Raw genomic sequence first — 57671 nt, forward strand, 5'->3', positions numbered from 1 at the left:
AAGCGCCCGATGCAATTGACGATCGGGAAGAACCATGGCAGGCAATGAACGATGAGGAAATGCGTGCGCAGCTGGCGAGGGCATTGGCACAGCTCAGTCCAAACCAGCGCGCGGTCTTTGCAATGCGACAGAAAAACGTCTCGTTCAAAATCATCGCCGAAGAGCAGGGCTGCCCCATCGGCACCGTGCTGATGCGCATGCACTACGCGATGAAAAAGGTCCGCACCGCTTTGCAGCGGGACGGTGTCGACGAGGAGCCAAGAGATGAATAAAAACACCAAGACCTGTGATGACTACAGCGCCGAAATCGGCGCCGGCGCCGGCGTACTGTCCAAAGAGCTGATGGAGCATTGCATGCAATGCCGCGACTGCCGGCAGGAACTGAAACGGCAGCTGGCCGCCGCAGATCACGACAGCCTCCCGGAGATACCTACGGGGCTGGATCTGCGAGTGCTGGCCGCCTGCCGCGAACCCCTGGATTGGTACTGGCAGCCGCGGCTCTTGCGCCCCTTGCTCTTTGCCGGCTGCGCCGCCGCCGCGCTGTGGATGATGTCGCTCATGCTCGAAACCGCACCAGTGCCGGGTAACAACGGCCGCAGCGGCAAGACCGATCTCCTTGCCGGCGACTGGGATGGCAGGGGCATCATGGAACAAATCGAGTGGATTGGCATGGCCATCGATCAAACCCGCACGGACATGGCCGGCGATTGGATCGACAATGATACCGCAATCAACGTGACCAACGAGGAACAAGCAGAGGAAAGCAGGAGCCAACTATGAAGATCAGTACCGCCAGTCTGAAAATCTGTGTCGCCGTTTGTGTGCTTGGATGCCTTACGCAGTCGGCCCCGGCACAGAATGCCGATGCGGGCATCGCCATGAAGGACTTGCGCGTGCTGCTCAAAGACGGTGACACGCCGCCGCACTTGGCCAGCGAATGGCTCGCATCTGCATCCCAGGACGACCGCAGCAAACTCCAGGACCTGATCCGCAACAACCCCGAAGAGGCCAAGGCCTTCCTCAAACAGAAACTCGACGAGCGCAAAGAACAGCGCCAGGCCGCGCAGAAGGCCATTTTCCAGGCCGCGCAAGCCGTCCGTCAATGCAAGAACGACGCCGACAAGCCCGCTCTGCAGGCCACCTTGCGCGAGCTATTGGCCGACGACTTCCGGCGCACATCCGACGACATCGCCGTGCGCATCCGCTCGCAGGAACAGAACCTCGACCAGGCCCGGCAGGAATACAAGCAGCGCGTCGACAACGCTGAGCAGATGATCAACGAGCGCATGGAAAAAATGCTCGTGCCCAAGGCCAACGGCGCTGGCAAGGGGCCACGCAAAGACATCAAGGGCCAGAACAAAGGCCAGAAGGGCGGCGCCAAAGGCCAGAACAAGGACGGCGCCAAGGGCCAGCGCAAGGGCGGCAAACAGCAGAAGGCCGCCGACGCCCCGGCAGTGCCCGCCGCTGATGACGAATTGGCCGACTGAACAAGGCAGAGCCGGCGTGGCTGATGGCCCGCCGGCATTTCTGGGTGACGCCAACGGGGAGCAACGACTATGCCGCGATCGACCCATCACTTCCGGCGCCGCCTGCGCCTCCAGCTCTGCGTTGTTGTCGCCACGCTGGTGTCTGCCGCGCTGTTCGCGGTGGATGTCAGTTCGCCCTACCGTAAAGACAGCACGGTGCCGGTGCATTCGGAGATTGACCGCATACTCGCCGCGCACTGGGAGCGCCTCGGTTTGGCCCGGCCCTGCGAGGCGTCCGACGCCGTTTTCGTGCGCCGCGCCACTCTTGATCTCTGTGGTCGCCTGCCGACGAACGACGAAGCCCGCGACTACGTCGCCAAGCAGGATCCCGACAAGCGCCGGCAGCTCATCGAACGTCTGGTCAATAGCGAGGGCTTCATTGAGTACTGGAGCCTGCATTTCTGCGACCTGCTGCGGGTCAAATCAGAATTTCCCATCAATCTCTGGCCTAACGCCGTGTACGGCTACCAGCGCCGCGTGCAGCATTTTCTGCGCGAGAACGAGCCCTACGACCACTTCGTCAAGTCCCTGCTCTTGGCCACGGGCAGCAACTTCCGGGTCCCTGAAGTGAATTTCTACCGGGCCACGGCCAATCGCCGGGCGGCTGGCCTAGCCCGGGCCGCGGCGCTGACCTTCATGGGCGCTCGCAGCGACCAGTGGCCAGAGATCGAGCAGCAGCGGCTGGCGGCGTTTTTCGACTGCGTCGCCTGCAAAAGCACCAAGGAGTGGAAAGAAGAGATCGTCTACCTCAAGGAGCGCGACACCGAGCTGGTCTTGACCCGGCCCGACGGCAAAGTCGTGCGCGTTCCTCCGGGAGCCGATCCCCGCCAGGTTTTCTACGACTATCTCCGCGAGGACGGCAATCCCTACTTCGCGCGCGCGCTGGCCAATCGCGTCTGGTATTGGCTGCTGGGCCGGGGCATTGTTCACGAAGCCGATGATTTGCGGGCGGACAACCCGCCGCTGATCCCGGAGCTGCTGGACGCGTTGGCGGCGGCGCTGGTCACTTCGGGTTACGATCTGCGCTATCTCTGCCGGCTGGTGGCCAGTTCGGCGGCCTACTGCAGCGCGTCCTGTCCACCGCCGGAATATGCCCAGCCGGACTTGGCCCGCGAGCATTTCGCGGTCTTCGCTCTGCGGCGGCTTCCAGCCGAAGTGCTTGATGACGTCATTTGCGATCTCACGGGCGTTTCGAGCAGCTATTCCAGTGTCATTCCTGAGCCATTCACCTACGTGCCACCGGAAGCGCGGACCATCGCGTTGGCCGACGGCTCCATCAGCAGCTCCTTTCTGATTCTCTTTGGGCGGCCCGCGCGGGACGACGGCGTCCTCGCCGAGCGCAACAACGGCATCAACGGCAAGCAGCGGCTGTATCTCTTCAATTCCGGTGATTTGTACCGCAAGCTCGGCCGCATTGGCCAGCGCGACGACTTCAAGGGCCGGCCATTCCTGCAGAACATCCCCGCCCTTTACTGGCTGTTTTACTCGCGGCCACCCACGCGGGACGAATATCAGCTGCTGCGCGACGAGTGGTCCCTGCAGCCCGGTGGCAAGGCCCGCTGGCGTTTCCAGCAGGACCTCGCCTGGGTATTCATCAATACCAGCGAATTCCTTTATCAGCATTGATCTGCCACGACCATCCAGGAGCGCTTCGCCATGAACATCATCCGCGCCATAGCCTTGCTCGTCTGTTGCCTGGTCGCTGGCCTGCACGCCGCTGGTGCCCGCAAGAGCGCCCGCTCCGTGATTGAGATCTGGGTGTGGGGCGGCCCCTCGCAGCTGGAAACGTTCGATCCCAAGCCCAACGCGCCCAAGGACTACAACAACGGCCTCAAGGCCATTCCTACCAATGTCCCCGGCATTGAGATCGGCGAGATGCTGCCGAAACTGGCGCTGCAGGCCGACAAGTATTCCATCATCCGCACCATGACTCACCCCCATCGCGGCCATGAAACCGCGACCTACCTCATGCAGACCGGCCGCGAGCCCGGCGATGGCAAAGTGTACCCGGCCATCGGCGCCGTCATCGCCATGTTCAAGGCCAAGGAGTACCAGGGCGACATCCCGCCCTACGTCATCCTGACCATCCCCAAGGGCCGTTTTTCCGAAATCGGCTTCCTCAGCGAGGAATACAGCCCGCTGGTGACCGGCGGCAACCCCAGCCAGGCCCGTTTCATCGTCGATGGCATTGTTCCCCCCGGCGGCCTCAGCAGCAAGGAGCTCGGCCAGCGCTTTGCGCTGCTTGATAAGCTCGACACGCTCCGCCAGCATGCGCCGGCCGCCTGCCCCGAGCTCCAAGCCTTTGCCGAAGCCGGCACGTACGCTCGCAAGGTGATCGAAGGCGATGCCGCCAAGGTCTTTGACCTCAGCCTCGAAGAGGCCGCCATGCGCGACCGCTATGGCCGCAATTCCGTTGGCCAGTCGTGTCTGGTGGCCCGTCGCCTGGTGCAAGTCGGCGTGCCCTACATCACCATCAATGCGCAGGGTTGGGATTCCCATAAGCGCCATTTTGAAACCATGAAACAGCGCACCGCCGAAATGGACCAGGCTTTTGCCACGCTCCTGCAGGACCTCGCTGAAAAGGATCTCCTGGACAGCACGGTCATATGGTGGTCCGGCGAATTCGGCCGCGGCCCCAAGATCGACTGGGAGGCGCCGTGGAATGGTGGCCGCAATCATTACTCGAAATGCTTCTCGGCGGTTGTCGCCGGCGGTGGCTTTGCGGGCGGGCGCGTCGTCGGCGTGTCGGATGAGGTCGCCGGCGAGGTCGTCAGCCGCCCAGTGGCGCCGCAGGACCTGCTTGGCAGCATTTACGAGCTTTGCGGCATCGACCCTGACGGGCCACTGCCCAATCCCATCGGCCTGCAAAGCACCGTGCTGCCCCCGGCATCGCCGGCCGGTCGCCTGAAAGAGCTGTACGTTCATAGCGAGGTGAAGCCATGACGCCATCGCAGCGAACACACTATTTGCGAGTGTTACCGGCGATGCTGCTGCTGCTCATGCTTGTCGGCGGCAGCGGCGACGCGTTGGCCGCCGACCCCTTTGTCGGCTATGTCTATCCCTGCGGCGTCCAGGCCGGCAGCAGCGCGCGGCTGCTCCTCGGCGGGCAAAACCTCCAGGGCGTCCAAGGCGGCATCGTCACCGGCGAGGGCGTCAACATCAGCAAGATCACCATCGTGCCGAATTTTCCGCGTGCTGACAGCCGTCAGCGCAAGTACCTCTTGGCGTGGATTGCGGACATCGAAAAGGGCAACAAGGCGCCGCCACCGCTTCCGGACAGCACCGACGGGTGGCGCGAAAATGCCTGGTGGCAGAAACTCCACGAGCTCGCGCCCATGGAATTGCGCCTCGTCCTCAAGGACCTCCACACCATCCCCAACGCGCTGCAGGCGTCGCCGGCCATCCGTCAGCTCGTCATCGTTGATGTGGCTGTCGCGGCGGACGCGGCGCCTGGCGAACGCGAGTTGCGGCTCTACGGACGCGGCGGCATATCGGCGCCGAAACTCTTCTATGTCGATGCCGCGCCGCATTGTCCCGAGCCCAGCTATCGCGCGCCCGACGAAGAGCCGGCGGCCACGCCGCGCGTGGCAGCCGTCCCCGCCGTGTTGGACGGCCAAATCCTGCCGGGTGAGACCGACCGCTTTGTGGTCGCCCTCAAGGGCGGCCAGTCCTACCGCTGCGCACTCTACGGACGGCGCCTCCTGCCTTTCATCGGTGACGCCGTCCCGGGCCATTTCCAGGCCGTCCTGCGGCTGCTTGATGCCACGGGCCGTGAAGTCGCGTTCGCTGACGACGAGTACTTCGATCCCGATCCCGTCCTCCGTTTCGCCTGCCCAACTGCTGGCGACTATACCCTGGAGGTGCGCGACAATCTCTACCGCGGTCGCGAAGACTTTGTCTACCGCGTGGACATCAGCCTCGGCACGCGCCCCTACCCCTTCACCGCGCCGCCATGGCCGGCGTTGCCGCAACTCAGTGACGACGACGCCGGCCGGCAGCCCCGCGACGGCGCGACGGCGCAGGTCATCGCCGGCACCATTGCCCGGCCCGGCGAAACGGACAGCGTGCGCGTCATCGGCAGAAAGGGCGCCGCCGTCGTTTTTGACCTCGCCGCGCGCCGTTGCGCATCGCCACTGGACGCCGTCATGAGCATTCGCGGGCCGGACGGCAGCGTCATTGCCACCGTAGACGATCATCCCGTGCCTTTCAACGCCGGCACCTGTCTGCAGTACGTCGATCCCTATCTCATGACCACCTTTCCCGCCGATGGCATCTACGACATCCAGATCCGCGATGTCACTGGCGCTGGCGGTGTCGACTACCGCTACTGGCTACGCATCGGGCCGCCCCAGCCGTCTTTCTTGGTCTACACCACCAAGTCGTCCTTGAGCCAGCCCAACTACAGCTTGCTGACCTTTGTCGCCGCCCGCCTCGACGGCTTTGTCGGTCCCATCACACTCGCCAGCAAAGAGCTGATCTTCACTAGGGGCAACGTTATCCCCGCCGACAAGGACAGGGTTACCCTGCCAGTGCGCTGCCCCGCTTTTCACCATTATTCGCGGCCATGGCCAGCGAGCATCAGTGCTAGCGCCGAGGGCAGTGGCCAGCCGCTGCACGGCGATGTTATCCCTGCCGATGAATGCACGCAGGCGTTCGCCTACACCCACCTCCTGCCCGTTGCCTCGCTCTACGTCAATGCCAGCACCCGCCCGCCGGGTGAACAGCGCGCCATGAAACAGCAGCGGGAAAAAGATCAGGGCGCCAAAAAATAGCCGTTTAATGCCGTCGCCTGCCGTCGCTTTTTGTAGGGGCACCCACTATCGCCTCTTGCGGCGACGGCTGTTTTTTGCGGTTCGGTCAGTCTGGTCGGCTGTCTTTTTCGCGGACGGATCGGACGGATCGGACCGATCCGTCTGTTTGATCAGTCTGATCAGTCTGATCAGTCCAATGATCTTAACTTTACGATTTTCCCGGCGCTTGTTGTTTCATCCAAACAACCTTATGTCATTGCGGCATTTATTGCCGCGAAGCGGCAGAAGCGCTGAAAGCGCGAAACATACCAGCCCAGGGCAAGCACGCTGAAAGCGTGCGCCGCCCTGGGTACAACGGCGTCTATGTTCGTGTTCCTCAGCCTCTTTGGCCCCAGTCGGCGAAGCTGACTGGGGCCAAAGGGGCACTGGAACTCATTGACTGCTGTTGAATTTTGCACTGTTATCCTTCGTCGAAGGGGTCTATTAGGTCGCCCATTCAGGGCTCATTTTGGTTGAGGCGCCCTACTCAGGGCGGCGCATCCTACGGGTGCTTGCCCTGGGCAAGCACGCCCCTATGCTGTGGCCCTTCATGGTCGGCCTACATCGTGGCCCATCGCCGTTGGGTGGCAACATCGTTTAGAACAAAATAGAGCAACTCTGTGCTAATATGCATGAAGCGCGGCGCTTTTTGGGGGTTAATGTAGAGGAATAAGAGGCCATTTTGCTTACCTGCGCCGCCGCCTTTGTTGCCTGCTCACCGGCACACGACTGACCGACAGTCTTTCCTCTTCACCACTCAACGCCTCGGGAGCCCCACTATGAGCCGCGACCTTGCTCTCAACGCCATCAAGCTCCAGCCCACGCCCCGGCCCGGTCACACGGAGTATTCCGTGTCGACCTACCACAAGAAACTGCTGGCCACGGAGCTGCCTAACTACCAGGGCAACGCCGATGACACCAGGGCTTTCCATCGCCTGTGGCACTACGACTTCCTTTGGGGCGTCAATGACGGCCCCGTCAACTGGGGCAAGCAGGGGCGCGTCACCGACATGGGCCATGCCGATTACGCCGAGGGCGGCAGCGACCGCCGCGAGGCGAAAATCTGTCCCTTTACCGACCCCGAAGAGATCTACGCATTCGACCCCGCCCGCGAATATGGCGTGCCTGAGCATCACGATCTCGTCCGCTTTTACCAAAACTGGTATCAATCCCAGCAGGCCGCCAATCCGGACCAGCTTTGCACCATGGGCTACTACAAGACCATCATCTCGGGCTGCATCCAGGCCTTTGGCTGGGACATGCTGTTGCTCGCTGCCGCCGAGCCCGAGCGCTTCGCGGTGGTGCTCAAGCGCTTCGCTGACTACACCGCGCACTACGTCCGTGCTCAGGCGGAATGTTCCGCCGAAGTGTTCATCCAGCATGACGATTTCGTCTGGACCAGCGGCCCCTTCCTGCATCCGGACTACTACCGGCAGAACATCATCCCCCGTTATGCCGAGCTTTGGCAGGTACTCCACCGCGCCGGCAAAAAAGTCCTCTTCTGCAGCGACGGCACTTTCACCGAATTCATGCCCGACTTGGTTGCAGCCGGCGCCGATGGTTTCATCTTCGAGCCCAGCAACGACTTCGAGTGGGTCGTGCGCAATTTCGGCCAGACGCACTGCCTCATCGGCAGCGCCGTGGATTGCCGCACCATGACCTTCGGAAGCTGGGAGCAGGTCAAGGCCGAGATGGATCGCACCCACGAGCTCGCCAAGTCCTGCCGCGGACTGATCTGGGCCGTCGGCAACCACATCCCCGCCAATGTCCCCGTGGATATCTGTCAGCAGTACATGGCCTACCTCAAGACTCTCTGGAATCTCTGAATCCCCGCGCAACCGCAACCACCACAACCGCAACGACGAGGAGCACGCCATGCCCTTCAGTAGCAGTCAGTTCATCCAGCGTATTCTCAGTTCGCGCCGCCGCTTGGCTATACCCATTATGACCGCGCCGGCCATGCGGCAACTCGGCATCAGCGCCGCTGACGCGTATAGCTCCGGCGAACTCCAGGCGCAGTGCCTCAAAGCCGTCGCCGACGATGGCCGCGCCGATGCCTGCACCGCCTTCATGGACCTCTCCGTCGAGGCCGAAGCCTTCGGCTGCCCCGTGACTTTCGCCGAGGACGAAATTCCCAATGTCACCGCGCCCATCCTTGGCGACAGCGAAGACACCGCGGCGCTGGTCGTCCCACCCGTCGGTCGCAAGCGCGATGCCGAGGCACTGCGGGCTCTGCGCATGCGTGCCGGCATGTCGCCCATGCCGCTCTTCGGCAGCATGATCGGCCCCTTTTCCCTCGCGGGTCGCTTGGCCGGCATGAGCGAGATCATGATGATGGCCGTCGCCGAGCCGGCCGCCGCCTGGCGGCTGCTGGAAAAGACCTCGGCGTTCCTCCTTGACTACGCGCGCGCTATCAAGGACAGCGGCGCCGACGGCATGATCATCGCCGAGCCCGCCGCCGGCCTCCTCTCGCCTGACATGTGCCGGTCTTTCGCCACCGACTTCCTCAGGGGCATCATTCATCAGGTCAAAGACGACCGCTTCATGGTCATTCTGCACAACTGCGGACGGACCGATAAACAGATCGCCGCACTGCATGCCAGCGGCTGCGACGCGCTGCATGTCGGCAACGCCGTCAACATGCTCGATGTCCTGCCGCAAGTGCCCCGGGATTTTCCTGTCATGGGCAATGTCGATCCCGTCGGCGTGCTCAAAAATACCAGCGCGACCGCCGTCTATGACCACTGCCGCGACTTCCTCGCGGCCACGGCGGACTACCCCAACCTGGTTTTCTCCAGTGGCTGCGATGTGCCCATGGATACGCCGCCAGAAAATATCGACGCGTTCTTCCGCGCCAGAGACGACTTCAACCGCAGTATCAGTGCCTCAGCATAAAGGACGACTATCATGACCGTCACGCCTTGTCGCAACAAATGGCCCGGGACTCTCAGTGACCGCGAACGCTTCACGCGGCAAATGCACTGGCAGAGCGTCGACCGCTGCTTCAATATGGAATTCGGCTACTGGAATGAAAATTTCAGCATGTGGGATATCTTCGTCGACAACGGCATCAAGAACAACGCCGAGGCTGATGTCTTTTTCAACTTCGATCGCATTGCCAATGTGGGTGGCAACATCTGGATGTCACCGGGCTTCACGCCGAAGGTGATTGAGGAGCGGCCGAACTCGCTGATCAAACTCGACGCCAGCGGCCTCATCGTCGAAGTGCCCAAGGACGGCCACGACACCATCCCTCACTACCTCGGCGCCAGTATCGTCACCCCTGAAGACTGGAAGCGAGAAAAAGAGCTGCGCTTCCGGCGCGACGACCCCGCGCGCAAGGTGGACGTCGCCGCCATCCGCGCACGCCACCCGGCCACCCGCGACTACCCGCTTGGCGTGTACTGCGGCTCCATGATCGGGCGCATTCGCGACATGCTGACCTTCGAAGGCATCGCCTACGCCCTTTATGACTACCCCGACATGCTCGAAGACATGGTCGAGACCGCCTGCGCACTGGTGGAAGACTACCTCGACCAGGTCCTCGGCCACATCGATTTCGATTACGCCAGCGGCTGGGAGGACATCTGCTTCAAAAGCGGCCCGATTATTACCCTGGATTTCTTCAACCAGGTCGTCGTCCCGCGCTACCGCCGCATCGGCAAAAAACTCCACCAGCACGGTATCGATCTGTGGTACACTGACTGCGACGGCGACGTCCGACCGCTCCTGCCCGGCTTCCTCGACGCCGGCATCAACTGCCTCTTCCCCTTCGAGGTCAATAGCTGCTGCCACGCCGGCGAACTGCTCGACCTCTATGCCGGCCAGCTGCGTATCATGGGCGGCGTGGACAAAATGGCCCTCGGCCAGGGCCCCAATGCCATCCGGGCCTATCTTGATTCCCTCGCGCCATACGTCGCCCGCGGCGGCTACATCCCCTTCTGCGACCACCGCTGCCCGCCCAATGTCAAACCCGCTGATTATCTCTTTTACCTCGACCTTAAAGAAAAAATGTTCGGCATGAAATAGGTCGCGGCGGACGCGACCAGACAGGCGACCAAGCCGCGGAGTCATCGGAGTCGTTCATTAATTACGTTTACACTTGTCAACGCAAACGCTCTTTGATGAAATGCTTTGCCACCGGTCAACATTTCCCTCGCCGCGAAGCGGCAGAAGCGCTGAAAGCGCGATACAGTCCCGTCACATTTCCCTCGCCGCGAAGCGGCAGAAGCGCTGAAAGCGCGATACAGTCCCGTCACATTTCCCTCGCCGCGAAGCGGCAGAAGCGCTGAAAGCGCGACACATACCAGCCCAGGGCAAGCACGCTGAAAGCGTGCGCCGCCCTGGGTTACGCGCCCTCTACGCTCGTGTTCCTCGGCCCCTTTGGCCCCAGTCGGCGAAGCTGACTGGGGCCAAAGGGGCAATGGAACTCATTTTTCTTGCTTGGTATGTCGCACGCTTTGAGCGTGTTCTTCACAGGCGCTGGCGGCTGCCGGCAAGTCGCCGGTAGCGGGCGGGCGAACAGCCGTAATAGCGCCGGAACAGCGCGTAGAAACGGCTCAGGCTCTGGATGTGCAGCTTCGCGGCGATCGCCGTGATGTCCATCGGGCTGTCCGACAGCAGATGCGCCGCGTGGTTGATGCGCAACTCGTTGATGAACGCCGTCGGACTCTTGTCCAAAAAGCGCCGGAAGACCGCGCAGAGGTATTCCGGTGAGTAGCCGGACAGCTGCTGCATGCGCTTCAAGCCGGCGGTGAAATTCTCGGGCTTGTGCATCAGTTCGCAGAGTTGCGACAGCCATTCGGGAATGCTGTCGGCCTGCAGGTAGTTGCTGTCATTGAGGAAGTAACGCACGAAGAGATTCACCAGCGTGGCCTTGATGTAGGCCCGCCGCAGGGCCGGCGTGAAGCTCTTGGTGTTCACCGACAACATTTCCAGCGAAAGCTGGTTCAGGCGCGACTCCTCCATGTGGAACATCGGCGACAGCACCGGCTCGGTGTACTTCTGCAGAAAGCTGGCGTCCTCAAGATAGTTGCTTACCGCTACAAATAAATCGAGATCGAAAGCCAGGAAGACCATCTCACAGGGCGACAGGCCCGACGCTGGCAGAAACTGATGCACGTCGTCGGGACGGATAAAGACCAGCGCGCCGGTCTCCAGCAGCTGCTTCTCCCCGTTGACCCGGTGCATGATCCGCCCGTTGATCACTACGATGATCTCGGGATGCTCGTGGCCATGCACGGTCGACCCCTCCAGCGGCAGCTGGTGATAGAGCACATGGCCGCCGGACGGTATGGCCGAGGGGCTCGTGTTCTCCCGCCAGGCAATGGCGTGAAAGCTGATCTCGGCGCCAAGGGTCGGGTCAAGCCGTGTACTTGCGGTTAATTCGGCCTTTTTCATAAAAACTAATATAGAGCAATTATTCCATACAATGAAGTACAACATACTGATATTCAGCATTACACTATAGGACACTTGACCGCATAACAAGATGTCACGGGCAGAAAGCAGGCCGGCACCGGCCACGCCCAGCGCAAGAGGGACTGATCATGCAAGAACTCAGCAGCATCGAACGCATCTCCCGGCAACTCAAACACCTCCCCGTGGACCGGGTCGGCCTGATGGAGAGCTTCTGGAACCACACGGTCAAACACTGGGTTGAACAGGGAAAAATGCCCGCTGACCAAAGCGCCGGCGAGCATTTCGGCCTCGACATCGGGACTTGTTGGGCCTTTAACCTCAAGGTCGATTACAAATGGGTGGACCAGCTGGTCGCCGAAGACGAGGATACCCGTACCTTCCTGGACGGCAATGGCGCCACTCTCCGCCGCTATAAATCACACGATACCACCCCCGAGCACATCAACTATTCCATCGCCGACCGCGCCGCCTGGGAAGAACGCGCCAAGCCCTTCCTCACCGTCAATCGCGAACGCATCAATCTCGACGGCTACCGCAGTGCCCGTCAGCGCTGCCAGGACAAGCAGCGTTTCTTCTGTTGGGGCGGGGTCAATGTCTTTGAGGCTATCCATCCCGTCGTCGGCCACGAAAACATGCTCCTGGGCATGGCTTTAGATCCCGACTGGGTCAAGGACATGGCCGACACCTTCGCCGATCTCCTCATCGGCCTCATGGAAACCATGTTCGCCGAAGCCGGCAAGCCCGACGGAATCTGGTTTTTTGACGACATGGGCTTCCGTGGCCGTCCCTTTATGTCGCCCGAAATGTACCGCGAGCTGATCTTCCCCGCGCACCAGAAGACCATTGCCTACGTGCACTCGCAGGGCCTGCCCGTGATCATGCACTCCTGCGGCTTCGTTGAACCGCTGCTGCCTAGCATGATCGAAGCCGGCATCGACTGCCTGCAGGCCATCGAGGTCAAGGCCGGCATGGACCTCCTGCGCATCTACAAGCAGTACGGCCACAAGATCGCCCTTATGGGCGGCATTGACGTCCGCCCCGTCGCCAACAACGACCTGCCCGGTATCGAGCGTGAAGTGATGGCCAAACTGCCCTTGGTCATGGGCAACAACGGCTTTATCTTCCACAGCGACCACTCCATCCCAGAGTCAACTGACTACGAGACCTACCAGTACTTCTTCAATCTCGGCCGCAGCATCGGTAAATATAACAACTGATCTACCCCAACCCCCAAAAGGAGCAATCATGACTGATTTTATCGCCCTGCAAACCGCTATCATTAAAGGCAAGCGCGACGACGTCAAAGCGATTGTCAACGCCGCTCTTGAGGCCAAGGAAGACATCAATGCCCTCCTCGACAAGGGCATGATCCCCGCCATGCGCGAAATCGGCGAGCGCTTTTCGCGCAATGAAGCCTACGTGCCCGAGCTGCTCATCGCCGCGCGCGCCATGCAGGCCGGCCTGGCTATCATTGAGCCCGAGCTGGCCAAGAGCGGCCGCAAATCCCTGGGCAAGATCGCCATCGGCACCGTCAAGGGAGACCTCCATGATATCGGCAAGAACCTCGTCGCCATCATGCTCAAAGGCGCCGGCTACGATGTCATCGACCTCGGCGTCAACTGCGATATCGCCAAGTTCGAAGACGGCGTCAAACAGGGCGCGCAGATCATCGCCTGCAGCTCACTGCTGACCACCACCATGGCCTACATGAAGGACATCGTCACCCACTTCAAAGACCAGGGCGTCAAAGTCATCATCGGCGGCGCGCCTGTCACCAAGGCCTTCGCCGAAGAAATCGGCGCCAATGGCTTCAGCGACGACGCCAACGGCGCCGTGAAACTCGTCGACGGCTTCCTCAAAGCCTGATGGCTCTGGCCGTGCTGCTGCCTGGGGTGGCTGCGCGGCCTCTTTACAGCTGGCCGAAGCGCACGCTGATGGCCAGCGCCGGATCCACCGGCACTTTGACGCGTTTGGTGCCTGCCGGCTCGACGACCTTCGGCGTTGGCCGCGGTAGCTTGCCGGCGAACTGCGGCAGCCACTGCGCCTCGGCCTGTAGCATCTCCGTCGCCATGGCGCGGATTTCGGCCGGTGTGAGCGTTGCCGCGGTCAGCGGGTCAAGCGCGCATGCCCACACGACGGCCTCGGGATCGCCACTGATCGCCGCCTGCACCGCCAGGCGCTGGACGCTGATGTTGCTGTTGTTCAAAGCCGCGCATTGGGCGGGCAGCTCGCCCACCGCTGTCGGGTGCAACCCCGAGCCATCGGCGAATACCGGCACTTCCACGCAGCAATCGGCGGGGAGATTGCTGATGAGGCCGCGGTTCATGACATTACCATTGAAGCAGAAGTTGCGCCTGCAGGCGACCGCTTCGATGATGTAGGAGCCGTACTCGACACTTCGCGCCGGCAATTCTATGGGCTCGTCCTTGAGCATGTCGGCGCCGTCATATTTCTTGGCAAGAATGCGGCTCCATTTCAGGCACGCCGCGGTCTCGCCGCCAAAATTGGGTTCGTCGCAATAGGTCGCCATGCCCAGGGAGTTTTTGCGGAAATAGGGCAGGTACTCAGACAGATGCCCCGTCGACTCAGTCATGAAATAGCCGAATTGCCGGAAGACCTCGCCGCGCACCTTTTCATTCGCGTAGTACTCGGGTTTATCGAAAAGGTCGCGCAAGGCTGGGTAAAGACTGTGCCCTTGGTGTTCGAGGCGGGTGAACCACGCCATGTGATTGATGCCGGCACAGACATAGTCGATATCAGCCACCGGCAGTTCCAGGTAGCCGGCGATCAGCCTGATGGTCGTTTGCACGCCGTGGCACAGCCCCACGCACTCAATGCCCGTGTCAGCCAACGACCAGCATACCGTCGCCATCGGATTGACATAATTCAGCAAGAGCGCCCGCGGGCATAACTCACGCATGGCGAGCGCCAGCTCGCGCATGACCGGCACGGTCCGCAGGGTCCGGAAGATGCCGCCTGGGCTAAGTGTGTCGCCAATGCACTGGTCGACGCCATACTTCAGCGGTATCTCAATGTCCTGCTCGTAGGCCGCATGGCCGCCGACCTTCAACGTGCAAATCACAAAATCCGCCCCGCGCAGCGCATCGTCCCGCGATGTCGTGATGGCTACCGCCGCGTCTAGCCCGTACTTTGCGATGACTTTGTCAGCAAAACGCTTCACACAGGACGTGTGGCGGGTGGACGGTGCCATCAGACTGAAATCCACATGGCCAAGATCCTCAATCTGCATGATGTCCAAAATCAGGGTCTTGCAAAACACCAGACTGCCGGCGCCAATAATCGCTACTTTCATCTTACCTGCTCCTTATCTCTAATACGGGGCAACTATGGCCCCATGCCCTGCGGGGCGACTGTCAATGACAAATTATTGAAAAAAGCGACGACATACAATAATACCTATTTACGCGATACGATTGCACACGGGAGATATGGTCGCCACGGGACGCCAGCAAGCGCCGGCAGTCGATTTTGGTCGGGGCGGACCTGTGTGTCCGCCCTGGGCATGAACCGTCGCCATGCCGATGTGTGTGGCAGGCTGCGCGGGTTTTCAGCGCCAAAGGCGCGGCCTAAAAAACACTGCTTGGGTTCCATTGCCTGTTTGGCCCCAGTCAGCTTCGCCGACTGGGGCCAAACAGGCCAGGGAACACGAACCATACTGGCACGCTACCCAGGGCGACGCTCCGCCTACGGCGTCGCTTGCCCTGGGCTATCTTAGGTCGCCCCGTTGGGGCTTCTGCCGCTGCGCGGCCAGGGATGCCGGGCGCGTGAAGGGGCGGCCAGCGGTCGCCTCTGGCGACGTAGGCTGTTTGTTCGGTCAGTCTGATCGTTTGTCTTTTTCTCGGACGGATCGGACGGATCAGACGGATCAGACGAATCAGACGAATCAGACGGATCAGACGGATCAGACGAATCAGACGGATCAGACGGATCAGACGGATCAGACGGATCAGACGGATCGTCGACTTGATCGGTCCGATCGGTCTGATCGGTCCGATCAGATCGTCGATAGCCGGCGATAGCCGGCGGATGTTTTTGCGCCGTAGGCGCTTAACCATGCTTAACCCCAGGCTTCAGCCTGGGGAAGACAGCCTCATAAGGCAGTGCCTCGTAGAGGCACAACAGCAGGGGCGACCCGCCGGTCGCCCCTGGTTGCGGGTAGTCGATGGCCGGGCGTCCCCGCGGCCCCGGCAATTATCAGTGACTGCCCGATCACAAAAAAGTGTCTTTTTGCGGGTTGCGGGCTTGCGTATCGGCGGAAGCGTGGCATAGTAATGCTTCGCGCCCCCCAAACGGGTCGCAACAGATCCTTAGCAAAAAAATTATTGGAGAAAGCTGGCCGAGGGGCTTGCAGATCGCCAAAGGCGGTTTACAGTAAGTAACTCGGACGGAATGCTTTGCGCCTGATCCAAACAGAATTTCCAAAAAAAGTTCTGGCTGGGCTTGCGAAAGTGAAAAGCTCCGATAAAGTAATGCTCCGCCTCACCTGAGGCAGGAAAAGCTCCTTGGCAACTGAGCAGCGAAATATAGTGCGATTGTCACGATGAATTGAATTATCGGTGGCAGCAACAAAGCACGTTCCTTCGGGAATGTGGCGTACGCTGTCACCCCCCCTTGAGAAGTTATTAAAGAACAGGGCATTCCTTCGGGGATGCGTTCGAACTTTTCGTAATGGAGAGTTTGATCCTGGCTCAGAATGAACGCTGGCGGCATGGATTAGGCATGCAAGTCGAACGTACTCCCTTCGGGGAGAAAGTGGCGAAAGGGTGAGTAACACGTGAGCAACCTGCCTCCGGATCCGGAATAATCCAGGGAAACTTGGTCTAAAACCGGATGAAGACATTGGTCCGCATGGTCTAATGTTAAAATATTTATAGTCCGGAGAGGGGCTCGCGGCCCATTAGCTTGTTGGCGGGGTAATGGCCCACCAAGGCTACGACGGGTAGGTGGTCTGAGAGGATGGTCACCCACACTGGGACTGAGACACTGCCCAGACTCCTACGGGAGGCTGCAGTCGAGAATCTTCCGCAATGGGCGCAAGCCTGACGGAGCGATGCCGCGTGAGGGATGAAGGCCTTCGGGTTGTAAACCTCTGTCATCCGGGACGAAAACAATGACGGTACCGGAAAAGGAAGCCACGGCTAACCACGTGCCAGCAGCCGCGGTAACACGTGGGTGGCGAGCGTTATTCGGATTTACTGGGCGTAAAGGGTCCGCAGGGGGCCTGCCACGCCTGCCGTGAAATTCCAAGGCTCAACCTTGGACCTGCGGCGGGTACGGGCGGGCTAGAGTGCAAGAAGGGCAGACGGAATTCCAGGTGTAGCGGTGGAATGCGTAGATATCTGGAAGAACACCGATGGCGAAGGCGGTCTGCTGGCTTGTAACTGACCCTCAGGGACGAGAGCGTGGGTAGCAAACAGGATTAGATACCCTGGTAGTCCACGCCGTAAACGTTGTGTGCCAGATGTGGGTGGGTTCGGCCCCATCCGTGTCCAAGCTAACGCGGTAAGCACACCGCCTGGGGACTACGGCCGCAAGGCTAAAACTCAAAGGAATTGACGGGGGCCCGCACAAGCGGTGGAGCATGTTGCTTAATTCGAGGCAACGCGAAGAACCTTACCCAGGTTTGACATGCTTTCGACCGGCGTTGAAAGACGCCTTTCCTTCGGGACGGAAGCACAGATGCTGCATGGCTGTCGTCAGCTCGTGCCGTGAGGTGTTCGGTTAAGTCCGGCAACGAGCGCAACCCGTACTGCCAGTTACCATCAAGTAATGTTGGGGACTCTGGCGGGACTGCCCGTGTCAAGCGGGAGGAAGGCGCGGATGACGTCAAGTCCGTATGGCTCTTACACCTGGGGCCGCAAACGTGCTACAATGGCGGGTACAATGGGCTGCTGCATCGCGAGATGTGGCGAACCTCCAAAACCCGCCCCAGTTCGGATTGCAGCCTGCAACTCGGCTGCATGAAGTCGGAATCGCTAGTAAAGGGACATCAGCTACGGTCCCTTGAATACGTTCCCGGGCCTTGTACACACCGCCCGTCACATCATGGAAGTCGGTCTCACCCAAAGCCACTGAGCTGACCCGCAAGGGAGGCAGGTGCCAAAGGTGGGCCCGGCGACTGGGATGAAGTCGTAACAAGGTAGCCGTTGGGGAACCAGCGGCTGGATCACCTCCTTTCTAAGGAAACGCAAGGATCGCAAGATCTGCGCGTGCCGGCGTGGCAATGTCAGTCATTATATTTCGCTGCTCAGCAGCCAAAGGATCAGCTCTTTGGTGCAACAAGAAAAAAATGGGCGGCTCGAGGCCGTTTTACTGGGGCCGTAGCTCAGTTGGTAGAGCGCCTGCTTTGCAAGCAGGATGCCGCGGGTTCGAGTCCCACCGGCTCCACCAGCTTTACTGGCGGTGTACCCGGAGACGCGTTCTCCAGGCCAGCCGGACCGGAACAATGTGGGCGCGTAGCTCAGTTGGTTAGAGCGCGTCTCTGATAAGGACGAAGTCCCTGGTTCGAGTCCAGGCGCGCCCACCATATTTTCCGCTGAAGCAACACGGTAAAGATCCGCGAGGGTCCAAGCCTGTTGCCTTGGTGTTGCTCTTTGAAAATCTGCAGTAGTGAAGAATCAGAAGAAGAAGAATGTTGAACCGCGCGTTCCACCCTGTCCATGTCGGGCCGGGGGATCAAGGAACGCGCAATGGAACCGGACAGTATCCGACCGCTAGAACCATTTGGCGGCCAAGCTGTTCGGGCGCATGATGAATGCCTTGGCGACGGCAGGCGATGAAGGACGCGGCAAGCCGCGATAGTCCACGCAGAGGCGCAGGCAGCCTGTGAAGCGTGGGTTTCCGAATGGAGCAATCCGGTATCCGTCATGGGATATCATCTGTACATGAATACATAGTGTGCAGAGGCGACACCCGGGGAAGTGAAACATCTCAGTACCCGGAGGAAAAGAAATCAAATGAGATTCCGCAAGTAGTGGCGAGCGAACGCGGACGAGCCCAAACCACGGAGCGTGCTCTGTGGGGTTGCGGGACCCGGTCATGATGACCAGCCGATTAGCACAAGCCTTTGGAAAGAGGCGCCGCAGAGGGTGACAGCCCCGTGTGCGAAAATCCGCTGGAAGTCTACGGGTATCCCAAGTAGGACGGGACACGTGAAACCCTGTCTGAATCTGGGGGGCCCACCCTCCAAGGCTCAATACTAGCCGTCGACCGATAGTGAACCAGTACCGTGAGGGAAAGGTGAAAAGAACCCCGTCTAGGGGAGTGAAATAGACCCTGCAATCATGCGCCTCCAAACTGTGGGAGCCCTTTCGGGGGTGACCGCATGCCTTTTGCATAATGAGCCTGCGAGTTGTCGCGTCACGGCGAGGTTAAGCCGTTGGCGGAGCCGAAGCGAAAGCGAGTATGAACAGTGCGTTCAGTCGTGCGCGGCAGACCCGAAGCTAGGTGATCTATCCATGGCCAGGCTGAACCTCCGGTAACACGGAGTGGAGGGCCGAACTAGTTGGTGTTGAAAAACCTTTGGATGAGCTGTGGATAGGGGTGAAAGGCCAATCAAACCTAGTGATAGCTGGTTCTCTCCGAAATAGCTTTAGGGCTAGCCCCGTTCCATTACCATGCGGGGGTAGAGCGACCGAATGGCAGATGACCCCTACCGGGGTACTGACGCCAATCGAACTCCGAATACCGCATGGCGTACAACGGGAGTCAGACTGCGGGGGCTAAGCTCCGTAGTCGAAAGGGAAACAGCCCAGACCGCCGACTAAGGCCCCTAATCGCGCGCTGAGTGGATTGAAGGATGTGGGGTCGCACAGACAGCCAGGATGTTGGCTTAGAGGCAGCCATCATTTGAAGACCGCGTAATAGCCCACTGGCCGAGTGACCTTGCGCCGAAAATGATCGGGACTGAAGTGCGCAGCCGACGTCGCGGAGACGTTTCTTGTAAACGATCTGGTAGGAGAGCGCCGTATGGGGAGTGAAGGGTGTCCGTAAGGAAGCCTGGACCGCATACGGGAGACCATGCAGGCATGAGTAACGACAAGGCGGGTGTGAATCCCGCCCACCGTAAATCCAAGGTTTCCTGGGCCAGGTTCGTCCTCCCAGGGTCAGTCGGTTCCTAAGGCGAGGCCGAAAGGCGTAGCCGATGGGTGTCAGGCGAATATTCCTGAACCCGCGTGCCCGGTCAATGGGGTGACGCGGAAGGCAGAGCGGGCTTCCGATTGGAAGTGGAAGTCCAAGCGAGCAGGGTCGCGGTTGTTAAATGCACCGCATAGACCTGAGACGTGATGGGGAGCCAGCCAGCAATGGCCGGCGAAGCCGCTTGCGCCATGCCGCCAAGAAAAGCCTCTAGACGTTAACGGCACGCGGACCGTACCGCAAACCGACACAGGTGGATGGGTCGAATAGACCAAGGTGCGCGAGAGAAACCACGTTAAGGAACTCGGCAAAATAGTCCCGTAACTTCGGGAAAAGGGACGCTCCCGACGGTGAGGAAAGCAATTTGCTTGCTGTTGGGAGCCGCAGTGAAAAGGCCCAGGCGACTGTTTAGCAAAAACACAGCACTCTGCTAACTCGCAAGAGGATGTATAGGGTGTGACACGTGACCAATGCCGAAAGGTCAAACGGATGGGTCAGCCGCAAGGCGAAGCTCTGAAGTGAAGCCCCGGTGAATGTCGGCCGTAACTATAACGGTCCTAAGGTAGCGAAATTCCTTGTCGGGCAAGTTCCGACCTGCACGAATCGTGTAACGATCTGGGCGCTGTCTCAACGTGGATCTCGGTGAAGTTGTAGTTCCGGTGAAAATGCCGGATACCTGCGGAAGGACGGAAAGACCCCATGAACCTTCACTGTTGCCTGACATTGGCAATCGGTCACTCATGTGCAGCATAGGTGGGAGGCTGTGAGACGGCGGCGTCAGCCGCCGTGGAGCCATCGGTGAGATACCACCCTTGTGTGTCTGGTTGTCTAACCACGAACCCGTGAATCCGGGCGTGGGACCGTGTCAGGCGGTCAGTTTGACTGGGGCGGTTTCCTCCCAAAATGTAACGGAGGAGCTCGAAGGCCGGCTCAGCGCGGTTGGCAACCGTGCGTTGAGTGTAAGGGCATAAGCCGGCTTGACTGCGAGACCGACGGGTCGAGCAGCTGCGAAAGCAGGACCTAGTGATCCAGCGGTGGAATGTGGCATCGCCGTTGCTCATCGGACAAAAGGTACTCTGGGGATAACAGGCTGATCGCGCCCAAGCGTCCACAGCGACGGCGCGGTTTGGCACCTCGATGTCGGCTCATCACATCCTGGGGCTGAAGCAGGTCCCAAGGGTTCGGCTGTTCGCCGATTAAAGTGTTACGCGAGCTGGGTTCAGAACGTCGTGAGACAGTTCGGTCCTTATCCTCCGCAGGCGTAGGATGATTGACGGGAGCGCTCCTTAGTACGAGAGGACCGGGAGCGGGTGGCCTCTGGTGTTCCGGTTGTCCGGCCAACGGGCATTGCCGGGTAGCCACGCCACGAAGGGATAAGCGCTGAAAGCATCTAAGCGCCAAGCCCCCCCGAAGACGAGTCATCCCAGTGCGCAAGCACTCTCAAGGCCCCCGGAAGACGACCGGGTTGACAGGCTGGAGGCGCAAGACCCGCGAGGGTTTTACCTGACCAGTTCTGATAGGCCGTGAGGCTTGGCCGCCTTTCCCGCCGGCACCCCGCCCCTCAACAGGCGGAGTCCCGGCGGGAAAACAACAAGGCGAATCGGATACCACCGCTCGAACGGCGGACGGTTCCAGACAACATGAGGCTTCTTCAACCTCCACAACTACTGCAGGTTTTCTTCCAACTTGGACTGGTGGCTTTGGCGGGGATGTCACACCCGTTCCCATCTCGAACACGGCCGTTAAGCTCCCCAGTGGCGATGATACTACGCTCAAGAGCGTGGGAAAGTAGCGCGCTGCCAGTCCTTTTTTTAAGCCCGGGGCCCGTTGGTATACCACACCGACGGGCCCCGGGCTTTTTTTTGCCTCACGGCAGTGCCGTGAGGCTACGGAGGGTATTTTTTTCTCACGCGAAGGCGCGAAGGCGCGAAGAAGACAAAGCAAAATGGCGGCCTGTCTTGCCGCTGCGCGGCAATTCACGCCGCCGATAAAAAGGCGCGAAGGCTGGCAGGGGGGGCAGGGCGTTCAGCGCCTCACGGCATTGCCGTGAGGCTACCGAGGGTATTTTTTCCTCACGCGAAGGCGCGAAGGAAGGCAAAGGCAAAGGCAAAATGGCGGCCTGTCTTGCCGCTGCGCGGCAATTCACGCCGCCGATAAAAAGGCGCGAAGGCTGGCAGGGGGGGCAGGGCGTTCAGTGCCTCACGGCATTGCCGTGAGGCCACCGAGGGTATTTTTTCCTCACGCGAAGGCGCGAAGAAGACAAAGAAAAATGGCGGCCTGTCTTGCCGCTGCGCGGCAATTCACGCCGCCGATCAAAAGACGCGAAGGCTGGCGGGGGGCTTTTTTTCCCTCACGCGAAGGCGCGAAGGCGCGAAGAAGACAAAGAAAAATGGCGGCCTGTCTTGCCGCTGCGCGGCAATTCACGCCGCCGATAAAAAGGCGCGAAGGCTGGCGGGGGGGCAGGGCGTTCAGTGCCTCGCGGCATTGCCGTGAGGCTACCGAGGGTATTTTTTCCTCACGCGAAGGCGCGAAGGCGCGAAGAAGGCAAAGACAAAGAAAAATGGCGGCCTGTCTTGCCGCTGCGCGGCAATTCACGCCGCCGATAAAAAGGCGCGAAGGCTGGCAGGGGGGGCAGGGCGTTCAGTGCCTCGCGGCAATGCCGTGAGGCTACCGAGGGTATTTTTTCCTCACGCGAAGGCGCGAAGGCGCGAAGAAGACAAAGGCGAAGCAAAATGGCGGCCTGTCTTGCCGCTGCGCGGCAATTCACGCCGCCGATAAAAAGGCGCGAAGGCTGGCGGGGGCGGTCGGTCGTCCAGTGCCTCGCGACTTGCCGCGCGGCTAGCAGAGTATCTGGCTAGTCGTGGCCGCTGCCTGGTGAAAGCCATGTATATTATGGTTTTGATTTTCCGGCGGCGGTGGCGGCGGGCGTCACCTACAGCACAGAAAGCCGTGCCAGCAAAAGGGGCAATGACCATGGCCAATTCAGAGATTTACTCCGCGCATTACATTTCGGGCACCCACTGGGACCGCGAATGGTATCGGACCTACCAGGAATTTCGCCTGCTCTTTGTTGATTTGGTGGACGGCTTGCTGGATCTCATGGAGAAGAATCCCGCGTTCAAGAGTTTTCATTTTGATGGCCAGACTTGCGTGTTGCAGGACTATCTGGAGGTCCGGCCGGAAAATCGTGACCGCTTGGCGGCGCTGATTCGTTCGGGGCGGATTCTCATTGGTCCGTGGTACACCATGCCGGACTTGTTTTGTCCAGGAGCCGAAGCGCTGGTGCGGAATTTGTTGACCGGGCAGCGGATTGCGTCGGCGTGGTCGACGAGTGCGATGCCGGTGGCCTACACCTGCGACATGTTTGGGCATCCTTCGCAGATGCCGCAGATATACCAGGGCTTCGGCATTAGCTCTTGCGTCTTGGGGCGCGGCACCAACGAATACGACACCCCGGCATTTTTCCACTGGCAGAGTCCCGACGACAGCAAGGTTCTGTGTTTTAAGCTGCAGGATAAAATGGGCTACGGCGCTTTCAACAAGGCCCGACAGGAATTCGAAAGAGGCGATGGCAGCGAAGAGAGCCACGAACGGGCCCGCAAAAGCCTGCAGGACTACATCGAGCACGAAATATCCCGCAGCAATGGCCGGGTACTTTGCCTGATTGATGCGCTGGATCATATGCCACCGGCGAGCGACGCCGCGAAATACATTGCGGTCGCGGAAACGGCCTGCGCGCAAGTGCGCGTCAGCCATTCGACCCTGCCGGCTTTTTTCGCCGATGCCGCAGCGCATCTCGACGGTGACATTCCCGTCAAGCGGGGGGAATTGCGGGATCCGGCCAAGACGCGCAATGGCTATCTTTGGCTGATTCCCAACTGCGTGTCGTCGCGTATACGGCTGAAGCAGGCCAATGACGCCTGCCAGGCCTTGCTGGAATTGCAGGCCGAGCCGTTGCTGGCCATTGCCCAGAGCCTGGGCATATCGGTCGTGCCGCCGCGTTTGCCACAGATCGCCTGGGAGACGCTGCTGCTCAATCACGCCCACGACAGCATCTGCGGCTGTTCCATTGACGAAGTCCACCGCGATATGATGTACCGCTTTGACCAAGTTGAACAACTTGGCCGGCAAATCCGTAATCGCGCGCTGGGCATGATCAGCAGTCGCTGCCGAGAGCTGGGCACGGCGCCGCATGAATTCACCCTCACGGTCTGCAACTGCGTGCCGCGGCCCTGGACGGGCAGCAGCGTAATTGATATCGACTTCCCGCTCGACTGGCCGAACAAATTGTGTGACGCCTTTCACAGCCAGGTCCTCAACGCCTTTATTCTTGAGGATGCCGACGGGCGGCGGGTGCCGTACCAGATTCTGGCCGTCGAACCCAGGCATGCCGAGCGCACGCAATACGCTGTCATGGGCTGGAATGCCACCGGCACGCCTTGCTCGCGCTACACTGTCGCTGTTGATCTCGATATTCCGGCGACGGGTTTCCGCTCACTGGTGGTCAAGCCGGTTGCCTCGCTGCAGCGGTCCATGGGCAGTCTGCGCAATGGCCCCTGCAGTGCCGAAAACGAACATCTGGCCATGAGTATTGCCGCGAATGGCACCATTGAATTGCGTGACAAGGCCAGTGGCCAGATATACAGCGATCTCATGCTTTTTGAGGACCGCAGTGAAATTGGCGACGGCTGGTTCCATGGCCAAAGCGCTTCAGACGAAATTGCCCTTTCGGCGGGCAATAGCGCGCAGATCAGCGTCGTTCACGACGGGCCACTGGCGGTGACTTTCCGGATTCAGACCACCATGGATCTGCCGGAACGCTATGATTTCCATCTGGAGCGCCGTAGTGAAAGCCGCCGTGGCCTGACTATCGTCACCACGGTGACTCTCCGTCGCGGTGCCCGGGCGCTAGAATGCCACAGCGAGATCCGCAACAACATCGAAGACCACCGCCTAAGGCTGCTGTTCCCCAGCGATGCGGTGGCCGCGCAGAGCTGGCTGGCCCATCATCCCTACGATCTGGTCGAACGGCCCATCCGTCTGCGCCGTGAAACCGCCGATTGGTCCGAAGCCGACTTGGCCGAAAAACCATTTCTCCATCTCCAGGCTGTTGGCGATGGCAGTCGCGGCCTGGCGTTGATCGTTCCCGGCGGTATGCACGAGGGTGGTGTGGTCGATGACGCGCGCCGGACGCTGCAGATGACGCTGTTCAGGTCCTATCGCCGCACCGTTGGCTCAACGGCTGGCCGCGATGGCCTGGAACTCTGCCCGTTGCACGTCGCATTCGCCATCATGCCCTATGCTGGCGAACTCCCGGTCGCCGCAGCATTTGATCAGCTCTTCGCGATGCAGAGCCCGCTTGTCTTGCGGCAAAGCGGGAAGTGCCGTTCGGGCTATCCGGAGCTGACTGGCGATCAAGCGCCAGACCAGGGCTTCATGGAACTACTGGATGGCCAGCTGATCTTCTCGGCCTGCAAAAATGCTGATGATGGCCGCGGTGTCATTGTTCGCCTGTGGAATCCCCACGCCCAGCCCGCCCAGGAGCGCCTGCGGCTTTGGCAGGACATCGCCAGCGCCAACGGCTGCGATCTGGCCGAACGGGACGGCGAGGCGCTGGCCGCTGAGGGCCGCGAGGTCGTCGTCAGCGCCGAAGCAAAACAAATCCGCACCATTCGCATTCAATTCAAAGACTAAGCGGGGAAGACGAATGCGCAAAACCGGCACCGTGTTGTCGCGTGACAGTCGGGCGGCGGCAGCGTAGGCAATCATGATCGACATCAGCGACCAAGTCAGGTTTTTTTTACAGAGCCATGACCTTTCGGGCAGCCGTCTGCTGGTCGGATTCAGTGGCGGCGCCGACAGCACGGCTCTGCTGCTGGCGCTGCTGGCGGCTGGGGGCGAGGGCGTCTCGGCGGTGCATTGTCATCACGGCCTGCGCGGTGCTGACGCCGACGCCGACGCCGCGTGGTGCCGGTCTTTTTGTGAGCAACGCGGCATTGCTTTTCGTCTGGAATACCTCGATGTTCCTGGCGAACGCCTGAGTGGCGAAAGCATGGAAGAGGCCGGCCGGCGTCTCCGGCTGGCTCTCTGGCAGCGCCTAGCCGCCGACGGTCGACCCGCCGCAGTTTTTCTTGGCCATCATGGCGACGACGTGATGGAGGATCTTGTCATGCGTTTGGCGCGTGGCGCCAACTGCAGCGGCCTGACCGGCCTGCGCGAGGAACGCCGGATGGGCGACGTGCGGCTGCTGCGGCCGCTGCTGTCATGCCGCCGGGCGGACATCGAGTCGTGGCTGTTGGCGCAGGGCATTTCTGATTGGCGCTGTGACCACAGCAATAGTGATCGCGCCTACCGTCGCAATGCCGTGCGCCATGACCTCATGCCCCGCTTCCGAGCGATCTTCGGCGAAGATCAGGGACTACAACAGGCCGCGCGGGTCTTGCGCATGGACGCCGATTACCTCGAAATGGCGGCACGGGAAGCATATGGCAAATTGCGGGACTTGCGGGACTGGCAGGCGCTGCACCCGGCCTTGCGGCAACGTGTCCTCCGCATGTGGCTTGACGAGCATGCCGGGCCAGGCATCATTCCCGGCGCGGCGCTGGTGGCGCGCCTGCAGGACGCATGCGAGTCGCAGCGGGAGCGGGGCGGCACGAGCTACATACCTGTTCGCAAGGGCCTGGCTATCGCCGTCAGTGACGCGGGTCTAGCAGTTGCTAACCCGACGGCGTTGCCTGTCGTTAGCGGCTGCGACGCGGGCGCCAACGCTGGCGCTGGCGCGGTCCTCAGTCGCGACTGGGATTGGCGCCGCGAACCGAAATTCCTCTGCGCCAACGGCACGGTGCTTCAGGCGACGTTGCTGCCGGCCGGCGATGAGCGGAAAGCGTCGGCCAACGCCAACGCCAACGAGGAGCTCTTTGCTGCCTCGGTGCTTCCCGCCGTGCTCACGGTGCGCACTTGGCAGGCTGGCGATCGCATGCAGCCCTTTGCGTCAAATCACCGTAAAAAATTGCAGGACATCTTTACCGATGCCAAGATCGGGCGTGAGGATCGGCGGTGCTGGCCGGTCCTTTGCGCTGGCGACGAGATTATTTGGCTGCCCGGGCTGCGCCGCGCGGAATTCGGCCGCGTGGACGAGCAGGCCGGCGAGGTCGTCCGCTTCCGCTGCATTGCTCCTCCCGGTTGCTGAGGCGCGCGCCACAGTCCGACAGGCCGTGAAAACAAACAGCGCCGGGACTGACTGATGGGGCAGTTCCGGCGCTGTTGTATGATCTATGTGCTTTACGCTGTTGCGTTGACCGCGTGCGCCCTTATTTCACCAGTGCCTGGCAGATGGTGATGGCGACGACGCCGGCGATGTCCTCGGCGGTGCAGCCGCGGGAGAGGTCGTTGACCGGCTTGGCGACGCCCTGGAGGATTGGCCCGTAGGCTTCGGCGCCGGCCAGGCGCTGGGTGATTTTGTAGCAGATATTGCCGCAATTGAGGTCCGGGAAGATCAGAATGTTGGCCTGTCCCTTGAGCGGGCTGTCGGGGGCCTTGGCGGCGGCGACAGAAGGCACCAGCGCGGCGTCGGCCTGGAGTTCGCCATCGACGAGGGCGTCAATGCCGAGTTCGGCGATGCGGGCCTTGGTCATGGCGGCGGCGCTGGCCATCTTGTCAACGAGTTCGCCCTTGGCGCTGCCCTTGGTGGAGTAACAGAGGAAGGACAGTTTCGCCTGGGTGCCGATGAGCGCCTGGTGGGTCTTGATGGTGGCGATGGCGATGTCGACCAGATTTTCGGCCGTAGGATTCGGGTTAACGCCGCAGTCGGCGAAGATGAGGGTTTCATCGCCGGCAGGGCTGGGCGTTTTGAGGTCCATGAGGAAACAGCTGCTGGCGGTGGCGATGCCCTTGGCGGTGCCAATGCAATGGAAGGCGCTGCGCAGCATGTCCGGCGTGGAGGCGATGGAGCCGGCAACCAGGCCGTCAGCCAGGCCGCGGTTGACCATGAGATTGCCGAAGTACAGGCGGTTCTTGGTCATGTCGCGGGCGGCGGCCAGTTCCAGCCCCTTGGCTTTGCGGCGCTCGTAGAGAGTGTTGGCCAGGTCATCGAAGAGCGGCGAATTCGTCCAATCGATGATTTCGACGTCCTGACCGCAGAAGCAGATGCCCTTGGCCGCTTCGGCGGCCTCGGCGGGCGTCGCCAGGATTTTCACCTTGGCGAGATGATTGTCGGCGACGATTTTAGCCGCCTGCATGACACGCGGGTCATTGCCCTCGGGGAGGACGACGGTTTTGGCGGCGGCGGCTGCTTTCGGGCGCAGTTTCTGCATCAGACCTGACATTGTGCATTCCTTCTTCTACGGTTGACTGGATGGATCGGTGGGCACCGGTCATTATTTCATGAGCGAGACGGTTTCCATGGCGATCATCAGCTCTTCGTTGGTCGGCGTGACCAACACTTTGACTTTGGATTCCGGGGTGCTGATGACGACCTGCTCACCCCGGCGTTGGTTGGCATCGCTGTCCAAATAGCAGCCGATGGCATTGAGCTGATCGACAATCTTTTTGCGGGTCGGAATGCCATTTTCGCCGATACCGCCCGTGAAGACGATAGCGTCCGCGCCGCCGAGAATGAGGAAATAGCCACCAATGTAATGAATCAGGCGATGGAGGAAGATATTGTAGGCTTCGCGGGCATGCTTGTTGCCCAGGGCCATCGCGTTCTCAATGTCGCGCATGTCGCTGCTGACGCCGGAAACGCCGAGAAGGCCACTTTTCTTGTTGAGGATGCTGTCCATTTCGTCTGGCGTGGCGCCGGTCTGCTTCATCAGGAAGAACACGGCGGCGGGGTCGAGGTCGCCGCAGCGGGTCCCCATGACCAGCCCCATGAGAGGCGTCAGGCCCATACTGGTATCGAGGACTTTGCCGCCTTTGACGGCCGCCAGGCTGCTACCATTGCCCAGATGGCAGGTGATGATCTTCGCCTTGTCGGGGTCAAGGCCGAGAAATTCGCAACTGTTAAAGTAGACGAATTTGTGGCTGGTGCCGTGGAAGCCGTATTTACGCACATCGTACTTGTCATAGAATTCGCGGGGAATGGCGTACATGTAAGCTTCGGGTTCCATGGTCTGATGGAAAGCCGTATCAAACACCGCCACATTTGGCGTGCCTGGAAAGACCTGCTCGCAGGCTTCGATACCGCCGAGGTTGGCCGGGTTGTGCAGCGGTCCCAGAACGATGCATTTGCGGATGCCTTCCTTCACGTCTTCATTCACCAGAATCGGTGACGTGTAGGTCTTGCCGCCATGCAGCACCCGATGGCCGATGGCCTGGACCTCGGAAAGCTTTTCGAGGACGCCGTAGCTCGGGTCGACTAGCTTGTCGCATACCGCCTGCAAGGCCTCGCTGTGGTTGGTGATGCTGAGGACTTCCTCCAGCTTGTTCTTGTCCGTCGCCTGGTACGTCAGCTTGGGATTGCTCATCCCAATGCGCTCAACCAGGCCCTTGGCCAGCACCGTCTTGTTCGTCATGCTGAACAAGGTGAACTTGAGGGATGAACTGCCGGAATTGACGACAAGTACTTTCACAAAAGCCTCCAATACTCTGGGTGAAATGAAGCTGGAATAAATAGGGAAAGCGTCAAATGTAATGCAAAAATGGTCAAAAACAAGCAAAAACGCAAAGATAACGACCGGCGCGCGTAGGGATGAGGACTTGCGTCGCACGACACATAGCCGGAACCCGGTGGACTCGGTGGACTCGGTGGACTCGGTGGACTCGGTGGACTCGGTGGACGCTATCCTGGGCCGCCGCCAGCTGGTGTCCATTGCCGAAGGATGTGTCCACAATGTCCACCGAGTCCACCGAGTCCACTAGCGCGTCTGCTTTCCGGTGGTGCGAATTTGACGGATGGGCTTTGCGGAATGACATTTAGCGTTTTGCCAAAAAACATTATATGGTCGCTTGGCGGCTCTTCGCCAGCGGCGTCCCATACCTATATTTATATGGCGTGGGGCGGTTGCTGTTACGACTGCGTCGTCTGGGTGTGTCACTCGGCGGCGTGGCTGCCGTGTGTGGCCAGCCCATTCCGGAATAGCGTAACCTGACAAGAGGTGCCAGCATTGAAAAAAATTGCATTTAAGCATTGGCAATTCAGAATTTGCGCCGTTATAGTATGCATTCTGTTTTTCTTTTTAGACGCATTGGCGTTTGCTGACGGCGGTTTGGCCACGGTCAAAACGGCGACGGCGGGGTCGGTGTCCAGCAAGGAAGCAGAGCAGCGGATTGTGGAGCTTGAGCTGGAACTGTCGCGAGTCCGCGAGGAACTCAGCCGGCAGCGCGCCCAATACGCCGCGTTTTACGAACGGAGCCATGCGGTACTGGAGCAGATGCGCGAGTTGGAATTACACTCGGCGCATTTACTACAGCGCAAGGACGGCGAAGACACGGCGGCGTTGGCGAACCAGGCACTGTCCGCACTCAGGGAACTGGGTGTGCGGCAGTTAGAAGTCGAGCAGTCTCTGCGTGATTTTGAGCGGTATATCGAGACCATGCTGAATGTCATGCAACCGAGTGACGCGGTGCGTCGCGAGGTGTCGGAACGGATCTCAGCCCTACGGGGCGTTGTTGAGCGTAGTCTCAACCCACTGTCGATAGTCGCCGGGCGAGGCGGTGGTAAATCCGGAATGACTGGTTGTGGTGTACTGGCTGTTCATGACGAGTTACAGCTCGTCATCTTGGATCGTGGTTTTCTGAGCGGTGTTCGCACTGGCAGCGAATGGTGGCAGGCCCGCAACGGCAAGGTCACTATGAAGCTGCGGGTAGTGGATGCACGACCTGAAATCAGTGCTGCGGTGCTGGTGCAGGGTACGCTTGCTGAAATCGCCATTGGTAGCCGGTTTCTGGCTGAATAAGCCGTGGACCGATCAACATAGCAGAAAATATAGTCAGTTTTCACGTCAGCCTCTTACCTGGGCACCCGGTCGGTGTTTGGGCAGGAGCTGAAGGTAGAGGTAAGAGAAAGCGGAGTTATGGAAAAACTAGCCATCACCAAACACGTGCGGATATCACCGTTCAAGGCGCGCGAGGTGGCCCGGCTCATCCAGGGCAAGGGCGCCGTCGAAGCCATGAACATGGTGAGTCTCATCCCCCGCAAGGCGGCACGGCTGATTGAGAAGACTCTCAAATCAGCAGTGGCCAATGCCGAGAACGACGAGAAAATGGGCGTCGACCGTAGTCGCCTCGTGGTGAAGGAAGCTCTCATTGGCGAGGGCGCGACGCTGAAGCGCTTCCGCCCCAAGGCCCGTGGGTCTGCGGGTCGCATTCGCAAGCGTACGAGCCACATTCGGATCGTTGTAACAGACCAGGCATAAGGACAGGGAGTTCACAGTGGGTCAAAAAGTAAATCCAATCGGGTTTCGTATTCCAGTCACCAAGGACTGGAAATCCCGCTGGTTTGCCGGCAAGACGCAGTTCGGACCGCTTCTGCAGGAGGATCTGAAGATCCGAGAGCACATCAGTAGCGAATTGCAAAGCGCGGCAGTCAGCAAAGTCATCATTGAGCGTTTTGGTCGGCGCGTACGCGTGACCATCTACTCGGGTCGTCCCGGCATCATCATCTCCGGCCGTTTCGGCCAGGCCACCGCTCCGGTCAGCCGTGGGCAGGACAACGCGGGCGACAAGGGCGCCAAGCGCGGCGCCGGTCTGGACAAACTCAAGGCGAGCCTGGCCAAGATCACGGGTGATAAAGAGATTCTCCTGGACATCAAGGAAGTGCGGCAGCCCGAGGTTGACGCGCAGCTGGTGTCCGAGAACATTGCCCAGCAGCTGGTGAAGCGTATCGCTTTCCGCCGGGCCATGAAGCGGGCCATTCAGACCGCCATGCAGCTTGGTGCCGATGGCATCAAAATCCGCTGCTCGGGCCGTTTGAACGGCGCGGAGCTGGCGCGAACGGAGCAGTACAAGGACGGCAAGGTGCCGCTGCACACGCTTCGGGCCAATATTGACTACGGTTTTTCCGAGGCGCACACTCTGGCTGGCCTCATCGGTATTAAAGTCTGGATCTGCAAACCCCAAAATTGGGAGGATACGAAAAATGCCTCTGATGCCAAAACGCGTAGAGCACCGAAAGGTGCAGCGCGGCGCCCACGCGGGAATCGCGAGCAGCAATAACAAGTTGGACTTCGGTGAGTACGGCCTGCAGATCCTGGATCGCGGTTGGTTGACAGCGAATCAGATTGAAGCAGCCCGTGTGGCGGCAACCCGCCACATGCAGCGTCGTGGCCAGATCTGGCTGCGAGTGTTTCCCGACAAGCCCTACAGCAAAAAGCCTTTGGAAACCCGTATGGGTAAGGGCAAAGGCGCTCCCGAGGGCTGGGTCGCGGTGGTTCGTCCCGGTAATATGATCATTGAGCTGAGCGGCTGCCCAGAGACCGTGGCGAAAGAAGCGTTGGCCCGAGCGGCAAGCAAATTGCCCTTCCGTTGCCGTTTCCTCGCCCGTCAGCATGCCGCCGTCTAAGAGCGGCAAGGCGGCCTAAGAATAGGGTTGTGTGACATGAAAGCAAAAGACATTCGCGAAATGACGGCAGAGGAACTGGACCGCGCTGCGGAAGAAAGCAGGAAGGAGATTTTCAATCTCCGCCTGCAAGGCCAGACCGGACAGCTTGAGAACCCCGCCCGCATCCGCCTTCTGCGTAAGGATGTGGCTCGGATTGAGACAGAGAAGACCGCCCGTCGCAAGCAGGCGAAGTGACCGAGGTGTGACAATGGCTGAAACAGAAGAAGTAAAACAGGAACGAAACCTGCGTAAAGTGTTGACCGCAACTGTGGTCAGCGATAAGCAGGACAAGACCTTGGTGGTCAAGGTCGATCGTCGCTCACCCCATCCGCTTTACCGCAAGGTGGTGAAGGTCACAAGCAAGTGCTATGTGCACGACGAGAACAACGAGGCCAAGGTCGGCGACGTCGTCGAGATCATGGAGACCCGGCCTCTGAGCAAAATGAAACGTTGGCGTCTGGTGTCCATCATCCAGCGCGCCGTGACTGACTGAGGAGGTATTCACCATGATTCAGATGCAAACCACATTGGATGTGGCGGACAATTCCGGCGCGCGGAAGATTATGGCGATACGGACCTTGGGCCAGGGCAAACGGATCGCCGCCATCGGCGACATCATTCGCGCCTCGGTGAAAGAGGCCCAGCCAAACGCCGCCATCAAGAAGGGCGAAGTGGTCCGCGCGGTTGTCGTGCGTACCGCGATGAATATCCGTCGTTCCGACGGGTCCTTTCTCCGCTTCGACCGCAATGCCGCGGTCATCATTGACGAAGATGGCAATCCGAAAGGCACGCGCATTTTCGGGCCAGTAGCGCGCGAGTTGCGTGACAAGAACTTTATGAAAATTGTCTCGTTGGCTCCGGAGGTGCTGTGATGGCGAAAGCAACAATTAAGAAGAACGACGTGGTGTTCGTCATTGCGGGTGCTGACAAAGGCAAGAGCGGCAAGGTTCTGTCGAAGGACAGCAAGTCGTCCCGGGTGACTGTCGAGGGCGTGGCCGTCCGCAAGAAGACGATCAAGCGCTCCCAGGAACATCCGAATGGCGGCATTGAAGAGCGTGAATGCCCGATTCACATCTCGAATGTGATGGCGGAAGAGCGCTACCGGGCCAGGCGTTCGGAAAAGTGAAGTAGTCTAAACGCGAGGTCTGGAAATGATTAGCAGCATATTATACGATCAGTATAAGCAGAACATAGTGCCGCAGCTCAAAGAGAAACGCGGCTACAAGAATCCGATGGAAATTCCGCATCTGGTGAAGATCGTGATCAACACCGGTGTGGGTACGGACAAGGACCGCGAGGTCATGCAGGCCGCGTCGGACACCCTTGGCATGATCACGGGCCAGAAGCCGGTGATCACCAAGTCGCGGAAGAACATCTCGAATTTCAAGCTGCGCAAGGGCATGGCCGTCGGTGCCAGCGTCACCCTTCGTCGCGGCGCCATGTACAATTTTCTCTATCGTTTGATCAACATCGTGTTGCCGCGGGTACGTGACTTTCGTGGTGTGTCAGCCAAGTCCTTTGATGGTGTCGGCAACTACAATTTCGGTCTGACGGATCAGTCGGTGTTCACGGAGATTGATCTGGACAAGATCAAGCACACGATCGGTATGAACATCACCATCGTGACGACTGCGAAAACCGATGATGAAGCCCGTGACCTGTTAAGCATGCTGGGCATGCCGTTTGCCAACTGAAGGGGATAAAAACGTGGCCAGGAAAAGTCTGATAGTCAAATCCCAGAGGACGCCCAAGTTTTCGGTGCGTAGTTACAACCGTTGCGAGCGCTGCGGGCGTGCGCGCGCATACATTCGCAAGTTCCATCTTTGCCGTATTTGCTTCCGCGAGCTGGCCAGCAACGGGCAGATTCCAGGTGTCATGAAGGCGAGCTGGTAAGAGGAGAGCGACCATGAGCATGAGCGATCCAATCTCTGACATGCTGACCCGTGTGCGTAATGCATCAACTGCAAAGTTGCCGCTGGCCAGCATGCCGTCTTCGAAAATGCGTACCGCGTTGGCGGAAACGCTGCGCGAGGCGGGTTACATCGAAGGTTACGCTGTCGAGGACATCGGCAGCAACAAGAAGAATCTCACCATCACTCTCAAGTACAAGGGCAAGGGCTCCGTACCGGTGATTGAGGGTATCAAGCGGATCAGCAAGCCGTCCTGCCGCGTCTACGTCGGCTGCGACGAGATTCCGCATGTGTTGGGCGGCCTGGGCATCGCGGTGCTTTCCACTTCGGAAGGCCTCATGAGCGACAGGGCGGCTCGGAAACGTAAAGTTGGCGGCGAATTGCTCTGCTACGTCTGGTAGTCGGAGCCAGCACAGAATAGGGAAATGCAGACATGTCACGCATGGGCAACAAACCAATCGCCTTGGACCCGAAGGTAAAGCTGGACGTATCCGGTCAGGACGTCAGCGTTACCGGTCCGAAGGGCACCTTGAAATATCAGCTGCCGGAAGGCATCACCTTGAAGCAGGACGGCGACGTTCTGCATGTTCTGCGGGAACGCGAGGACGACAAGGAGCTGAAGATGAAACACGGTCTGGTGCGCAGCCTGCTGAACGCCATGATCGTCGGTACCAGCACGGGTTTCAAGCAGGAGCTTGAGCTGTTCGGCGTTGGTTACCGCGCGCAGCTGGCCGGTCAGAAGCTGACCCTGAGCCTCGGCTATTCCAATCCGATCGAGTACACGGTACCCGCAAACGTCAAGGTCAGCATGGCTGATCAGACGCACATCAGCTTGGAGAGCATTGACAAGCAGCTGGTTGGCCAAGTTGCCGCGACGATCCGCCGTTTCCGCACCCCCGATGCCTACCATGGCAAGGGCGTGCGCTATGCCGGCGAACAGATCACGCTGAAGGAAGGCAAGAAGGTTGGCGCATAATACGCTGTAAACGGCAGCGGGCTCATCCGCTGACAGCATGAGAACACAGTGGCGAAGCGGATTGGCAATTTGGGAGTTTAAGAAGAAATGAGTAAGCAGAATAACAAAGAGGCGCGTCAGCGCCGTCATGAGCGGCTTCGCCGGACCCTGTCGGGCACGGCAGTTATGCCGCGGCTGTGCGTTTGCCGGACGGGCGGTCATATCTATGCGCAGGTCATTGATGACGACGCGCAGCGGACGATTGTGTCGGCATCCACCCTGGAAGCGTCGGCTCGCGAACAGAAGCTGAAGGCGAACGTGGCCAGTGCGACCATTATCGGCAAGTGCATTGCCGAGCGGGCGCTGGCAGCGGATGTCAAGCAGGTTGTCTATGATCGTGGCGGCTTTCTCTACCACGGTTGTGTGAAGGCGTTGGCAGACGCGGCCCGTGCGGCCGGTCTGAAGTTTTGATCAGGGTGATCGGCTGGACTTAGGCATGACAGGAACCGCGGCGAGCGGCTGATCCAGGAGCAAAAGGTCGGCATCACAGAGGATTAGGAGAACATTCCGTGGCAGAGCAATACAAAGATAAAGCGGAGAAAGAAGAGACGCCTCAGGTCGAACAGCGCGGTGCGGCCGACATGGCTGCCGCCGAGGGCGAGTTCGAGGAGCGCGTCGTTTCAGTCAACCGCAGCAGCAAAGTGGTCAAGGGCGGCCGTAACTTTTCGTTCAGTGCGCTGATCGTGGTTGGCGACGGCAAGGGGCGAGTCGGCATGGGCTTTGGCAAGGCGAACGAAGTGGCCGACGCCATCCGCAAGGGCGGCGAGCAGGCTCGGCGGCATTTGGTGACCGTGCCGATGCACGGCAGCACCGTGACGCACCTGGTGCATGCCAATTACGGCGGTTCGCAGGTGATGGTTCGGCCTGCCTCGGCAGGTACTGGCTTGATTGCTGGTGGCGGCATGCGGCACGTTTTGGAACTGGCGGGGGTCAAGGACGTTCTGGGCAAGTCCTTGGGATCAAAGAATGCGGTGAACGTGGTGAAGGCCACCTTTACGGCGATCGCCAAACTGCGCACGCGCGCCGAGATTCTGGCCAAGCGTGACATCAACGCCCTGTAAGCAATCAACCTGCACGTGAGGATAGTGATAGCAATGAAACTTCATGAGCTGCATAATACAGTTCCGCGTCAAAGCCGCAAGCGCGTTGGCCGCGGCGACGGTTCCGGCAATGGCCGTACCGCTGGTCGTGGTGACAAAGGCGCGGGTGCCCGTTCGGGTTACTCTCGCCGGCCTCACTTTGAGGGTGGCCAGATTCCCCTGATCCGGCGCTTGCCGAAGCGGGGCTTCAACAACCCGAACCATCTTGAATACAACGTCATCAACCTGGATGTCATCGAAGAGAATTTCGAGAAGGACCAGCTGATTGACAAGCAGGTGCTGATGGCCAGCGGTTTGCTCGGCAAGAGCGACCTGCCGCTGAAGATCCTTGGCGACGGCGATGTCAGCAAGGCCCTGACCATCAAGGCCGACAAGTTTTCTGCGAGTGCGCGTGAGAAGATTGAGCGCGCTGGCGGGAAATGCGTCGATGCGAAGGCGACCGCGGAGACGGACGCGCCGGCATCCTAAGGGTCTGAAGGGGTAGGGCATGGGTGCCCGTCTGCTGGGAGGTGCCGGCGCGCCAGCCGGCGCCGGCAGAGATGGCAACGGGCTCGGGCACACCGCAACGTGACAAGGAATCAGACATGATTTCAGCCTATTTGAATTGCTTCAGAATACCGGAATTAAAACAGCGCCTGCTGCTTACCTTCGGGTTGATTGCCATCTGCCGCATCACCAGTGTTTTGCCTTGCCCCGGCGTCGATCCGGCGGCTTTGGCGGAACTCTTCAAGCAGATTGGTGGCAACCGGGGTACTGGCGGTGTTTTTGACATGTTAGACCTCTTCAGTGGCGGCGCCATGGAGAATTTTGCCGTTGGTGCTCTGGGCATCATGCCCTACATTTCGGCATCGATCATTCTGCAGTTGATGACGCCGGTGTTGCCGCAGTTGGAGCGGATGGTCCGCGAGGGCGAGAGCGGCCGGCAGAAATACAATCAGATCATGCGTTACGTCACTTTGGTGATCTGCGTGATTCAGGGCACCATGTTCGCGCTGGCCATGATGCGGCCGGACAAGTTGAATTTGCCCAGTGGCATCAGTGTGGTCAGCAATCCCGGCGTTGGTTTCATCATCTCGACGGTCATCACCCTGACTGCTGGCGCGATGTTCATCATGTGGCTTGGCGAAGTGATCACCGAGAAGGGCATCGGCAACGGCGCGTCCCTGATCATCACCGTGAACATCATTGCTCGGCTCCCCCAGGCTTTGGTCAGCCTCGTCACGCTGGTTTTTGGTGCGGCGGCGACGGGTGGCAGTGAGCTGACAGTCGTGCATCTGCTGTTGCTGGTGGCGATGTTCTTCCTGGTCTGTGCCGGCGCGGTGGCGTTGACTCAGGGCCAGCGGAAAGTGCCCGTGCGTTATGCTCGGCGCGTAGCCGGCGTGGGCGGTTCGACGACGGCTCAGACCAGTTACCTACCCTTGCGGGTGAACTACTCGGGCGTCATGCCGATCATCTTTGCGGGGGCGATACTGTCCTTCCCGATGATGCTTCTGCGTTTTCTGCCGAATACGCCGTGGTTCAGCTGGCTGGTGCCGTTTTTCACCTACGGCAGCACGCCTTATCTGCTGCTTTACGGCCTGATGATCCTGGTTTTCTCCTTCTTTTGGGTCGCCAATCAGTTCAATCCCATCCAGATTGCTGATGACCTGCAGAAGCATGGCGGCTACGTCCCGGGCATTCGCCCCGGCCAGCCGACGGCGGAGTTCCTTGATCATTCGATGACGCGCATCACTCTGGCTGGGGCGATCTTCCTGACCGCTTTGGCGATTTTCCCGATGATCCTCAGCAACGCCATGCAGATACCTGGGACCATCGCTCAGTTCTTTGGTGGTACCAGCCTGCTGATCATTGTCGGTGTGTCGTTGGACACCATGCGGCAGATCGAAGGCCATCTCTTGTCCCGCCATTATGACGGCTTCATGGATAAGGGCCACCTGCGCAGCCGCCGCGGCTGAGCAGAGAACGGACGAGACCGACGTTTGCAATACGGACGCCGTCAGCCAGTAACACGGGCTGACGGCGTTTTTTTCGCCTGCCGCTCAGGGGCCTAGCCGGCCCGGACGCAGGTGCTACGGAACGACACCATGACTCCTACGCGAACATATTTTCTAGCGCCGCTGGCCGGTTACAGTGACCTGCCTTTCCGGCGTTGCTGTCGCCGTTTCGGCCTGGTTTACGCGCACACGCCTCTGCTTGATGCCGGTGCGTTGTTGCATCACGACAGCGAGAATCGGGAGATACTGGCTCGTGGCGACGACGAGCCGTGGCTCGCCGTGCAGCTGATGGGTTGCCGGCCGGACGACCTGCGCCAGGCCGCCGCCATCCTCAATGACTACCCCTTTGATGCCCTCGATTTCAACATGGGCTGCCCTGTCCGCAAGGTGATGCAGCGCAATGCCGGTGCGGCGCTGCTGAAGACGCCGGAGCTCGCTCTGGACTGTGTGCGAGTGCTGCGGGACGTGGTGAAAAAGCCTCTGACCGTCAAGACGCGCATTTTGTCCGAAACCGACCCGGATGCCACCGTGCGCTTCTGTCTGGCGTTGCAGGATTGCGGCATCGACGGCTTGACCATCCACGGGCGGCTGCCGCAGCGCATTTACGCGGGGCCAGTGGCGATGGCCGTCATCAAGGCCGTGCGCGAGGCCCTGAGCATACCCGTCACTGCCAACGGCGGCATCTTCACGGCAGCCGACGCCGACGCCCTGGCCACCGGCAGCGGCTGTGACCGCCTCATGGTGGCGCGGGGCGCCATTGGCAATCCCTGGCTGTTCCGCGAGCTCATCCAAGGCCTTGCCGCTGCGCCGACCCACGCTGAGATCTGCGCCATGCTTCTTCAGCAGGTCGCGGGCATGGTCGAGCTCTATGACGAAGAACGAGCGTTTCTGGCTGGTCGCAAGATCATCCTCAGCTACCTCTGCGGACGCGGTTACCGGCGGCGCCTGCGCGCGCAGATGGCCATCGTCAAGACCATGGCGGAATTCCTCGCCGTCTTCCGGCAGATCGAGGCGGAAGGCCCACTGGCCGCCACCGACGGCGTCAGCGATACGCCCGACTTGGCTGGCCACAGATCCGATGTTGAGCAACCGCCCGCCACCGATGGCGTCAGCGATACGCCCGACCAACATGTGCCGTAATCGGTAAGCCATTGATAACAGGCTTTCTGCGGTCTTTTGTTTTCAGCGCCAAAGGCGCGGCCTAAGAAAGCCCAGGGCAAGCGCCCGCAGGGCGCGTCGCCCTGGGTAAGAGCCCCATCCCAAAGGAGCCCTGACGGGGCGACCTAAAAGACCTTTGACGATGGGTCGCAACGCGCAATACTGCAGCAGGCAATGAGTTCCATTGCCTCTTTGGCTCCAGTCAGCTTCGCCGACTGGGGCCAAAGCGGCCGAGGAACACGGACAAAAATGGCGCGCTACCCAGGGCGTCGCTCCGCCTGCGGCGTCGCTTGCCCTGGGCTACGATGACAGCGCCCCTCTGGGGCGCTTGCCGCTTCGCGGCCAGGGAAATGTTGGCCGGCGACAAGGTATGACATGAAAGAGCGTTTGCACTGCAATGTGTAAACGTAATTTGTGAACGGCACCTTAGGAAACAGCCGACTAGACTATTGGGAGCGTGCGATGAGCGCCTGAGAAGAGTGAAATTACCGGGGAAAGGGGTTGGCGGACACCCCATGCGTCGAAGTGCGACGACGGGCTGCTCAGCCGCTAACCTGTAGAGATACGGCCTGCGGCTTCGCAGCCAAATGCCTGCGTGAGTCCATGGAGCTGCTGATAATTCGATAGTTTTTGTTCTTGACTTGGGGTCCACTTCAATGTGCCGTAACAAGTTCCCGTCCACGCTCTTCACATTTACGGCTACCGTGATATAGTATTGCCCCGTTTGTCTGAACACGCACGAATCCCAACTGGTCTTGCCGCCAACACGGTAGTCAGTTACATGCGTGGACCAACAGAGCATGCTGTATGATGGCGCACCAGTGAGTCGCTGGCGCGGTTCTGTATGGCGAGTGACAGAGGTTTCATAGCAGGAAAGCGCTGAGTTGACAATGAAAAAATTCAAAGTCGGTATTATTGGCTGCGGTCGTATATCGCCCTTCCACGGCATGCCCGCGAAATCACAAGAAAACGCCACTGTCGTGGCCTGCTGTGACTTGGACATTGCCAAGGCCAAGGACCGCGCCAAGCTCTTTGGCTGCAAACAGGCTTACACTAATTTTGAAGAGATGATCACGAAAGAGAAGCTCGACGTGGTGCACATCTGCCTGCCGCATTATCTGCATTCGCCGGTGGCGGTGCGGGCCATGGAACTGGGCTGCCATGTGTTGACCGAGAAACCGATGGCCATTTCCATGCAGCAGGCTGAAGACATGGTCGCCGCCTCGAAAAAGAGTGGCAAGACCCTGGGCGTGATCTTCCAGAACCGCTATAACGCCGGCTCGCAGCTGCTGAAGAAGTGCATTGAAAATGGCATGCTCGGCAAAATCCGCGCCGCGAAATGCAATGTGACTTGGTGCCGTACCCCCGAGTATTACACCGGCAGCGACTGGAAGGGCACTTGGGAAATGGAAGGCGGCGGCGCCATCATCGACCAGGCCATCCACACCATCGACCTCATGTGCTGGCTCCTCGGCTACGGCGACAATGGCAGTAACCTCGATTACGCCGACGTTAGCATCGCCAACCGCGACCATCAGAACATGCGCAATACTACCGGCGCTCTCGTCGACGTCGAAGACTGCGCTGACGGCCTCATCGTTTTCAAGGACGGCGTGCGTGCCTCCTTCTGGTGCATGAACTACTTCAGCTTTGACGACCAGGTCGAAATCAGCATCAACGGTGAATTGGGCAACGCCAAAATCACGGCCGAAGAGGGCCGCGTGACCCTGTATGACGGCCGCGAATTCGTCGCCAAGCCCGATCCCTCCGAAATCTTCGATTACGGCGGCGGGCCGTCCTACTGGGGCGCCAGCCACACCAAGCAGATCGACGACTTCTACGGCGCGCTGGAAAACGGCGAGACGCCCTGGATCAACGGCGAGCTCATTCTCAATACCACCCACAAGATGATCATGGGTCTCTATGAGTCTGGCCGCAATCAAAAAGTCGTGAAATTCTGCGCCCCTCAGCCGGCTAAGAAGGCCGCCGCGCGCAGCAAGAAAAAATAAGCACCCGAGGCCCCGCCGGGCCAAGGGCGCACGGGCTTGGCCCGACACTGCATACGGAGGACTCAATGGCCCGAGCCATTGAGTCCTTTTTCTTATCAGCACGGCAAGCGCCGCGGCATTTTCGCCAGCAAAGGAACCCTGAGTCATGCAAATACCCATTCCAGCCGGATTACAGACGCGCATGTGCGTGCTGGGTGACGACGTCCTCAAGGACATCCCCGCCATCTTGCGGCAGTACTGGCCCGGGAAGACGCCGAAGATCATTGCCGACGCGAATACTTGGGCGGCTGCCGGCCAGGCCGTGCAGGACATTCTCTGCGCCGCTGGCATGGCGCCGGCCGAGCCGCACATCTACCCGGCGCAGCCGATGCTGCATGGCGACTACCGCCATGTCGTGGCGCTCAAGCCGATTGTTCGCGGCTTGGTGCCGGTGGCAGTCGGTTCGGGCACGATCAACGACCTGGTGAAGTGTTCAAGCCACGAGGCCGGCACGGGCGGCTATTTATGCGTGGCGACGGCGCCGTCGGTGGACGGCTACACGTCGTCGGGCGCGGCGCTGGTGGTCGACGGCTTCAAGAAGACTGTGTCCTGCGATGCGCCGCTGGCCATTCTGGCGGACAACGCCGTAGTCAGCCAAGCGCCAATGCCCATGGTCGCTGCCGGCTACGCCGATTTGGCGGCCAAGATCGTCGCTGGCGCCGACTGGCATATTGCGGATGCCCTGGGCATCACGCCCCACGACCAGGTGACCTGGGACATGGTGCAGAAGGACCTGCGACAGTGGCTGGGCAATCCCCAGGGCATTCTTGAACGGCAGTCCGAGGCTATGGCCGGGCTCTTCCTGGGCCTGGCGGCGACGGGTTTTGCCATGCAGTATTACCACGAATCACGGCCGGCTTCCGGCGCTGAACACCTCTTCAGCCATATCTGGGAAATGGACGAAATCGAGGTGAACGGCGAGGCGCCTTCCCATGGCTTCAAGGTGGCCGTCGGTACGCTCTTGGCCACCGCGCTGATGGACGAGACATTCGCCTTGAGCGCCGATGCCATGCGCGCCTGCGCCGACGCGGCGCCGGAAGTGTCTCCCGCCGAGCGCCGGGCGCAAATTGACGCCTTGCTGGGCGGCAGTAGCTTTCATGTCGGCGCCATTGACGTCGCCATCGGCAAGCTTCTTACGGGCGCTGCGCTGCAGGCGCGCCGCCAGCAGATCATTGCTGCTTGGCCGCTCATGCAGCAGCGCCTGGAGCAGCAGCTCCTACCCTACGCTGAACTGCGCCGGCGCTTCCAGCTGCTGGGCTGTCCGGTCGAGCCGGCGGACATTGGGCTGGACGAAGCCGAACTGCGCAAGGGCGTCCTCGGCGCCGCCATGATCCGCAATCGCTATACCATCCTCGATTTGCTGTTTGAACTCGGACAGTTTGATGTTATGCTGGACAGGGTCATGAGCAAGGGATACTTTACCCGTTGGCTTCCCAAGGCGGAAAATCACCGCCGTGGTTTGTGAGACATAGTGTGTTGGGTGGGTTAACCAAACAAAGGAGTACAGGCTATGGAAAACAATGAACAGGGCCCCGTCATCAATCCCGTGGAAAATCCGGCGCCAGCGCCCGTGGAAGTGTCGAATGACGAAAAGACGATGGCGATGCTCGCCCACCTGTTGGGAATCTTCACCAGCTTCATCGCGCCATTGATCATCTTTTTGATGAAGAAGGACCAGTCGGCTTTCGTCGCCGAGGAAAGCAAAGAAGCGCTCAATTTCCAAATTATGATGGCTGTGGTCATCTACGTTGGCGGTTCATTTACTTGTGGCGTGCTGGCGGTAGTGGGCGGCATACTCACCTTGATTTGGGGTATCATGGCTTGCCTCAAAGCCCGCGATGGCATCCATTACAAATACCCTATCAATCTCCGCCTGATCAAATAACAACGGTGCAGGAACGTCCGTGGCGCGCGATTTACCCGCGCTACGAGAAGAGCGGACGGACCCGTCTGCTTGATCCGTCGGATCAGCCCGAGTCAATGTGGCGCCCTCCGGGCGCATGCTCTGGGGGGGCTTTTACCCCGGGTTGCGGCGCCTTCCAGGCGCCTCACCCGGGGATATGCATGGTGCGGCCCTCCGGGCCGAATCTGGGGCCGGGCGGCGGTGTTTTCGCGAGCCGATCGGACTGATCGGACCGATCAAGTCGGCGATCCGTCGGATCAGTCTGATCCGTCCGAGTAAATGTGGCGCCCTCCGGGCGCATGCTCTGGGGGGGGGGGCTTTTACCCCGGGTTGCGGCGCCTTCCAGGCGCCTCACCCGGGGATATGCATGGTGCGGCCCTCCGGGCCGAATCTGGGGCCGGGCGGCGGTGTTTTCGCGAGCCGATCGGACCGATCGGACCGATCTGACCGATCAAGTCGACGATCCGTCCGATCCGTCGGATATGTCCGCGATAATCAGAAAGACGATCGGACCAATGCTCTTAACTTACGATTTCCCTGGCGCCTGTTGTTTCAACCAAAACAGCCTTTTGTCTTCGCGGCATTTTATCGCCGCGAAGCGGCAGAAGCGCTGAAAGCGCGAAATATGACAGCCCAGGGCAAGCACGCTGAAAGCGTGCGCCGCCCTGGGTAAAACGCCAACTCTGGCCGTGTTCCTCGGCCTCTTTGGCCCCAGTCGGCGCAGCTGACTGGGGCCAAAGAGGCAATGGAACTCATTGACTGCTGCAGTATTGCGCGTTGCGACCCATCGTCGAAGGTCTTTTCGGCCGCGTGCAGTTCAGAAGCCGATATCGTCGGGGTGGTGGCCGGAATTGCCGAAGACGGGCAGGTCGTCGATGGTGGTCATATCGGCTTTGGTGATTTCGAAGTCGAAGACGTTCAAGTTGGCGGTGATGCGGGCGGGCGTCACGGACTTCGGAATGGGCAGGATGCCGCGTTGCAGTGCGAAGCGGATGCAGAGCTGAGCGACGGACTTGCCGTAGTGGCCAGCGATGACGGCGAGATTGGCGTCGTTCAGCAGGCGCCCGCTGCCCAGTGGGCTCCATGCCTGCACGAGGATATTGCGGTTTTGGCAGTAGGTGACGACGTTGGGTTGGGTGAAGCCGGGGTTGAATTCGATCTGGTTGACCATCGGCGTCACGGTAGCCGTTTGGGCGATCACTTCGAGATGATGGGGGTGGAAGTTGCTCACGCCAATGGCGCGGGCTTTGCCGTCGGCGAGGATTTTTTCCATCGCGCGCCAGGTCGCCTGGTTGATTTCCTCGCAGGAGTCGGGGAACTGCTTGGCGTTGGCGGGCCAGTGGATGAGGAAGAGATCGAGGTAGTCCGTACCGAGTCTCTGCAGGGACTCGTCGCAGGCGGCCAGAGCCGATTCGTAACCGCGCTGTTTGTTCCAGAGTTTGGTGGTGAGGAAAATTTGTTCGCGGGGGATGCCACTTTCGGCGATAGCGGCGCCGACTTCGGGTTCATTGCCGTAGGCGGCGGCGGTGTCGATGTGGCGGTAGCCGGCCTTCAGCGCGGCCAGCACGGCGGCGCGGCCAGCGTCGCCCTTGGCTTGCCAGGTGCCGAAGCCGATACAGGGGATGGTGTTACCGTTGGCCAGAGTGAATGTGTCAGTCGCTGAGTGCATATTGCTTAGCTCCATGGAGGTTCATGTAAACGAGGCCGCGCGGGTCGCGGCCGAGGGAAACAGCAGTTGACGCATAGAGCCGGCGTGGCACTTAACGCAGGGCAAAGGCCCGGATGAGCTTGCGCAGGTGCTCGGCGCAGCGCTCGATTGGCGCGTCCATGAATTTGTCAACCGGAATGAAATTGCCATTGGCGGCTTCCAGGTCGGCCTGCACGGCCTTGAGGAAGGTGTGTTGGAATTCGGTGGCGATATTGATTTTGGTGATACCGAGGGTGATAGCCTTCTGAACGTCTTCGAGGGGCGTGCCGGTGCCGCCGTGGAGGACCAGTGGCAGGCCCGGCAGGCGCTCGCCGATCTGGCGACAGAGTTCAAGATCGAGTTTCGGCGTCTGCTTGTAGTAGCCGTGGGCAGTGCCGATGGACACGGCCAGGGCGTCGACCTTGGTCGCAGCGGCAAAACGGCAGGTCTCTTCCACGTCGGACAGGGCCGTCGCATCGCCCATGGCGACATGGCCGATTTCGCCCTCGGCGGAGGCACCGACGGCGTGGGCAAGAGCGACGGCTTCGCTGGTGACGGCGACATTTTCGGCGAAGGGCAGGCGCGAGCCGTCCAGCATCACCGACGTGTAGCCCCAGCTGAGGGCGTTGCGGACCTGTTCGATACTCTCGCCGTGGTCCATGTGCACGGCTACCGGCTGGCTGCATTTTTCCGCCAGACGGATGAGCAGGCCGCCGAGGGCCTCGGCTTTGCCATTGCCAAACAAACGCGAGTAAAGCTGCAGGATGACCGGCGATTTTTCGGCCTCGGCGGCCTTGATGATCGCGACGGCGGTCTCGTAGTTGGCGGCGTTGAAGGCACCGATGGCACGGCCGGCTTTGCGCGCTGCAGGCAAAATCTCATTCATTGACACGAGAGACATGGCAAATCCTTTTCACGTTATGACAATAGACACGGCGGTCGACAAGCGTAGCAAAGCAGCCCAATTCACCCCGCGGCATTTTCCTGGTTCTGGCGACGAGGTACGAAGAAACTGACTGTTAGGAGTACCAAGCCCAGGACCGGAAAAATCCCAAATATAATGCTGATTGCCGCAATTTGCAGAAGAATGCTGCGAGAACGCAGTTTTGCCGGCAGCGCGCCCAGGCCCCTGCGCACGAAAACGAGTACTAGCGCACCCAGCAGCGCCGCAGTCAGCAGGACATAGGCGAACTGGCACAGGCCGGTCAGGGCCGCGCTGCTGACGGCGCGGCAGCGCAGGTCGCTGGCATCCCGCGGTGCCGAGAAGAAGAAGGTCTGCCAGCGGCCGGGGTCTTCCGCCGGCAACGCGACGTCGAGGCTGGCGAGATTGGCGCCGGCCGTCGGCGCCGGGGGCGCCGGCTGGCCCGCCATCCCAGGCGCGGCGCTGCCCAGGCCCATGTCACCGCCCAGTGCGACCAAGCCATCGGCGGGGGCTGCGGCGGCGCTCGGTGCGCTCATGCCGCCGCCCATGCCCATGCCCATGTCACCGCCCATACCCATCGCGGCGCCAGGCGCGCCCATGCCGCCGCCCATGCCGCCCATGCCGCCCATGCCGTCGGCGCTTGTCGCTTGGCGTTCCTGTCGGCGTTGTCCAGTCGCATCGGCGCGGGCATTTGTGATGCCCCGGCCGACTTGCTCCTTTTCAACCACTTTTGCGGCTGGTGGCGCCATGGATGGCGCGGGTGCGGCGGGTTTGGGTTGCGTCGGCTTGACCGGCTCGGTCGATTTCCAGCGGACCTCGGCTGCGGACTTGGCGGCTAACTCTTTTTTGGTGGCGGCGTTTTCGTCTGCGAGTTGGAAATCATCCTCGGCGGGCAGTGGCAGCTGGAACTGGTATTCGGTTTGGCGGCTGCCGTTGGCGAAGGCCAGTGCCTGCTGGGCATTGAGGGTTCTGAAGTAGCCTTTGATGTCAGTTTCGCCGCGCTGGCGGCTTTGCAGCTGGCTGATGGAGTCCATCTGCTGATTGAGGATACTGACGGCCAGTTGCGTTTGTTGTAGTGCTTCCTGGGGCATGGCCGCTTGAGTGCTGAGCTGTGATTGTTCCACCATGGCATTGAAGCCGCTGATGTTGCTCATGGCGCGCATCTGCGTGTATTTATCGCTGCTTTGCAGGGCGGCATTGAGGCGTTTGGCGACGCTGCCCTGGTAGTCCAGCTGGATGGCCTGGTAGGAATCGGCTTGGACGGGGTCGCCGTAGGCTCCGCTGAAGTCCAGCCAGCGGTATTCCCGCGGCAGGCGCAGGGACAGCTGCGAGCGCTCGACGTTGATGTTGTCCACCGTGATGAGCGGGAAGACCGTGCGGTGGAAGAGCCCGGGCGGGGGCAGAACGGCGCTGTATTTGAGCACGATTTGGTAATCGAGATCGCCTTCGGCGGTCTTGACCAGCGGTATCCATACCCGGTTGCCGGGCTGGTCATCGGCGATGACAGGCTTGATGAGCTCGCCGGCGACTTTCGCGGTCCAGAGCGTGGCGCCGGCGGGCAGGGTGATGACCAGGAACTGCTCGGTGCGGTTGTCCACGTGGAGGGTCAGTTCGCCGCGGCAGCGGCCCTGCGGGTCAAGCATAAGCAGCGATGACGCCAGGCCAATGCGGGCACCGGCGGTGCTGACGGTCTGGCGGGCCTTGACGGTGCAGAGCAGCGACGCGCTGGCGTCCTTGAGATCAAAGAACTGCAGGTTGTTGCCTTTGATCAGCGGCTGGAGAATGGGCGGGATCTGCCGGCTGCGGTCAAGCGGCGTGGCATTGACGAGCATGCTCGTGCTGATTTCATCGCGGCCGCGATTCTCAATGATGAGATAGTGCTTCAGCGCGACATCGCTTTGCGGCACCGTCACCGGCAGCTCGGCGTCTACGGCCTGGCGGTCGTGGCGGAGGAGAATGCGGGCGGTGCCGCTGATGGCGTCCTGGAAGACCAGCGTGAAGCGCACGCGGGCGCCGTCGACGATGGGCTCGATGCGCTGTGAGCGCAGCGCCGGGGCGTCAATATGGGCTTCGGCGAGATGGGCATCGGCAGTGAAAGAGAACTCGGGGAGGGCGCCGTCTATGCGCAGATCGAAGAGGACCGACTCTTCCAGGGCCGTGGGCGTGAAGGTGTAGCTGCTCAGACAGAAGCCCGTGACGACGCAGTCTTTTTGGCGGACGGCGATGCGCCCTTGGTAGGTGGCGTTCCTGGCGCGCAGGGCCAGCGTGGTGAGCGCGCGCGCTGCCGGCGGCAGCCAGCTGCTGAAGCTGTCGCGCAAAACCAACTCCATGCCGTCGAGCTGTTCGTCGTGCAGCTGGAAGACCGGCGGGCATTGTATAGCTAGGTCGGTATGCTGACTGGCGGCACCGAGGACCTGCACCTGCGGCAACGCAATGCTTTGGCCCGCCGCCAGCGCGTCGTTGGCTCGGGCGGCAAAATGCAGCTCGGTTTCCTGTGTCAAGCTGTGGCGTTTGTTGAGTAGCAGCTCCAGCAGCTGGGCGCCGTCGGCCGTGGGGGCGACGTGATAGGAGAGCAGCTCGCGGCCGCGGACGGCGTAGATGTCCATGCCGCCTGGCACGCGTAGGGACACTGTGGGCTGGAAGCGCCGACCGGCTTTGAGCGTCAACCGGCCTTCCAGGTTCCGGCCGGCCGGAGTCAGCTGCCAAATGAGTTGCAGGGTAGCATCGAGGCTCTTTGCGTAGGCCGCGATGTGGAAACGCAGTGGCGCCGCGACGCCGCTGAACTGCCAGGCTTCGAGGAGTGCGGGCGCATCGGGTGGCGGGAGAACGGGCGCGTCGTCGGGTGGCGGGGCGGGCTTCGTGTCCATGCCCGTGAGCAGCGGCTCGACGACCGCAGGCTCAATGCGGCTGACGCCGGCCGACGCATCCGTGCGGACTTCAAAGCCGCATTGGCGATTGACCAGCAGCGACACGTGGTGTCGGGCCGCGCCGGGCACTGTCAGGTCCGGGAACTGCAGGGTCTGCGCGGATGGATGGACGCCCGGGCCGGCCGCCGTCAGACGCAGCGCAAAGCTCTCTTCCTTGACGGCGGGTTTCAGCAGATGCACGCTGACGCGGGTGCGGCCGTCAACCGCGCGGCTTTCCCAGCCGCGGACATTCTTGCCCTCCAAGGCTTTGAGCCGGTAGGACGCCGGGAATTCGACGTCGAAGATGGATCGGTCCTGGTTTTGGAACTGGAAGCGCGGCTGCCAGAACACGTCCAACGCGCTTTCGCTGATGGTGAAATGCACGGCGGACTGGGCCACGAGGGTCGGGTCGATTTCATTGCGGGTGGCGAGGGTGCGCCATTGGAGATTGAAGAGCGCGCCGTCGCTGGCGCTGTCGAGAACGCTGCCGGCGGCGGCGCAGCGTTGCGTCCAGCTAAGACGTGGCGATTTGAACACGACCTCGCAGTCGGCCTGGGCCGTCTCGAAGCGTAGAGCGGCGGGGCCGGGCGCGGGTAGCGCCACGGCGGCGCAACGCCAGCCGCCCTGGCGGGTGACGGGCGTGCGCAGGGTGAAGGTGACTTTGTAGCTGCCGGCTTCTGCCAGGTAGATGCCCATGGCCTGTTGGCCGTCGTCTTCGCTCAGCCAGGCAGTGGCGGCGCGACCGTCGATGGCCAGATCGCCGGGAATGGCGTTGGTGTAGCGCAGCAACGGCAAGGCGTTGGGGCCGTGGGCGGGCACGTGCGCGTAGAGCGTCGCCTCAATGAGCAACGAATCGCCATCGCCAAGCACGGCTCGGTACTGCGCCGCTGAAAATAGCGCCTGCTGCGCGCCAGGCCGGGGCGGCTCAGCGCCAGTCAGCAGTTGCTGGTAGTAACCGTAGGGCAGGAGCAGGTTGTCCGTGGGGGAGGCCGGCGTGCCGCGATAGGGCACGATCACCGCGTCGGCAGGCATCGGCAAGGGCTCGGGGGCAATGAGCTGTACCGGCCGCGGCAAACGCGCATCGGCAGCGGCCGGGGAGGCGGCTTGAGGCGCGACCGAGGCTGGCTTCGCCGTCGGCGATGCGGCAACGGTGGCAGTCGTTGTGGGTGCGACTACGGGCGCGGCGCTCTCCTGCACGGATGCTTGCGTAGCGACTGGCGTTTGCGCCGCTACCGGCGCTTGCGCTTGCGCCGGCGCGGCCGCGCCGACGAGGAGCAGGGCGAGCAGCGCCGTGCCGGCGCTGCGGGCGGGCGCAGCGGGTGCAACACAGCCGGTGGCGCGCAGGATTGCGGCTAGTGCCGCGCCGGCGACAGCCACGCAGATATAGACCGCCAGGAGCACGAGCGCGGCGATGAAGAGCTCGTTGAGGACGATGGTGCTCATGGCCAGTGCGGGAATGCAGGGCACAAGACTGCAGAATAGCAGCCAGGCGGCCACATAGGCGAGCTTGCGTCGCCAGGAAAGCTGGAACCACGGCAGTAGCCCGCAGCAGATCAGCAATAGCACCAGGGCGCGGGTGACATTGCGCAAGGCCACGACATTGACCATGGTGACGCTGAGTTGGGGATCGTCGCCAAGACTGCGAAAACGACCTAGGCTGCCCTGGTTGACGATGGCGATGTCGAGGCTGCGGGTGGCTTCGGCGGCCAGCCAGCCGGCTTTGAGGCCGGCGCGGGCGAAGCTGTCACCGTCCATGTCGGCAAACCTGTAGCCGTCAATTTTCTTGCTTTCGCGCCTGGTTCGCCGATGGCTTTCCTCGCTTTTTTCGGCGAGTTCCGCGGCGGTGGACTCGCTTGGCGCGTCGATTTCGCCTGCTACCATGTAGTCCGCGCCGGCGATTTTTTCGATTGCCATGGCTTTACTCCGCGCGCTGCTTAGCGCCGGCATGAGCACGATGCCGATGCAGCCATGAGCGGGGTTGAGTCCGCCGGTGCAGCGGTAGAGGAAGCGGCCGATGGCTGGCGCAATCGGCGCCGGCGTTTGGCGATCGACAATGCTGACGCTGCCGCCGTGGGCGAGCAGCCGGTAGTTTTCCGGAAAGTACAGTCGCCAGTGGAGATTGGCGGTGGGTACGGTGCGCGGGACGCCGTCGTCGCCGTGGTAGCAGAGCTCGGGCAGGGCGGCGTGGGCGCGGCCGAGGAGCGCGAAGGACGCGGTGGGCAGTTCATAGATGACGGCCAGCTTGCGCTGTGACTGCGTTTGTGTCGACGGTGGCAGGGGCAGTAGCACCTCGCGGGCGTCGCTGGAGGCGCGCTGCGCCGTTGCGGGCTGGTCGTCGAGGGTAATAGCCCAGAGCACGGCGCCTTCGGGAAGGCGCAGAGTGATAGCGGGGAGATTGGGGTGCAGCGCGTAGGTGACGGCCAGTTGGGCGACGCCACGCGGCGACAACGCCATGACGGCGTTGCATGTCGCCGTCAGGCAGGCCGGCAGGGGATGCACGGCCTGGCGCTTGATATCCAGCGTCACCGTCGGCAGCTCATTGGTGTAGGCGTACACGCCGAGCAGGCGTTTCCCGGGCTGGGTCACAAAGGGCGCGAGCTCGCCGACGTCGATTTTGCGCGGCGGGTCATTGACGCTCACATCCAGCTCGGCGCCGCCCTCGACGGCGATGCGGCCGCTTTGGTAGGCCACGCCTTGCGCGCGGATCAGCGGCAGGGGCTCCTTGGCGCCATCGTGCTGGAAAGGCAGTTGGTAGGCGATCAGCAGATGCGCGCGGGTGGTTTCGCGGTCCAGAATGACCTTGCAGAGCATGCCGTCCGCGCTGTCCTGCTGCGAGTAGTCCTTCACGCCGGGCAAGCCGGGCCGGGCCGAGATGACGCTGAAGCCCGCAGGCGTACCGGCAGGCAGGAGAAAGGACAGCTCACGCAGGGGCGCCCGGTCGATGTTGGCCTGCAATTCGTGGGTGACGGCGATGTGGTCGCTGTGGACCTGGAACAGCGAGTAGGTCTCGGCTTTGAGCCGCGGCGAGGCGCGACGATAGGACAGAGTCAGGCGGCAGGATGGATCGCGATAGCTGTACACAAATGGGCAATGCTGCAGGTCGGGAAAGTCCGTCGCGCGTGCTGCCAGGCAACGCTCGGCCAGCGCCACTTCGGCGTGGAAGCCGTGCGGCAATGGGCGCAGGGCCAGCGTGCCCTGCTGTTCGCGGGCCTCAAGCACGCGGAACTGCGGAAAGGGCAGCTCGCGCGGTGCGTCCCAGGCATCGTGCCATTGCGGGGGCGTGTAGGTGAAATCCAGGGCCAGTTGCGCGGGCTGATCTGGCCAGATGCCATTGGGAAAGCGTATGATCAGCTGTTGCTGTTCGTTGACCTGGCTGGCGACAGCGACGTCCAGGCCGGGTTGCACGGCGGCGCGGACATCGGCGTTGGCCAGGAGCCAGCCGACCGGTACGGCCAGGGCAATCTGGAAGCAGGCTTCGAGCTCGGCGCGCAGGCTGATGGCGACGTGGCAGGACATGGCGTCTTCGCCGAAGGCCAGGGTGCTGTCAAGCGTGGCGTCCAAGGCCGGAGCCTTCTTGCTGACGATGCCGCTCAGGCTGAAATCACCGGGAGCAAAGGCGCTTACCCGGGGTAGCGCCGTGGTGGGGGCACCGGCGGTGGCCATGGGCTGCGGTAGCGGCCGTGGCCGGGAAATGGGGAAATGCAGCACGCCGTCGCTCAGCAGGGCGCTGAGGTTCAGGGTGGGGTCTGTCGCCACGCTGGGATAGTAGCAGACCTGCTGGCAGCCCAGAGGGCGGCAGACGGGGAATGACCACGGGCCCTGCGCGTTGGCCTGTGCCCGGAACAGACTGAGGCGGACAGTGACCCGCCCCTGCTGAGGACTGATGAAGCGCATGCTCAGCACCCGCTCCGCAGACAACGACCACTCGCTGAGCGCCGCCGCGCCGGAGCTCGTGACGTCAATGAGCTCAAAGCCGGCCGGGAGGAGCACCTGGCAGCCGGCAGCAGGTTGGTGCCGGATGTCGAAGTCAATGGCGGCCTGGAGTTGCTCGCCTGCCGGCAGGAGCTGGGACGCAAGCGCCGCCGTCGCGTAAATCAGACTCTCGCTCTGCTTGAAGCGATTGTTGAGGGTGAGGACAATTACTGCCGGCCCCAGGGGCGGATTGAGCTCAAAATGCGTCAGGTTCTTCTCAGCGTCGTAGTTGCGCGATAGGACGGTCGGGCCGGAGCGCATGGCGACATCGCCGGGGACGTCGAGGTCCAGCGTGGCTACTGCCGCCGGGGGTAGGGTCAGCGTCAGGGTGCGCGTCGCGGCGTCGGTGCTCACGGGCAACTCGCCTTGGCAGAGGAGCTCGACTGCGCCCGGGCCGTTCAACAGCAGGCTGACGCCGGCGCCAGCTGCCTCGGCGCTGGCCGGCAATGGCTGCCCCTTGCTGGCCAGATGCGTCCAGACAATGCCGGCCGTGGGCAGGGCCAGGGCGTGCTGGCCCTCGGCCAAGACGTCCGCGCGAGCCTGGCAGGACCAAAAGGCGCGGTTTTCGGCGACGACCAGGCGGTGCCGCGCCGAACTCAACAGCGCCGCTCGCGGCGGGCGGGATTCGTCCCGCGCGGCATTGGCGGCGAGCAGGCGGGTGAATTCCTCGCGAGAGATCATAGTGGCGCTGGGCCAGCTCTGCAGGAGGAGATGGAGGTCCTCCTCGGGGATGTATAACTCCCGGTCGGCCGGCGACGGCTGGGCTGGCGGCGGCGCGGGGCGTTCCGCCGCGATGGCGGCGATGGTCATAGTGACCGCAAGCAGCGCGATGACAAGAAACAGGGGCGCCGGCCGGCGTTGCCGGCGGCGGCATATCAGCTCAATGAGGGTGCGCATAGTCACAGCTCCTTCCTCTTAAGCAACCGGCGGATTTGGCGGACTCGGCGGACTCGGCGGGCTCGGCGGACTCGGCGGACTCGGCGGATTGTCGTGGCGAGCTCGGTTTTTGGCGGTCTGCCGCTTATGCTGGTACCAGCAGATGATGCCGAATGGCAGGGCGATGAGGAAGACCGGAATGAGCTCGGGAGTGTACGTGCAGAGCGCGAAGACAAGAAGGAAGATAGCAAGCACTATCAAGAGCTTGCCAGTGTTCGGCGGCAGTCCGCCGGCCTCGCCAGCGGGTTGCTGGGGACGTCGCCGCAGCCAGGCCAGGAACCAGATGATGGCGACGGTCAGTGCCGCGACCACCGACGCGTTGGAGATTATGCCGTAGCAGAAGCTCGGTGCGAAAACCGCCAGAAAGCCCATGGCGCTGAGCATGAAGCCCAGGACCAGCGCCCGCGTGAAGTAGGACGCTTTGAGCAGCAGCAGCCCGACCACCATGATGATGGCGATGAAGAGCGTCTTGCCTAGCCAGGCGGGCCACAGCAGCAGGTTCAGGGCACCGGCGGGGCCGACGGGCGGGTGCAGCGTCGAGTACAGCACGGGCTGGCCGTCAGTGACAAAGCTTTGCAGATTCTCGCGGCAGGCCTCGAATTGCGTCTGGTCGGCGCAGAGCCAGGTGATGAGTTCTTCGGCATGGCGTCGCGGGCGGGGGTGGACACTCATTACGCCTTGCAGCGCCCAGATATTTTCGTTGTTCCAGGGCCCCTTGCTGCCCATGATGCGGAGCTCTTTCGGTAGATAGACTGTCAGGTAGAGCTGCTGGGTGGCGGTGTCGTCGGGGAACTGTGGCAGCAGGAACTGGCCGCGGCTTTGGGGCAGAAGATAGCGCAGTTCGAGGAGGATGGGTTCGCCTTGGGCCTGGCTGGTGAGGGGGATGAAATACTGGCCGTCGCCGCCTTTTTCCAGGGGCACCGGGCGGTTATTGACCCGTGCGGGCGTGCTGTCGAAGACCACGTCCGGCGGCAGCTGCACTTCGAGGCGCTGGCGGACGCTGCGCATGGCGTAGGCCGCTTGCACGCTCAAGCTGCTGCTGCGCGTGTGGACCATGCGGATCAGGCCGCGCTCAATGCTGCTGCTCTTGACCTTCTCATGCTGATATCGCGTGACCCGCGCTTGCAGAAGCCATGGGCTGTGAAACTCGAAAGCGCGGGCGACCTGCGCGCTCTTGTTGGCTAGTTCCGGCAGTAGATTGAAGCGTGGATCAATCTGCAGCAGCTTCTCGGCTTTGCGGGGGCTGAGGTCCGTCATGTCATTTTTCGTGAAGACGATCTGGCCCCAGGAGCGGTTGACGCCGCTGACGATCACGCAGGGCACGTCTACGTCCTTGCTGCCGCCGACGGGGATGTCGCCCAGGTCGTCCGTCCAGCGCAGGACCACCACGCGTTTTTCGTAGAATTCGGCTTCGCCCTGGAGGCTGCAGGCCTGATAGCCCTCGGGATACTCGTCAGTGGTTTCCGCCAAGGGGCTGATGCGGAATGACGCGGGCAGCACCTGCAGCTTCGGCAGCAGGTCTTTCGGCACGCCAATCTGCAGCGCTTTGATGCCGCTGTACTGCACATCGACATTCAGCACGCACTCGACATTGAGTTGATTGCCGGACACCACCGACAGGTTGATGTGCTGGGTGACGGTGCTGTGCGGCGGCCGACGGTCGGCCGCCAGTAGCAGCAGCGGTTGCGCCGCTGGCGCCGAATAGCTGTAGGCCAACACCGGCTGCACGCGCAAAGATGGGCTGTCCGCCGGTGCGATTGGCACCGGGGCGTCGCTGCCGACGTCAACGCTGCGCAGATTTTCGCTGCGCACAGGCACGATCCGCAGGTGTGGCGGTGCGCTCACGCTGAGGCGGCCATTTTCCTGGTCGATATTCTCGCCGCCGAGGCGCGGCACGGCGATGCTCAGCTCGGCGGGTTTCTGGCCGTGGAGCAGCAGCGCCGGTTCGCTGAGCTCGCGTCGCAGCGTCAGGCGGATGCTGAACTCGGTGGCTTTTTGGCGGAAGTTGACGCGGAGTGGCCGGCGGCCAGCAACGGCATCTCCGAGATGCTGGTCGCTGATCTGTACCCCGGACAGGCCCTGGCAGGGCTCGATCTCAAAGCCATCAGGAATGTCCAGGTCCAGATGGAAGATGCCGGTTTGCAGGACCTTGACGCGGAATTCGCTTAGCAGCTGCAGGGCGTTTGGCATGACGACGGCCGTGCTGCTGGTTTCGGAACTGATCAGCGGTTTCAGTGGTTGTACTTTGTAGCGCAGTTGCCAAGGCAGCGCCGCGTACTGGTAGCAGGCGATAAACGGCCCTTTGTCTGCCATGCCGGGCGGCATGGCGCTCGGCGCCGCCTGCGTGAGGCCACGGCGTTCGCTGACCTCGGCCTTGAGACCGTCGCCCAAACGGATGGCGACATGGCCTTGCTGCCGCACGGCGCCGGGCAGGGCGACGGCGGGGATGTCCACCTGGCCATCGGCCAGCGTGCGTTCCATTTCCAGACGGACATTCTGCTCCTCTGCCACGGGCTCGTAGAGCTGGAGCTCCAGGCGCTGACCAGCGTCGTCGGCGCTGACATTCCATTCGCGGATATTGGGGTCGAAGACGCTGGTGACGCGGAAGCCGGCGGGTATGATCAAGGCGAGCTGTCGCACGGACGCGCGACTGATCCGGCAACGCAGGAGCGCCTGGGTGAAGAGCATGCCGTCGTCAATGCTATTGACCAGCTCGGCGCTGGTGTTGATTAAGGCTTCCAGGCCCTTGGCGCCCTCGGCCTTCGGCGTCCACGAGATCGTCCGCTGGGCGCCGCCGCTCAGGTGCAGGCGGAAGCGGCTTTGGCCGGCTTCGGCGGGGATCTTCTCCATGATCATGCGCGTCTGGTCGGCGGCGACTTTGGCGTCGGTTTCGGGAATGAGCAGCTCCCAAGTGCTGATGGGGCTGGCCGGCGGCTGGAAACGCAGGCTATTGATGCCGGGCTGCTTCTGGATGTCGCAGATGAAATCCATGCTGAGCGTGATGCTTTCGCGCTCCTCGCGCTCCTTGTGGTACAGCAGGGTGTAGCCGCTCTTGCTCTCGTAAATCAGTCGCGCTGCGTCCTCGCCGATGACCGCGCGCGTCACCGCGCAGCCCGGGAGGGCCAGCGGCAAGAGCAGCCAGCCGCGCTCGTAGAGGTCGATGGACAACGTGACCGTCACTCGCGCGTTCTGCTCCAGAACCGTCATGTCGCCGCGAATCGCTGTGATCAGCGCCGGCGCCGGCGGCTTCGGCGCCTCCGGATCGGGCTGGCCGTAGGCGCGCTGCCACAGCTGCTGAAATTCCGCATAGGGCAGAAATACCCCGCGCTGGTCCTTTTCAAAGATCTCCCATAGGCGTTCGTAGGGGAGATAGATGTTCTTCTCCGACGGCGGCGTTTTCTTCTTCGCCGCCTCCTGGGCAATGCCGACGAGGGCCGCAAGGAACAGGAAAACGACGAGAGAAAGGCGACATAGTCTGTCCATAGCCAGCTCCATAGGTTGCGACGACAGGGGGGAGGGGCGCGTGCCGCGGGCGTGTCGTCATGCCGCCACGCGGCTGCGGGCAGAAGCTACCATATTGCGCATTAATGACCACGCAAGAAAAAAAACACAGGCAGAAATGCACCGGCTGTCAAACAGCCGTAAAAAGACACTAACGTGCTGCTAATTAAAAACTAGGTAATGTGCG

Annotated in this window: 42 protein-coding genes, 2 tRNA genes and 3 rRNA genes (1 of these 47 running past the window's edge); 38 read left to right on the top strand and 9 right to left on the bottom strand. The window is 61.2% G+C overall.

Features of this window, described 5'->3' with window-relative positions; translation table 11 throughout:
• The 9 genes from J3R75_RS08460 to J3R75_RS08500 form a co-directional block, all read left to right on the top strand.
• Positions 1-272 carry the end of an RNA polymerase sigma factor gene (locus J3R75_RS08460; RefSeq protein WP_307261095.1) on the top strand. Its footprint begins 307 nt before the window's first position, so 272 of the gene's 579 nt are visible here — the last part of the coding sequence; its start codon lies beyond the left edge, outside the window; the stop codon is at positions 270-272.
• Positions 265-780, top strand: a complete 516-nt coding sequence (locus tag J3R75_RS08465; RefSeq protein WP_307261096.1) for a hypothetical protein — start codon at positions 265-267, stop codon at positions 778-780. The genes J3R75_RS08460 and J3R75_RS08465 overlap by 8 nt, the downstream gene beginning before the upstream one ends.
• On the top strand, positions 777-1487 hold the full coding sequence (locus tag J3R75_RS08470; RefSeq protein ID WP_307261097.1) for a hypothetical protein: 711 nt from the start codon (positions 777-779) through the stop codon (positions 1485-1487). Before J3R75_RS08465 ends, J3R75_RS08470 begins: the two co-directional genes overlap by 4 nt.
• Before the next feature lie 69 nt (positions 1488-1556).
• Positions 1557-3152: a DUF1553 domain-containing protein gene (locus J3R75_RS08475; RefSeq protein ID WP_307261098.1), complete on the top strand. Its 1596-nt coding sequence runs from the start codon at positions 1557-1559 to the stop codon at positions 3150-3152.
• 30 nt (positions 3153-3182) lie between these two features.
• Positions 3183-4469 (top strand): DUF1501 domain-containing protein, encoded by a 1287-nt coding sequence (locus tag J3R75_RS08480; RefSeq protein WP_307261099.1) that lies wholly within the window; start codon positions 3183-3185, stop codon positions 4467-4469.
• Positions 4466-6298 (top strand): hypothetical protein, encoded by a 1833-nt coding sequence (locus J3R75_RS08485; protein WP_307261100.1) that lies wholly within the window; start codon positions 4466-4468, stop codon positions 6296-6298. The genes J3R75_RS08480 and J3R75_RS08485 overlap by 4 nt, the downstream gene beginning before the upstream one ends.
• Before the next feature lie 797 nt (positions 6299-7095).
• Positions 7096-8142: a uroporphyrinogen decarboxylase family protein gene (locus J3R75_RS08490; protein ID WP_307261102.1), complete on the top strand. Its 1047-nt coding sequence runs from the start codon at positions 7096-7098 to the stop codon at positions 8140-8142.
• Between the two features lie 49 nt (positions 8143-8191).
• The gene (locus J3R75_RS08495) at positions 8192-9211 is read left to right on the top strand and encodes a uroporphyrinogen decarboxylase family protein (RefSeq protein ID WP_307261103.1); all 1020 of its coding nucleotides are present in this window, start codon (positions 8192-8194) and stop codon (positions 9209-9211) included.
• 12 nt (positions 9212-9223) lie between these two features.
• Positions 9224-10345 (top strand): uroporphyrinogen decarboxylase family protein, encoded by a 1122-nt coding sequence (locus J3R75_RS08500; RefSeq protein ID WP_307261104.1) that lies wholly within the window; start codon positions 9224-9226, stop codon positions 10343-10345.
• A 444-nt stretch (positions 10346-10789) separates the two neighbouring features.
• On the opposite strand, the gene J3R75_RS08505 is transcribed toward J3R75_RS08500, so the two are convergent.
• Positions 10790-11716 carry a helix-turn-helix domain-containing protein gene (locus J3R75_RS08505; RefSeq protein WP_307261105.1) on the bottom strand — a complete coding sequence of 309 codons (927 nt, stop codon included), beginning with the start codon at positions 11714-11716 and terminating at the stop codon, positions 10790-10792.
• A 149-nt stretch (positions 11717-11865) separates the two neighbouring features.
• Between J3R75_RS08505 and J3R75_RS08510 the strand changes: the two genes are divergently transcribed.
• Positions 11866-12954 carry a uroporphyrinogen decarboxylase family protein gene (locus tag J3R75_RS08510; protein WP_307261106.1) on the top strand — a complete coding sequence of 363 codons (1089 nt, stop codon included), beginning with the start codon at positions 11866-11868 and terminating at the stop codon, positions 12952-12954.
• A gap of 28 nt (positions 12955-12982) precedes the next feature.
• The gene (locus J3R75_RS08515) at positions 12983-13603 is read left to right on the top strand and encodes a cobalamin B12-binding domain-containing protein (protein ID WP_307261107.1); all 621 of its coding nucleotides are present in this window, start codon (positions 12983-12985) and stop codon (positions 13601-13603) included.
• Positions 13604-13646: 43 nt separating this feature from the next.
• Here J3R75_RS08515 and melA read toward each other — a convergent pair whose 3' ends face one another.
• Together melA and J3R75_RS08525 are read right to left on the bottom strand one after the other, a co-directional pair.
• Positions 13647-15050, bottom strand: a complete 1404-nt coding sequence (gene melA, locus J3R75_RS08520; RefSeq protein WP_307261108.1) for an alpha-galactosidase — start codon at positions 15048-15050, stop codon at positions 13647-13649.
• 316 nt (positions 15051-15366) lie between these two features.
• Positions 15367-15813: a hypothetical protein gene (locus J3R75_RS08525; RefSeq protein ID WP_307261109.1), complete on the bottom strand. Its 447-nt coding sequence runs from the start codon at positions 15811-15813 to the stop codon at positions 15367-15369.
• Positions 15814-16423: 610 nt separating this feature from the next.
• Between J3R75_RS08525 and J3R75_RS08530 the strand changes: the two genes are divergently transcribed.
• The 7 genes from J3R75_RS08530 (at position 16424) to tilS (ending at position 27083) form a co-directional block, all read left to right on the top strand.
• A 16S ribosomal RNA gene (locus J3R75_RS08530) occupies positions 16424-17935 on the top strand.
• Positions 17936-18072: 137 nt separating this feature from the next.
• Positions 18073-18148: transfer RNA gene (locus J3R75_RS08535), tRNA-Ala, on the top strand.
• 59 nt (positions 18149-18207) lie between these two features.
• Positions 18208-18284: transfer RNA gene (locus tag J3R75_RS08540), tRNA-Ile, on the top strand.
• 202 nt (positions 18285-18486) lie between these two features.
• Positions 18487-21432: ribosomal RNA gene (locus tag J3R75_RS08545) — 23S ribosomal RNA — on the top strand.
• Positions 21433-21584: 152 nt separating this feature from the next.
• Positions 21585-21699, top strand: a 5S ribosomal RNA gene (gene rrf, locus J3R75_RS08550).
• Together the 16S, 23S and 5S rRNA genes with 2 tRNA genes alongside form the textbook arrangement of a ribosomal RNA operon.
• A 1168-nt stretch (positions 21700-22867) precedes the next feature.
• On the top strand, positions 22868-25588 hold the full coding sequence (locus J3R75_RS08555) for an alpha-mannosidase (RefSeq protein WP_307261110.1): 2721 nt from the start codon (positions 22868-22870) through the stop codon (positions 25586-25588).
• Positions 25589-25661: 73 nt separating this feature from the next.
• The gene (gene tilS, locus J3R75_RS08560; protein WP_307261111.1) at positions 25662-27083 is read left to right on the top strand and encodes a tRNA lysidine(34) synthetase TilS; all 1422 of its coding nucleotides are present in this window, start codon (positions 25662-25664) and stop codon (positions 27081-27083) included.
• Between the two features lie 121 nt (positions 27084-27204).
• On the opposite strand, the gene pta is transcribed toward tilS, so the two are convergent.
• Together pta and J3R75_RS08570 are read right to left on the bottom strand one after the other, a co-directional pair.
• The gene (gene pta / locus J3R75_RS08565) at positions 27205-28218 is read right to left on the bottom strand and encodes a phosphate acetyltransferase (protein ID WP_307261112.1); all 1014 of its coding nucleotides are present in this window, start codon (positions 28216-28218) and stop codon (positions 27205-27207) included.
• Between the two features lie 51 nt (positions 28219-28269).
• Positions 28270-29463 carry an acetate/propionate family kinase gene (locus tag J3R75_RS08570; RefSeq protein ID WP_307261113.1) on the bottom strand — a complete coding sequence of 398 codons (1194 nt, stop codon included), beginning with the start codon at positions 29461-29463 and terminating at the stop codon, positions 28270-28272.
• Between the two features lie 534 nt (positions 29464-29997).
• On the opposite strand from J3R75_RS08570, the gene J3R75_RS08575 reads away from it, so the two are divergent.
• From J3R75_RS08575 to J3R75_RS08670, 20 genes are all read left to right on the top strand, one after another.
• Positions 29998-30789 (top strand): hypothetical protein, encoded by a 792-nt coding sequence (locus J3R75_RS08575; protein ID WP_307261114.1) that lies wholly within the window; start codon positions 29998-30000, stop codon positions 30787-30789.
• Between the two features lie 117 nt (positions 30790-30906).
• Complete coding sequence (rplV, locus tag J3R75_RS08580; RefSeq protein ID WP_307261115.1) at positions 30907-31248, top strand: 50S ribosomal protein L22; 342 nt, start codon at positions 30907-30909, stop codon at positions 31246-31248.
• Between the two features lie 16 nt (positions 31249-31264).
• Positions 31265-32047, top strand: a complete 783-nt coding sequence (gene rpsC / locus J3R75_RS08585) for a 30S ribosomal protein S3 (RefSeq protein WP_307261116.1) — start codon at positions 31265-31267, stop codon at positions 32045-32047.
• Positions 31980-32393: a 50S ribosomal protein L16 gene (gene rplP, locus J3R75_RS08590; RefSeq protein ID WP_370882365.1), complete on the top strand. Its 414-nt coding sequence runs from the start codon at positions 31980-31982 to the stop codon at positions 32391-32393. The genes rpsC and rplP overlap by 68 nt, the downstream gene beginning before the upstream one ends.
• Before the next feature lie 36 nt (positions 32394-32429).
• Positions 32430-32627 (top strand): 50S ribosomal protein L29, encoded by a 198-nt coding sequence (gene rpmC, locus J3R75_RS08595; RefSeq protein ID WP_307261118.1) that lies wholly within the window; start codon positions 32430-32432, stop codon positions 32625-32627.
• A gap of 13 nt (positions 32628-32640) precedes the next feature.
• Positions 32641-32925 (top strand): 30S ribosomal protein S17, encoded by a 285-nt coding sequence (gene rpsQ, locus J3R75_RS08600; protein WP_307261119.1) that lies wholly within the window; start codon positions 32641-32643, stop codon positions 32923-32925.
• 13 nt (positions 32926-32938) lie between these two features.
• Positions 32939-33304, top strand: a complete 366-nt coding sequence (gene rplN / locus J3R75_RS08605) for a 50S ribosomal protein L14 (RefSeq protein WP_307261120.1) — start codon at positions 32939-32941, stop codon at positions 33302-33304.
• Positions 33304-33558: a 50S ribosomal protein L24 gene (gene rplX / locus J3R75_RS08610; RefSeq protein ID WP_307261121.1), complete on the top strand. Its 255-nt coding sequence runs from the start codon at positions 33304-33306 to the stop codon at positions 33556-33558. Before rplN ends, rplX begins: the two co-directional genes overlap by 1 nt.
• Positions 33559-33586: 28 nt before the next feature.
• Positions 33587-34126, top strand: coding sequence for a 50S ribosomal protein L5 (gene rplE, locus J3R75_RS08615; protein WP_370882390.1), 540 nt, complete (start codon positions 33587-33589; stop codon positions 34124-34126).
• 13 nt (positions 34127-34139) lie between these two features.
• Positions 34140-34325: a type Z 30S ribosomal protein S14 gene (locus tag J3R75_RS08620; RefSeq protein WP_307261123.1), complete on the top strand. Its 186-nt coding sequence runs from the start codon at positions 34140-34142 to the stop codon at positions 34323-34325.
• 13 nt (positions 34326-34338) lie between these two features.
• On the top strand, positions 34339-34743 hold the full coding sequence (gene rpsH / locus J3R75_RS08625) for a 30S ribosomal protein S8 (RefSeq protein WP_307261124.1): 405 nt from the start codon (positions 34339-34341) through the stop codon (positions 34741-34743).
• A 41-nt stretch (positions 34744-34784) separates the two neighbouring features.
• Positions 34785-35318, top strand: coding sequence for a 50S ribosomal protein L6 (gene rplF, locus J3R75_RS08630; RefSeq protein WP_307261125.1), 534 nt, complete (start codon positions 34785-34787; stop codon positions 35316-35318).
• A gap of 87 nt (positions 35319-35405) precedes the next feature.
• Complete coding sequence (gene rplR / locus J3R75_RS08635; RefSeq protein ID WP_307261126.1) at positions 35406-35768, top strand: 50S ribosomal protein L18; 363 nt, start codon at positions 35406-35408, stop codon at positions 35766-35768.
• A gap of 170 nt (positions 35769-35938) precedes the next feature.
• Positions 35939-36418 carry a 30S ribosomal protein S5 gene (gene rpsE / locus J3R75_RS08640; protein ID WP_307265511.1) on the top strand — a complete coding sequence of 160 codons (480 nt, stop codon included), beginning with the start codon at positions 35939-35941 and terminating at the stop codon, positions 36416-36418.
• 33 nt (positions 36419-36451) lie between these two features.
• Complete coding sequence (gene rplO / locus J3R75_RS08645) at positions 36452-36925, top strand: 50S ribosomal protein L15 (protein ID WP_307261127.1); 474 nt, start codon at positions 36452-36454, stop codon at positions 36923-36925.
• A 116-nt stretch (positions 36926-37041) separates the two neighbouring features.
• The gene (gene secY / locus J3R75_RS08650) at positions 37042-38412 is read left to right on the top strand and encodes a preprotein translocase subunit SecY (protein WP_307261128.1); all 1371 of its coding nucleotides are present in this window, start codon (positions 37042-37044) and stop codon (positions 38410-38412) included.
• A 129-nt stretch (positions 38413-38541) separates the two neighbouring features.
• The gene (locus J3R75_RS08655; protein WP_307261129.1) at positions 38542-39591 is read left to right on the top strand and encodes a tRNA dihydrouridine synthase; all 1050 of its coding nucleotides are present in this window, start codon (positions 38542-38544) and stop codon (positions 39589-39591) included.
• A 908-nt stretch (positions 39592-40499) separates the two neighbouring features.
• Complete coding sequence (locus J3R75_RS08660; protein WP_307261130.1) at positions 40500-41618, top strand: Gfo/Idh/MocA family protein; 1119 nt, start codon at positions 40500-40502, stop codon at positions 41616-41618.
• Between the two features lie 145 nt (positions 41619-41763).
• A complete protein-coding gene (locus J3R75_RS08665) occupies positions 41764-43122 on the top strand; it encodes a sn-glycerol-1-phosphate dehydrogenase (RefSeq protein ID WP_307261131.1) in 1359 nt (452 codons plus the stop codon).
• Between the two features lie 45 nt (positions 43123-43167).
• A complete protein-coding gene (locus tag J3R75_RS08670) occupies positions 43168-43542 on the top strand; it encodes a DUF4870 domain-containing protein (RefSeq protein ID WP_307261132.1) in 375 nt (124 codons plus the stop codon).
• Positions 43543-44377: 835 nt separating this feature from the next.
• Here J3R75_RS08670 and J3R75_RS08675 read toward each other — a convergent pair.
• From J3R75_RS08675 to J3R75_RS08690, 4 genes are all read right to left on the bottom strand, one after another.
• Entirely contained in the window at positions 44378-45229 is an 852-nt protein-coding gene (locus J3R75_RS08675) for an aldo/keto reductase (protein ID WP_307261133.1), read from the bottom strand.
• 91 nt (positions 45230-45320) lie between these two features.
• A complete protein-coding gene (locus J3R75_RS08680; protein ID WP_307261134.1) occupies positions 45321-46148 on the bottom strand; it encodes a class II fructose-bisphosphate aldolase in 828 nt (275 codons plus the stop codon).
• 65 nt (positions 46149-46213) lie between these two features.
• Positions 46214-53944 carry a hypothetical protein gene (locus J3R75_RS08685; RefSeq protein WP_307261135.1) on the bottom strand — a complete coding sequence of 2577 codons (7731 nt, stop codon included), beginning with the start codon at positions 53942-53944 and terminating at the stop codon, positions 46214-46216.
• 18 nt (positions 53945-53962) lie between these two features.
• Positions 53963-57466: an APC family permease gene (locus tag J3R75_RS08690; protein ID WP_307261136.1), complete on the bottom strand. Its 3504-nt coding sequence runs from the start codon at positions 57464-57466 to the stop codon at positions 53963-53965.
• Positions 57467-57671 lie beyond the last annotated feature (205 nt).

This window comes from Oligosphaera ethanolica, from assembly GCF_030814695.1.
GTDB classification, from domain to species: domain Bacteria; phylum Verrucomicrobiota; class Lentisphaeria; order Oligosphaerales; family Oligosphaeraceae; genus Oligosphaera; species Oligosphaera ethanolica.

Coding starts and splice junctions, on each gene's coding strand:
- melA (WP_307261108.1), bottom strand. CDS start 15,050: ATGAAAGTAGCGATTATTGGCGCCGGCAGTCTGGTGTTTTGCAAGACC.
- J3R75_RS08675 (WP_307261133.1), bottom strand. CDS start 45,229: ATGCACTCAGCGACTGACACATTCACTCTGGCCAACGGTAACACCATC.
- rplX (WP_307261121.1), top strand. CDS start 33,304: ATGGCGAAAGCAACAATTAAGAAGAACGACGTGGTGTTCGTCATTGCG.
- J3R75_RS08655 (WP_307261129.1), top strand. CDS start 38,542: ATGACTCCTACGCGAACATATTTTCTAGCGCCGCTGGCCGGTTACAGT.
- J3R75_RS08685 (WP_307261135.1), bottom strand. CDS start 53,944: ATGCGCACCCTCATTGAGCTGATATGCCGCCGCCGGCAACGCCGGCCG.
- J3R75_RS08485 (WP_307261100.1), top strand. CDS start 4,466: ATGACGCCATCGCAGCGAACACACTATTTGCGAGTGTTACCGGCGATG.
- J3R75_RS08555 (WP_307261110.1), top strand. CDS start 22,868: ATGGCCAATTCAGAGATTTACTCCGCGCATTACATTTCGGGCACCCAC.
- rplN (WP_307261120.1), top strand. CDS start 32,939: ATGATTCAGATGCAAACCACATTGGATGTGGCGGACAATTCCGGCGCG.
- rpmC (WP_307261118.1), top strand. CDS start 32,430: ATGAAAGCAAAAGACATTCGCGAAATGACGGCAGAGGAACTGGACCGC.
- J3R75_RS08475 (WP_307261098.1), top strand. CDS start 1,557: ATGCCGCGATCGACCCATCACTTCCGGCGCCGCCTGCGCCTCCAGCTC.
- secY (WP_307261128.1), top strand. CDS start 37,042: ATGATTTCAGCCTATTTGAATTGCTTCAGAATACCGGAATTAAAACAG.
- rpsE (WP_307265511.1), top strand. CDS start 35,939: ATGGCTGCCGCCGAGGGCGAGTTCGAGGAGCGCGTCGTTTCAGTCAAC.
- rplF (WP_307261125.1), top strand. CDS start 34,785: ATGGGCAACAAACCAATCGCCTTGGACCCGAAGGTAAAGCTGGACGTA.
- J3R75_RS08500 (WP_307261104.1), top strand. CDS start 9,224: ATGACCGTCACGCCTTGTCGCAACAAATGGCCCGGGACTCTCAGTGAC.
- rplP (WP_370882365.1), top strand. CDS start 31,980: ATGCCAAAACGCGTAGAGCACCGAAAGGTGCAGCGCGGCGCCCACGCG.
- tilS (WP_307261111.1), top strand. CDS start 25,662: ATGATCGACATCAGCGACCAAGTCAGGTTTTTTTTACAGAGCCATGAC.
- J3R75_RS08515 (WP_307261107.1), top strand. CDS start 12,983: ATGACTGATTTTATCGCCCTGCAAACCGCTATCATTAAAGGCAAGCGC.
- J3R75_RS08665 (WP_307261131.1), top strand. CDS start 41,764: ATGCAAATACCCATTCCAGCCGGATTACAGACGCGCATGTGCGTGCTG.
- pta (WP_307261112.1), bottom strand. CDS start 28,218: ATGTCAGGTCTGATGCAGAAACTGCGCCCGAAAGCAGCCGCCGCCGCC.
- rplR (WP_307261126.1), top strand. CDS start 35,406: ATGAGTAAGCAGAATAACAAAGAGGCGCGTCAGCGCCGTCATGAGCGG.
- J3R75_RS08670 (WP_307261132.1), top strand. CDS start 43,168: ATGGAAAACAATGAACAGGGCCCCGTCATCAATCCCGTGGAAAATCCG.
- J3R75_RS08470 (WP_307261097.1), top strand. CDS start 777: ATGAAGATCAGTACCGCCAGTCTGAAAATCTGTGTCGCCGTTTGTGTG.
- J3R75_RS08525 (WP_307261109.1), bottom strand. CDS start 15,813: ATGGTTAAGCGCCTACGGCGCAAAAACATCCGCCGGCTATCGCCGGCT.
- J3R75_RS08505 (WP_307261105.1), bottom strand. CDS start 11,716: ATGAAAAAGGCCGAATTAACCGCAAGTACACGGCTTGACCCGACCCTT.
- J3R75_RS08480 (WP_307261099.1), top strand. CDS start 3,183: ATGAACATCATCCGCGCCATAGCCTTGCTCGTCTGTTGCCTGGTCGCT.
- J3R75_RS08495 (WP_307261103.1), top strand. CDS start 8,192: ATGCCCTTCAGTAGCAGTCAGTTCATCCAGCGTATTCTCAGTTCGCGC.
- rpsH (WP_307261124.1), top strand. CDS start 34,339: ATGAGCATGAGCGATCCAATCTCTGACATGCTGACCCGTGTGCGTAAT.
- rpsQ (WP_307261119.1), top strand. CDS start 32,641: ATGGCTGAAACAGAAGAAGTAAAACAGGAACGAAACCTGCGTAAAGTG.
- rplO (WP_307261127.1), top strand. CDS start 36,452: ATGAAACTTCATGAGCTGCATAATACAGTTCCGCGTCAAAGCCGCAAG.
- J3R75_RS08690 (WP_307261136.1), bottom strand. CDS start 57,466: ATGGACAGACTATGTCGCCTTTCTCTCGTCGTTTTCCTGTTCCTTGCG.
- J3R75_RS08680 (WP_307261134.1), bottom strand. CDS start 46,148: ATGTCTCTCGTGTCAATGAATGAGATTTTGCCTGCAGCGCGCAAAGCC.
- J3R75_RS08465 (WP_307261096.1), top strand. CDS start 265: ATGAATAAAAACACCAAGACCTGTGATGACTACAGCGCCGAAATCGGC.
- rplV (WP_307261115.1), top strand. CDS start 30,907: ATGGAAAAACTAGCCATCACCAAACACGTGCGGATATCACCGTTCAAG.
- J3R75_RS08660 (WP_307261130.1), top strand. CDS start 40,500: ATGAAAAAATTCAAAGTCGGTATTATTGGCTGCGGTCGTATATCGCCC.
- J3R75_RS08490 (WP_307261102.1), top strand. CDS start 7,096: ATGAGCCGCGACCTTGCTCTCAACGCCATCAAGCTCCAGCCCACGCCC.
- J3R75_RS08510 (WP_307261106.1), top strand. CDS start 11,866: ATGCAAGAACTCAGCAGCATCGAACGCATCTCCCGGCAACTCAAACAC.